This is a genomic window from Caulobacter hibisci, assembly GCF_016135805.1.
Taxonomy (GTDB): Bacteria; Pseudomonadota; Alphaproteobacteria; order Caulobacterales; family Caulobacteraceae; genus Caulobacter; species Caulobacter hibisci.
The window spans coordinates 169,258-222,615 of sequence record NZ_JADWOX010000007.1 but is presented as its reverse complement, the minus strand read 5'-3'; the positions used below and the strand labels follow the sequence as shown (position 1 = coordinate 222,615).

Sequence of the window (53,358 nt, the reverse complement as noted above, 5' to 3'; positions counted from 1 at the left end):
CTTCTCGAAATGCTTCTTCAGGCGGGCGATGACCTCGGAGGTCTCGCCGCCCTGGAAGGCCTTGGCGACGAAGGCGCCGCCGGGGCGCAGGGTCTCGATGGCGAACTCGGCGCCGATCTCGATCAGGCCGACGATGCGCAGGTGGTCGGTCTCGCGATGGCCGACGGTGTTGGGGGCCATGTCCGACATCACGAGGTCGGGCGCGCCGCCCAGCAGTTCGAGCAGCTTGGGCGGACAGGCCGGATTGGTGAAGTCCATCTCGACGATGTGGGCCGGCTCGACCGGGTCGACGTGCAGCAGGTCGACACCGACGAGCTGGGTCACGCCGCGCTCGACCGCCATCTGCAGCCAGCCGCCTGGGGCGCAGCCCAGGTCGATGACCCGCGCGCCCTTCTTGAAGAAGCGGAACTTGTCGTCGATCTCGCTGATCTTGAAGGCCGCGCGGCTGCGATAGCCCAGCGCCCGGGCCTTGGCCGAGAACGGGTCGTTGATCTGGCGCTCGAGCCAGGCCTGCTGGCTGGGCGTGCGGCCGTCGGCGGTCTTCAGGCGCGCGGGCTTGGCGCGGCCATCCGCGTTGCCGCCCGTGGGCGGCTTGACCATCCGGCGCTTGGGAATCTCTTCGTTCATGCGTTCACCGTTTGAGCCGAACCGGCGCCGCCGCGCCGCCGACGGCGGGGGCGCTTCTGCCGATCCGACATCAGAGACATCAGGAGCCCCTCTCTAAGCCCTCGATCGGCGACACGCACGCGCGAACATGGCCAAAGTTCTTGAACGGCTTGAAGAATGGCCGCGCCCGCCAGCACCAGATCGGCGCGGTCGGCGCCGATGCAGGGCTCGAGCGCCCGCTCCTTGGCGGTCAGGGTCAGCAGCCGGCCGGCCGCCGCCTCGCAATCGGTGCGGTCCATCCACAGGCCGTCGACCACGTTGCGGTCATAGCGCGGCAGGCCCAGGTGCAGACCCGCCAGGCTGGTGATGGCGCCGGAGGTGCCGACCATGTGGGCGCGGCCGGCGTCGAAGGTCTTGCGCATCGGCGCGGCGTGCGGAAACGCGGCGATCTTGGATTTGACCTCCTCGACCATGGCCCGGAACCAGCCGTCATCGGCCCGCTCGCCCTCGGGAAAGCGCTCGGCCAGAGTGACGACGCCGATCGGAATCGACAGCCAGGCGCGGATCGGCAGCTTCCAGGCCTCGAACTGGCGCGGCTTGGCGTCGAGACCGCCCGCCTTGAGGTCGACCCAGGACAGTTCGGTCGAACCGCCGCCCACATCGACGACCAGGGCCGCGTCGGCCTGGCGGTCGAACAGGCTCATGCAGCCGGCGACCGACAGCTGGGCCTCCTCGCGCGGGGTGATGATCTGCAGCCGAAGGCCGGTCTCCTCGGCCACACGGCGGACGAACTCGACGCCGTTGCTGGCGCCGCGGCAGGCCTGGGTGGCCACGGCCTTGACCCGGATGGCCTTGCGGCGACGGATCTTCTCGGCGCAAACCTTGAGGGCGGCCATCGACCGCTCCATCGCCGCGTCGGACAGCTCGCCGGTCTGCGACAGGCCCTCGCCCAGCCGGACGATCCGCGAGTAGGCCTCGACGACACGGAAGCCGCGCGGCGAAGGCGTCGCCACCAGCAGGCGGCAGTTGTTTGTTCCCAGGTCGAGCGCCGCATAGCACGGCTGCTCGCCCGGCGGCCGGCGCGACCCTTGGCCGCTCTGGCCCTGGGATCCGCCGGGCGCTCTCGGCGCCTCCGACATGGTCATTCCACCTTGTCTCGCAGGCGATTCGTCACGAACCGCCTCATTTCACCGACGACCATAGCAACCGGGTTCGCCTGTCGGAAGCATTGCGTTGCGCACGTCTGAACGGTGGTTACGTTCAGGATTCAGTCAGGAGACTCGGCGTATCGTTAACGTCATGAATTCGAGACTCGCCAAATTCGCGATCGGCCAGATCGTCAAGCACCGCATCTTCCCGTTCCGGGGCGTGGTGTTCGACGTCGACCCCGTGTTCGCCAATACGGAAGAGTGGTGGGAGTCCATTCCGGAGGACATCCGGCCGTCCAAGGACCAGCCGTTCTACCACCTGCTGGCCGAGAACGACGACAACACCTATGTCGCTTACGTCTCCGAGCAGAACCTGCTGGCCGACGAGACCGGCGAGCCCGTGCACCATCCGCAGGCCGCGCTGATCTTCGAATCCTTCGATCACGGCGCCTACAAGCTTCGCCCTCGGATCTCGCACTGAGGGCAAGGCCTGACCGCCGATCCGGCGGTTGCGCGCAAAAATCGCACGGAACTTGCCGCCAGGCGGGCGTAACGTCGTTTCATGAGCGCAGACGGTTTCAGCGGCGGCCCGCCCCCAGGGGCGCGGCCCGATTGGACGATCGACCAGGGCTGGGACGCCTATAGCCAGGCCGAGCACGACGTTTGGATCACCCTGTACGAACGCCAGACCCAGGTGCTGCAAGGCCGCGCCTGCGACGAGTTCCTGCGCGGGCTCGATGCGCTGGACCTGCATCGCACCGGCATCCCCGACTTCAGTCGGATCAACGAGGAGCTCCAGCGCCTGACCGGCTGGAGCGTGGTGGCCGTGCCGGGCCTGGTGCCTGACGACGTGTTCTTCGACCACCTGGCCAATCGCCGCTTCCCGGCCGGCCAGTTCATCCGCAAGCCGCACGAACTGGACTATCTGCAGGAGCCGGACGTCTTTCACGACGTCTTCGGCCACGTGCCGATGCTGACCGACCCGGTCTTCGCCGACTACATGCAGGCCTATGGCCAGGGCGGACAGCGGGCGCTGGGCCTGGGGCGGCTGGCCAATCTGGCGCGGCTCTACTGGTACACCGTCGAGTTCGGCCTGATGGCGACGCCCGCGGGCCTGCGGATCTACGGCGCGGGCATCGTCTCGTCGCGGACGGAGTCGATCTTCGCCCTCGAAGACCCCTCCCCCAACCGGATCGGTTTCGAGCTGGAGCGGGTGATGCGCACGCCCTATCGCATCGACGACTTCCAGCAGGTGTATTTCGTCATTCCGTCGATCCAGACCCTGCAGGAGGTGACCCTGCAGGACTTCGGCGCGCTCTATGAGCGGCTGGCGGGCGTAGAAGACATCGGCATCGCCGACATCGTGGCCGCCGACGACGTGCTGACACACGGTACGCAGGCCTATGCGACCGGTCGGCGGGCCTCCTAGCCTTTCGTCGCCCAGAGCAGCTTTTCAACTTGGCCCTCGCCGCCGGTGATAGGACTGTCGGCGCTGTCGCGGACGGTCCAGCCGGAGGCTTCGAGGAACGCAGCGACCCGTTCGACGCAGGCGGCGATGATCGCCGAGTCCTTGACCAGGCCGCCCTTGCCGACGTTCTCGCGGCCGGCCTCGAACTGCGGCTTGACCAGGGCGACGAGATCCGCGCCCGGATGCGCCAGGGCCAGCGCCGCCGGCAGGGCCTTTTCCAGCGAGATGAAGCTGACGTCGGTGACGACGAGGCCGACGCCGTCCGGCGCGTGCCCGGCGGTCAGGGCGCGGGCGTCGAGCGGCGACAGGTCGGCGACGCGGGGATCGGCCTTCAGGCTCGGATGCAGCTGGTCGCGGCCGACATCGACGGCCAGCACCCGAGCCGCGCCCTTCGACAGCAGGACCTCTGTGAAGCCGCCCGTGGAGGCGCCGACGTCGATGGCGATCCGACCTTCGACGGCGACCGGCCAGAGCTCCAGGGCGCGGACCAGTTTCAACGCGCCGCGGCCGACCCAGGGATGGGCGGCTTCGGCGACGATCTCGGCGGCCTCGTCGATCGCCTCGGAGGCCTTGGCGACGGCCTTGCCGCCAGCCAGGACGCGGCCGGCCTCGATGGCGGCGCGGGCCTTGGCGCGGCTGTCGAACAGGCCCTTTTCGACGAGCAGGATGTCGGCGCGTTTACGGCTCATGACGGCGTCTTACCCGACTCGGCGTCAGGCCGCTTCGGCGTCGTTGGCGGCAAGGCCCAGGCGCGCCGTGACCGCCTCCATCGTAGCGCCACGCGGGACGACGACCCATTCGCGGGGCTTGGAGGCGTTGACCGCGACGACGGCGTCCTTGGGGCAGAGGTCGAAGCAGCCGACCTCGATCACCGCCAGCGGCGCCTTGCGGTCCTTGGCCTTGCCGGCGCCGGAGGCCTTGCGCAGGGCCTTGGCGAAGCTCTGCTCGCCATCCTTGCCGAACCCGCCGTCCAGCTTGCGCGAGCACTTGCGGCAGACAAGGACCACCTCGTTCCAGTCGGCGCGCACGCGCTTGATCGGCCTATCCTTGCTCACCTTGAGCCTCGTTGCTTTCGGACGCCCAGCCCGAGGCTTGGACATGGGAAGTCTGGCCGCGAAGTGCTAGAGAGCCCGCCGTTCAACGCTTCGGAGGCCGTCATGGTCCGCAATCTGAAGGGCAAGCTCGCGCCGCCCGCCGCCGACCCGACCGCCGCCGAGGACCTGGCCTGGTTCGCCGCCAAGGCCGACCGCGCCTTCCGTCTGCGCGACCCGGCCCCGCTGGAGTTCGGGCCGCTGGGCGATCCGGGCGACGGCTTCAGCTGGCGCGTGCTGGTGGCCCGCCTGCCCGACGCTGGCCGCCTGCGCCTGCCGATCTCGCTGGCCTGGGACCTGCACAACGACCACGCCAAGGATCAGCACCTGTCGATGCTGTTCGACCAGGTCGCCCCGGCCGAGGCCAAGGCGCTGCTGAAGACCAAGTCGAACTAGCCGATGCGGGCGCTTCTGCTCGCCTTGGGCGTCGCGATGCTGGCGCCGAGCCATGCGTCGGCCGCCGACGTCTATCTGACGGACAGCGGCAAAGGCCGCATTCGGGTCATCGACGTAGAGGCCATCGTCGGCGACGGCGACCGCGCCCGCCTGGGCGAGGTGCGCGGCTTCAGCGCGGCGGGAACGACGACGGAGAAGGTCCGCTTCGATTGCCGCGCCGGCTTCTACGAAATCGTCTGGCGCCTCGCCGGTCCGGCGAGCGAACAGACGACCACGTCGGGCTTTCCGGCGCGACGGCCCAAGGCCGGTTCGCCCCAGGCCCTGGAAATGAAGATCGCCTGCCAGGGCCTTCGCCCCGCGGACCGCCGGCTGGGCGACACGTCCGTTCAGGACCTGATCGCCCGCGCGGCTTTGACCAACTGAGTCTCAGCCCTTCCGCATCCACGCCGCGACGGCCCAGGAATGGGCGTCGTGGCGCAGGGCGACGACGGCGTCGCGGGGGTCGAGCCAGACCAGCCTGTGGTCGTCCTCGACCTTCAGTTCGGGGCGTTCGCCGGCCAGGGCCACGGCGTAGATCCCGCCGTAGTTGCGAACCGGCTGGCCGTCGGACTTCAGGAACGGCTGGGAGACGTCGACCACGCGGGCGCCGACCTCGACCACGAGGCCGGTCTCTTCCCCGAACTCGCGGACCAGGGCCTGGCCTTCGGTCTCGTCACCGTCGACGGCGCCGCCCGGCAGGTCGAAATAGGGCGCCTTGCCGGGCTTCGTCACTTCCACGAGCGCGATCCGCCCCTGGCCGTCCTCGGCGATGCCGAAGGCGGCGTGACGGTCCTGGTAGGCCAGGGCCGCGTCGGGGGCGTCGAAGGCGATCAAGAGTGTCAGTCCTTGCCGAACAGGTCGTTCCACGGATCGGCCTTGCCCGACTCGACGTCGGCGACGCTGATCTCGGGGCGATAGCCGATCTTGCCGCTGGCGCTGGCCTTCCAGGCCATGGTCACCATGTCGCGCAGCTCGGCCGCGCCGGCGGCCAGGCGGGCGTCGACGAAGGCCTTGGCGCGCGGGTCGCTCTCGACCATGCCGCCGGCCTTTTCCAGCTGGTACAGCGGCTCGGTCTGCTTCCAGGTGGTGGTCAGGTAGCCGACCATGCGGGTCTCGATGCTGCAGGCGCAGTCGACCGGGGCCGGCATCAGGGCGCGAACCTCGTCGTCCTTGGCCACGGCCTTGACCAGCGGGCCTTCGAAGGCGCCGTGGGTGCCCTTGCTCTGGGTGTAGTTGTTGGGGTTCGGGTAATCGCCCCAGCCGTTGTAGTGCACGCTCATGTGCAGGGGCTGGCTGCCGTCGCCGATATAGTGGGCCCAGACGCCCAGGTCGCGCAGCAGCAGCTCCTCGCGGCGCTTCAGGTCGGCGGCGTACCAGGCCTTCTTCTGGGCGTCGGTGGTGTTCTTCTCGGCCGCGACCAGCACGCGCCAGTAGGTGAAGTCCTTCACCAGCTGCTGATAGCCGTCGATGATCGCGTACGGCAGGTAGCCGGCCTTCCAGCTGTCCTGGCCGGCGGCGCGCAGGGCGGCCTCGTAGTCGGCGCGGGTGGGCGGCAGGGTCTCGACGGTGAACTTCGGGCCGCCGAACATCTTGCCCTCGTCGTCGAGGTCGAGGAAGTGGGCCGCGTCGCGGTCGGTGTCGTGCACCTTGCCCGAGCCTTTCCAGCGGTCGGGCTCGCGGGCATATTCACCGATGGCGGCCACGCCGTAGGGGCTGCGCACGAAGGCCGGCACGTCCTCGGCCAGGCTGGAGGCGGCCAGGACGCCGACCATGCGGTGGCCCGAAGCCCCCCAGGCCAGGGCCGACTGGGCCGGCGCGGCCAGGGCGGCGGCGAGGACGAGAATTTTCACAGTTGAAGACGGCGACGTCATGCGCGCTCCGAGGCGTTTCAGGCGAGACCGAGGGCCGTCTCGATCCGGCCGACCCAGGCCTTGACGGCCGGATAGCGCGACAGATCGAAACCGCCCTCGTGGGCGACCCGGGTGTAGGCCACCAGCGCGATGTCCGCCAGGGTCAGGCGATCGCCGACCAGGAAGCCGGTGTCGGAAAGCCCGGTTTCCAGGCGGGCCAAGGCAGCGTGGCCGCGCTCGACGAGCTTACCGTCCAGGGAGGCGACCGGCTTGCCCATGTAGGCGACCTGGAATCTGGCCACCGCGACATAGGGTTCGTGGCTGTACTGCTCCCAGAACAGCCACTCGTACATCCTGGCCTTGAGGTAGGGATCGGCCGGGATCAGCACCGAGCCCTCGGCCAGGTGCAGCATGATGGCGTTGGACTGGGCCAGGAAGCGGCCGTCGTCGAGCACCACGGCGGGCACCTGTCCGGCCGGGTTCATGGCCAGGAAGGCGTCGGTCCGCGACTCGCCCTTGAGGATGTCGACCTCGATCCACTCGTAGGGAAGATGGAGGCGCTCGGCGGTCCATTTGACCTTCAGGCAGTTGCCCGACTTGCCGTCGCCGAAGATCCGCAGCGTCATTACGTCGCCCTCCCCCACTTTTCAAACGGCGCGCTAAACGATTGAATTTTCAACCGAGTTCCGAGCTTGACCAGAAGCTTTCGTCCGATTCCGACCCAATTTGGCGGTTTTAAGCGGGTTGTCACGGAGGCGTGATCGTCTTAGGAAGACCGCCGACCCGACAGATACGCCGATAAGAGGACAACCTCGATGCGACGCACGCTCGCCGGAATTATGGCCTTCATGGCCATGTTCGCCGCCCTTCCCGCCGCCGCGGGCCCCGACTCCGAGCGCAAGGACCCGCTGGGCGAACTGATCGCCGGCGCCCTGACCGGATCCCTCCCGGGCTCGGTGGAATACAAGATGAAAGCCACGCTCTACCACGCCGGCGCCAAGGGCATCCGCGCGCTGGACAGCCTGGGCTGCAAGGTCGTGGCCATGCGCACCCTGGCCGTGGACACCAAGGTGATCCCGCGCCGCACCGTGGTGTTCATCAAGGAAACCGTCGGCCTGCCGATGCCCAATGGCGAGAGCCACGACGGCTACTGGTACGCCTCCGACATCGGCGGGGCGATCAAGGGCAACAAGATCGACATGTTCAGCGGCCAGGGCGCGGGCTCCATGAAGCCGCTGTCGGGCCTGAACCTGACCCACCTGTCGGTGACCAAGGTCGGCGAGTTCAAGGGCTGCCCGCCGGAATAGGGTTTTCGGCATCTGCTGGATTTTCAGAGAGCCTCCCGGTTGGGAGGCTTTTTGTTTTTCTGGACCGTGGAAGACCCCCTCCGGCCCTCCGGGCCACCTCCCCCAGAGGGGGAGGATCTAGAAGCGCCGAGCCAAGAAGATGCTCCCCCTCTGGGGGAGCTGTCGCGGAGCGACTGAGGGGGTTTCGGGCACAGCTTCTCAGCCTCTCGTGGAAACCACGGAAGGTGATGGAGAGGGCGCGGGGCGTCCGGGCGACGCCCGGAGTTGTGTGTTTTAAGTACCGTTTCGACGAAGCTCTGACGCCCCGCGCGATCGTTGGACCTCAGGCCGGGACGCGCGGGCCTCTTCCGCCCTGTGCCCCTTCCCCATGCAATGCGCCCCGTTTCTTGGCGGCCAGGCGTGCATGCGGCGCGGACCCTCGGACGGGCGGGAGCCCAATCAGGCAAGCTCCCGATGGATGGGTTTACGTCCCCCATCCTCATTTAAGCCGCTCGGCCCTGCTCACGCAGCTCCGGCGGCCCCGCTCGATCGCATCGCCGTCGCACGCTTCGGGCCGGATCCTTGCGCCCTCTCCCTGCGACGGGACGAGGTCTAGTATGCAGCGGGTTTGGGCGCGTCTGATAAGTTCGGGTGAGAAAGTTGTAGGGCGTTGAATTCGCTGATGTTCGTTCAGCCCGCGACGGGGATCGACGCTCGCCAATCCCCGTCCGACACGGGTTTTCCTTCTCCCAGAGGGAGAAGGTGGCGCGAAGCGCCGGATGAGGGGTTAGGGACCGGAGACGGCGTGCCGGCACGCCGGTTGGCGGTGTAACCCCTCACCCTCCCACGCTGCGCGCGGGCCCCTCCCTCTCCCTCAGGGAGAGGGTCAGGAAAACTCAGATATCGCCGCCCACGTTGGGGGCTTGCCCAGGCGCCCTTGCGACGTGGATGCCGCATTCGGTCTTGTCCTGGCCCTGCCAGCGGCCGGCGCGGACGTCGGCGTTGGGGTCGTCGACGGGTTTGGTGCAGGGCCAGCAGCCGATCGACGGGAAGCCCTGGGCGACCAGGGGGTGGGTCGGGAGCTGGTGCTCGGCGACATAGGCGTCGAGCTCGGCCTTGCTCCAGTTGGCCAACGGATTGAACTTCAGCTTGCCGTCGGCGTCCTCGACCACGGCCAGGCGCAGGCGGTCGCCGCCGTGGAAGCGCTTGCGGCCGGTGCACCAGGCCGAGAAGCCCTCGATGGCGCGGTCCAGCGGCAGCACCTTGCGGATGTGGCAGCAGGCGTCGGTGTCGGTGCGCCAGAGATCGGACTTGGGATCGGTCACGGCCAGGTCGGCGAAGGCCGGACGCAGGTCGCGCACGTCGGTCAGGCCCAGTTGGGCGGCCAGGCTCTTGCGGTAGTCCAGGGTCTGGCCAAACAGCATGCCGGTGTCGAGGAACAGCACCGGGATGTCCTTGGAGACCTGCGAGGCCAGGTGCAGCAGCACCGCGGACTCCGCGCCGAACGAGCTGACCAGGGCCAGCTTGTCGCCGAAGGTCTCGTAGGCCTTGCGCAGGATCGTCAGCGGATGGGCGTCGCGCAGTTCGGCGTCCAGCCGCGCCGCCAGGGTCGGCGCGGCGTCGGTCTGGTCGTAGGCCATCAGAGCGCGCTCTCCTCGACCTGGGCGGCGCGTTCGTCGGCCGCGATCGGGCGGACGTCGGCGGCGCGCTGATAAACGTGGCGGAAGCGGTTGGCCGCCTTGGTCCAGGCTTCGGGCGAAGACCCGTCATTGGGCTCGAAGGCGTCGAAACCGACGCGGACCATGAAGCCGGCCTGTTCCTGCAGCACGTCGCCCACGGCGCGGATCTCGCCCTCGTAGTGGAAGCGCTCGCGCAGCAGGCGGGCTGAGGTATAGGCGCGGCCATCGCGGTACTTCGGGAAGGCCAGGGCCACCAGCGACAGGCGCGGCAGGTCGTAGGCCAGGGCCTCGACCTCCCCGGCCGGCTCGATGCGCACCCCGACGCGGCGGCTGTTGGACGACAGCAGGGTGTCGCCCTCGGCCTGGAAGCGGGTCAGCGACAGGATCACGTCACCGGCTTCGGGAATGGCGTCCTCGTCGGTGACGTGGACGAAGGCGTCCTCGGCCCACTGGGCCTGGTGTTCGTCCTTCGCGCCAACCAGCTTAATCAGCTTGGGCATAGACGGCCTCCTTGAAGGGCTCGAGGCCGACGCGGCGGTAGGTGTCGAGGAAGCGTTCCTCGCCCTGGCGCGCGGCCAGATAGGTGTCGACCAGGGTGTCGATGGCGGGGGCGACCCGGTCGGCCGGCAGGGCCGGGCCGAGGATCTTGCCGATCGTGGCGTCTTCCGCGCCCGAGCCGCCGAGCGAGAGCTGGTAGAATTCCTCGCCCTTCTTGTCGACGCCGAGGATGCCGATGTGGGCCACGTGGTGGTGGCCGCAGGCGTTGATGCAGCCGCTGATCTTGATCTTCAGCTCGCCGATCGTCTCGGCGCGGTCGGGATCGGCGAAGGTCTTGGCGATGTCCTGGGCGATCGGGATGGCGCGCGCATTGGCCAGGGCGCAGTAGTCGAGGCCCGGGCAGGCGATGATGTCGCTGACCAGGTCGATGTTTGCTGTGGCCAGGCCGTTGGCCTCGAGGATGGCGTGCACGGCCGGCAGATCGTCGAGCTTGATGTGCGGCAGGACGAGGTTCTGGGCGTGAGTGACGCGCAGGTCGTCCAGGCCATAGCGCTCGGCCAGATCGGCCACGACGTCCAGCTGGTCGGCGGTGGCGTCGCCCGGCGTCTGGCCAATGGCCTTCAGCGAGACCTCGACGATGGCGTAGCCCGGCTTCTTGTGCGGCTTGACGTTGTTGCGCGCGAAGCGGGCCAGCGACGGGCTGGCGGCCTTGGCGGCCTCGAAGGCTTCCGAGCGGGCCGGCAGGGTCTCGAACGGGGTCTGGGCGAAGGCGCCGCGGATGCGGGCCAGCTCCACGTCGCCGAGGTCGGCGCGGCCTTGATCGATCTTGGCCCACTCTTCCTCGACCTGGCGGCCGAACTCCTCGGCGCCGAGGGCGGCGACCAGGATCTTGATGCGGGCCTTGTAGATGTTGTCGCGGCGGCCGTGGCGGTTGTAGACGCGCAGCACGGCTTCCAGGTAGCTGAGCAGGCTGCCGGCCGGCAGGTGCTGCTTGATGGTCGGGCCGACATAGGGCGTGCGCCCCTGGCCGCCGCCGACGATCACCTCGAAGCCCAGCGAGCCGTCGCGGGCCCGGCGCAGGATCAGGCCGATGTCGTGCACCTTGACGGCCGCGCGGTCGGTCAGGGCGCCGGTGATGGCGATCTTGAACTTGCGCGGCAGGAACGAGAATTCCGGGTGCAGGGTCGACCACTGGCGGATGACCTCCGACCACACGCGCGGATCGTCGACCTCTTCGGCCGTGGCGCCGGCATAGGGGTCGGCCGTGGTGTTGCGGATGCAGTTGCCGCTGGTCTGGATGGCGTGCAGGTCGACCTCGGCCAGGGCGTCGAGAATGTCCGGCGCGTCCTTCAGCTTGATCCAGTTGAACTGGACGTTCTGGCGCGTCGTCATGTGCCCGTAGCCCTTGTCGTATGTGCGGGCGACCCAGGCCAGGCGGCGGGCCTGGCGGGCGTTGAGCGAGCCGTACGGAATGGCGACGCGCAGCATGTAGGCGTGGAGCTGCAGGTAGAGGCCGTTCATCAGGCGCAGCGGCTTGAACTGGTCCTCGGTGAGATCGCCGGCCAGGCGGCGGACCACCTGGTGGCGGAACTCGTTGGAGCGGTCCGTCAGGAATTCGCGGTCGATGACGTCGTACTGATACATGGGGTCGGCCTACTTGCGGCGGATCAGGTCGACGCGGCCCGTCGAGCGGGCGGCGCCGGAAGCGTGACGGATGGCCTCGACGACGGCGCCGCCCTCGGCCTGCTTGCCGTGGAGAAGCTCGTTGGTCGGGCCGAGCGCGCGGATGCGCTCGCGGTAGCTGACCGGGGCCAGGCCCAGGCCTTCAACGGCGACGAGGTCGATCGGATAGGGATCGACAATCACGGTCGGGGCGGCCTTGCCGGCGGCGACGGCGGCCTCGACCTCTTCGCCCTGCTCGGCGTCGAACAGCTGGGCGTCGCCGAAGCCGTCCACCCAGGCGCCCTGCTTCCAGAAGACGACCTCGCCGTCGATCAGGCGATTGGCGGTGACGGCTTTCATTGGCCCGAACTCACGTTTTGAACTTCGAAGACGGCGAGCGTTGCGGTCTCGCCGGGAGATTTGATGTCGGCCATGGCCATGGATTCGCCGACCATCAAAAGGGCCGGGCCCTTCAGGCCCTCGGCGGCGGTCGCCAGACCGGCCAGGGTGGTCAGGATGCGGCGCTCGTCGGCGCGGCTGGCGTTCTCGACGACCAGGGCGGGGGTCGAACCGGCGCGGCCGGCGGCGGTCAGGCGCTGCGCGATCAGGCCGGCGGTTGAGACGCCCATATAAACGACGACGGTCTGGTTCGGACGCGCGAGCGCTTGCCAGTCGAGATCCGGGTCGCCGTGCGCGGCGTGGCCGGTGACGAAGGTGACGGCCTGGGCGCTGCCGCGATGGGTCAGGGGCGCGCCGGCCCCGGCGCTGGCGGCCAGGGCGGCGGTAACGCCGGGCACCACGGCGCAGTCGATCCCGGCCTCGCGGCAGGCGGCCAGCTCCTCGCCGCCGCGGCCGAACAGGAAGGGGTCGCCGCCCTTCAACCGCACGACGTCCAGGCCTTCGCGGGCCAGGGCCACGAGAAGCTGGTTGATGTCGTCCTGCGGCAGGGTGTGGCGCGACTTGCGCTTGGCCACGTCGATGCGGCGGGCCTGGAGCGCGAGATCGAGGATCTCGGCCGAGACCAGGCCGTCGTGCACCAGCACGTCGGCGGCCTGCAGGGCCTTCAGCGCCTTAATCGTCAGCAGGTCCGGATCGCCGGGACCGGCGCCGACGAGCGTCACCTGTCCCAGAGCCGGCCGCACGCCCTCGCCGCCGCGCAGGGCGACCAGGCGGGTGTTAGCCTTGCTATCCGAGGGTGACGCCATGCGCGATCCCAGGTCCTATAAAAGCGTCCACGGACGCACGAAAGCGGCGCGAGTCGTTTGACCCTCGCCGTATAAACCCAATGAAATACGGGGCGAACCTTAAGGCCCGCCCCGTGCTCGCTCGCCGATGAAAAGGGCCAATCCATCAGCGAACGCTTGCAAACTCGCCGCGAGCAGGCCAATTCGCAAACAAGGACTTCTGCCGGGGCGTTCAGTAAAACTCATGGAACGACAGACCGAACGGCGGCGCCTGCCTCCCCTCAACGCCCTGCGGGCTTTCGAGGCGGCGGCGCGCCACCTGAACTTCAGCCGCGCCGCCGACGAGCTGTCGGTGACGCCCGGCGCCGTGAGCCAGCAGATCCAGAACCTCGAGGACTATGTCGGGGCGGCCCTGTTCAAGCGCACGCCCAAGGGGCTGCTGCTGACCGACGCGGCCCAGACCGCCCTGCCCGCGCTGCGCGAGGCCTTCGACCGCCTGGCCGAGGCCGCGTCCCTGCTGACCGCCGCCGTCGACGGCCGCCGCCTGACCCTGACCGCCGCCCCGTCCTTCGCCGCCAAGTGGCTGGTGCCGCGCCTGGGCAAGTTCGAGCAGGCCCAGCCGCAGGTCGACGTCTGGCTGTCGGCCGGCATGGAGGTCGTCGACTTCGCCGCCGGCGAGGTCGATCTGGCCATCCGCTACGGCTCGGGCCGCTATCCTGGCCTGGAAGTCATCCGCCTGCTCAACGAGACCGTGGTGCCGGTGGCGAGCCCGGAATTGCTGGCCGAGAACCCGCTGGAAAATCCGGAGGATCTGGCCCGCCACATCCTGCTGCACGACGGCTCGCCCGACGCCGACGATTCGTGCCCGGACTGGGCCATGTGGCTGGCGGCGCGCGGCATTCGCGGCGTCGACGGCGCCCGCGGCCCGCGCTTCAACCAGTCGAGCCTGGTGATCGAGGCCGCCGCCAACGGCCGCGGCATCGCCCTGGCCAAGCGCACCCTGGCCCAGGTCGACCTGGACGCCGGGCGACTGGTGATCCCGTTCGACATCGCCACCTCGGTGGACTTCGCCTATTACGTCGTCCACCCCAAGGCCAAGGGCCGCCTGCCGCAGGTCAAGGCCTTCGTCGGCTGGCTGAAGGACGAGGCCGCCTCGCACGAAGCCGCCCTGCTGACCATCGACAACGGCGCAGGGATCTAAGCTGGAAGGCGGCGCTCAAACCGGCTTAAAGGGGCGCATGATCAAGACGACTCTTACCGTCGACGAGCGCCTACCCGCGGCCGACTGCCAGACCATGACCGACGTGCGCCAGGGCGTCGACGCCCTGGACCGGGCCCTGGTGGCGCTGCTGGCCGAGCGCCAGGGCTACATGGACGCCGCCGCCCGCATCAAGACCGAGCGCAGCAAGGTGTTCGACCGCGCCCGCATCGAGGACGTGGTCGACAAGGTCAAGGCCGCCGCCCGCGACGCCGGCCTCTCCGAAGCCATCGCCGAGCCGGTCTGGCGCGTCCTGATCGACCGCTGCATCGCCTACGAACACGCCAGCTGGGATCGGACCAAGGGCGCGTGACCAAGGAAGAGATCGACCGCCTGCTGGACGACATGGCCGCCGAGGCCGCCGCCAAGGGCGACGAGGGCCTGCTGCCCGGCCTGCTCTATCTGAACGACAAGGCCTACGGGACCGAGATCCGCACCGAGACGGTGTCGGCCGTGCGTGGCCAGCGCTATCGCGGGGTCCGGGTGTTCGTGGCCCGGGCCTACGACACCAAGGTCCTGACCCGGGCCGAGACGGCCGGAATGGAGGTCGGGGCGTTCGAGGATTTGACGGAGTCGATTCCGAATCCCGTCTGACTCCCAATCCCCTCTGACTGGGCGCGACGCCGCGACCGGCTCGCGTTAGGGTGGCGCATGGCCACAAGGCCGCCCGCCGGACGCAGCCCATGCATGACGACCCGACCACCGACCGCCGCTGGCAGACGGCCCTCGCCGAGTTCGAGGCCGGCCCCGTCCGCTATCGCGCCGAGGTGCGCGTCACGCCGGCGGGCATCCTCGCCGTCGGGGCGCTGATGAGCGGCATACTGCTGTCGTCGGCGGCGATCGTCTGGGCGGCGAAGTCGGCGGCGCGCCTGCGGGCCGCGCGAACGGATCGGCCGGACAATCGCCCCATGGCCGAGACGCTGCCTGCGAAACCCGCTCCGCGCGCAGGATGGAAACGGTTCGGATACACCGGAGACGGAGCGACGCGCTCGCCCCCTTCGCCGTAACCGGACGCACATTCACCGGACTCAGAAGCAGGCTGAATTCACGGCGAGGCCGCAGTCGGCGGCCGCGGAACCGGCCGGCATGTCGATCTACGAGCGCGTCTACAAACTGATGGTCTCCCTGCCCTCGGCCGAGGGCGAAATCCACGACCCGATCAAGGCGGCCATCCGGGGCGTCAGCACGCGGAACCTGCAGGTCGTGCTGTCCTATCCGCCGAAGGTCGGTGGCACCTTCCTGCGCACGGCCCTGGTCCAGCTGCTGGGCAAGCACTACCAGGCCGGCCTGTCGCGCGGCTCCTACGCCAACGCCGACAACGCCCGCGATCCCTATTTCCCGCTGCTGCTGAACCAGCACCTGGTGCAGGGGCCACGCCCGCAGGCGACGGTGATGCACCTGCACATGTACCCCAGCCGCCATGCGACCGACATCCTGGAGGTGTTCGGCATCCCGGTGGTCGTAGCCTCGCGCAATATCCTCGACTGCCTGGTCAGCCTGATGGAGATGCACGAGAAAGCTCAGGCCGAAGGGCGGCCGATGGACGACGCCCTGCTGCATTCGGGCCGCAGCTACTACGAGATGAGCCCGCAGGAGCGCCGCCACAGCCTCGTGCACATCGCCCCGCTCTGGTACGCGCGCTTCTACGGCCAATGGCTGGACTACCAGCGGCGCTGCCTGGCCGAGGCCCGGCGCCCGCCCCTGTGGCTGCACTACGAGCAACTGCGCACCGACCCGCACGCGGTGCTCGCCAGCATCGCCGCCCACGTCGATCCGGACCACGCCTACACCACGGCCGAACTCGACGCGGCCCTGGAGGCCAGCCTGGTCGACAGGGACAGGGTGCGCCTCAACCAGGGAATCTCGGGACGCGGCGAGGCCTTCTTCTCGGCGGCGGAGAAGCAGGCGATCCGGGCGATCCTGGCCTGCGCGGGCGAGGCGGCGCTGGTGGAGCTTGGGGTGCTCTGAAGTTCCCTAAGACCCGAGTTGGACCTTCAACCAGCGTCGGCAATCGTTCTTCCTTGCGCTTCACGACAGCAAGCCAGCGCGCCTGTTGGGCTCGACGAAGCCCATCAGGACGGCAAGGGCCGTCATTCGCGCCTTGTCGGGCAGCTGAGCATCGGTGATCTCGTCGGCAATCCAGAACGACAGGCAGCCGCGAAAGCCGATGGCCAATTGCTCGGGCACACGTTCGGCGGCGACGTCGGCCAAGGTGGGATCGATGCCTTGGCCGTCGGCGAACGCCGCGGCCCACAAGGCGCGTGATTGGGCGCTGACTTCGCTCGGCTTGGCGCCGGGGAAGCCGAGCGAACGGATGATCGCCCGATTGATCTGGGGCTCCTCGAGCATGACGGCGACCGCGATCGATACGGCGGCCAGCACGCGGCCGATCGCATCGCCGTCAGGCGCGGCCTCAAGAAAGCGCTCACTCATCAGCTCAATCCGGCGAGCCGACAGAGCCTGCGCGATCGCCGCCTTGCTGCCGAATTGATTGAACGGCGTGGCGAAGCTCACGCCTGCCTCGGCCGCTAGCTCGCGCATTGAGAACGAGGCGGCGCCATCGGCGCGGAGCAGGCGCTCGGCGGCGTCGAGCACCGTCTCGCGCGCCAGTGTTCGTTTTTGCTCTCGAACCGACATCTCGACCATGGGCGCCAAGGTGATCCGCCTCGCGCCTTGCGTCAATAAATTATATCATGATATAAATTCTTACACGCACATCCAACGCTTCGAGAACTGCCATGACCGCATCGACCAAGACGTTTCTGATCACCGGGGTCAGCTCCGGGCTGGGCCGCGCCTTCGCCAACGCCGCCTTGCAGGCCGGCCACGTGGTGATCGGTACGGTCCGCAACGCGCAAGCCGCGTCGGAGCATGAGGCCCTGGCGCCGGGGCGGGCCCATGCGCTGATGCTCGACGTCACCGATTTCGACGCCGTCGCCGCTCAAGTCCCCGATGCGGAGAGCCGGTTCGGCGCGGTCGATGTCCTCGTCAACAACGCCGGCTACGGCCAGGAAGGCGTCGTTGAGGAGTCGTCGATCGACGATCTGCGCCGCCAGTTCGACGCCAATGTCTTCGGCGCGGTGGCGATGATCAAGGCGGTGCTACCCGGCATGCGTGAGCGCGGCTTTGGCCGCATCATCAACGTCACCTCGATGGGCGGCTTCATCACCATGCCCGGCATTGCCTACTATTGCGGAAGCAAGTTCGCCCTGGAGGGCATTTCCGAGGCCTTGGGCAAGGAGGTCAGGTCGCTTGGCATACACGTGACCGCCCTGGCGCCGGGCCAGTTCCGCACGGACTGGGCCGGACGTTCAATGGACCGCGCGCCACGCAGCATCGCCGCCTACGACACGATCATGGATCCGATCCGCTCGGCGCGTCAGGCCAAGAGCGGACGCCAGCCGGGCGATCCAGCCAAGGCGGCGAAGGCCTTGCTGACACTCGTGGAATCCGACGCTCCGCCGACGCGGCTGTTTCTCGGCGAAGACGCGCTGGCCGTCGTCGAGCAGAAGCTGGACCTGATGCGAACCGAGATCGCCACCTGGGACGCGGTCTCCCGATCGACAAACTTCGACTAGGAAGGTGCGGGCTTGAGCCGTGTGATCGCAAGCGCACGTCCCGCGCTGACGGCTAAAGGCGAAACCGCTGTAGGCCCCCTACCCCTTCAGCGACCGCAGCGCCTGTTCGTGGACGTAGGCGGCGATGTCCAGCAGCACGGCGTCGAGGGCCGTCTTGACGTCGCCGAGGCTGGCCTCGCCGTCCTCGGCCCGCTGACAGACGTCGCCGAGAGTCACGGCGCCGACGCCGCGCGCCGCGCCCTTGACCGTGTGGACGGCATCGCGCCAGCCGGGATGGTCGTGAGTCAGCATCGGGGTCCACAGCGCGGCCTGTTCGCGAAACAGCGCCAGCACCTCCTCGATCACCCCCTGATCGCCGGCCGCGAACCCTTCCAGATAGGCGAAATCCACGGCTCCGCTGATATCTCGCCTGGCCATCGAAAAAGTCCTTGCGCTCTCAAATTCATTGCGTATGTTCCGCGCCTCGCCGCCGGGACGCTTCAGCGCTTCGGTATCGCGAATGGGTGTATAGCTCAGTTGGTAGAGCAGCTGACTCTTAATCAGCGGGTCGTAGGTTCGAATCCTACTACACCCACCATTCTCCTCAAAACTTGATCCAGTAAAGAATTCCCCCTCCGGGGACGCCTTGCTGTGTTTGCCGGACCGACGTCGGGTGCGACGAATATATCCACACCTAATGTCCTGGAGTGGATTGCACTTCGTGCATCTTGGCGTATGTATCGCGCCTCGCCGTCGGGGCCGCGAAAGCGACTTCGAGACGCGAATGGGTGTATAGCTCAGTTGGTAGAGCAGCTGACTCTTAATCAGCGGGTCGTAGGTTCGAATCCTACTACACCCACCATTCTCTCTCTTGAAAATCAACAACTTAACCCCACAGGGGTCAGGGCCGGTTCATCGCCGTGTGAGTTTTTTCAAACTCACACGTGTGAGTTTACGCTTGCAAACGGGATCAATGTTCCGCTTTCGTTCAAGCATGCGCGGACCCTGGCCCATCACCCCTAATCGCATCACCCTGCGGGTCTGCGCCGACATGGATTGGCGGGTGTCGGCGCACTGCCCAGGCTGTCGCTACAGCTACGAGCTGCGCCCGGAAACGGCGGCCGGCACGCCGGCCGGCGGGCGGCCGATCTACAAGCTGCTGGAGGCGGGCGCCTTCACCTGCCGCACGCGGTGCGGCGGCCTGGCCGCCAGCAGCGTGGACGTCAGTTGCATGGACGTGGGGATCCTGCGTTACGTGGCCCGCTTCAGGGCCACAGACCTGGTCACCGGGGTGCGATCGGTGCAGGTTGAGGGGCCGGGGCGGGATTGACCGCCACCACCGTGGCCGGCGCGGCGTCGGGCCGCTTGAGGTCGGCATAGACCTGCGAAGCGCCCCAGGCGGCGATGGCCAGCAGCAGCGCCCAGGCGGTCTTCTGCATCGTCGCCTGGCCCGTCTTGATGTCACGAAGCTCGCGGCCGATGGCGCCCAGGCGCTCTTCGCACCGCTCCTCATGCCCCGCGACCCAGGCTTCGACCGTGGCCATGCGTTCACCCAGCGTTTTGTCCGACACGCCCCGCCCTCTACCTCAACGCCGCCAGACAGGACCTGGCTCCGAAATTACGCCTTGCCCTTGAGCCGCTCGACGGTGCGCAGGCCGCCCAGGCCCAGCATGCCCGTCAGCAGAACCATAAGCTCGCCCAGGTCCAGCGCTTCCATCGGCACGCCGGTCCACTTGGTCACCCACGGATTGAGGATCGGGCGCAGCAGATAGGTGTAGGCCAGGCCCGCTCCGCCGACCCAGCCGATGAACGGCCGCCAGCCCGACACGAACAGCGAGGGATTGCGGGCCTCGGCCTCATTGACCGCCAATTGCCCCCTGGCCAGGTCGGTCTCGGCCGACAGCGACGCCAGCTCGCCCTGCTGGGCAAGCTTCATCAACTCCAGCTGGGCGGCCGCCTTGGCCTGCTGGTCGGGCAGGACCCGGTCCAGGACCTTCATGCCCACGTCGAGAACGGATGCGATCCCCATGATCATTCCCTCATCAGGTTGTCGGCGACCCGACGCGCCCAGCCCTTGCCGAAGCTGGACCAGATCGGCAGGTCGGTCATGAAGCGCAGCCGGATCGCGTTGAACCGGCGACGCGCCGCGTCGGGCGAGAAGGCAAGGGCGGCGGCCAGGGTCTTGGGTCCAAGCACCGCGTCCGTCCGGGCGCCGACGGCTTCCTGCAGGATCTCGACAGCCCTGCGCACGCCGCTGTTCACGGCGGTGTCGAACAGGTCGAACGCCAGCCCCGCGACCTTGTCGCAGCCGGCGGCCCGCCAGAAATCGTCGTAGTAGATGGCCTTGGCCCGGGCCAGGCTAAGAGCCTTGATGTCCTCGTTCGGATACGAGCGCTTGCTGATCCCGAACTTGGTTTCGCCCCCCGGATCGCGAGGGTCGTTCACATAGCCGCCCTCGTGGCCGATCAGGATTTCGAAGGCCGCGTCGAAAGTCATCGTCATGGTCAGGTCCCCGTAAGCGCGCGCCGCTCGGCCCAGTCGGTCCCGGCGACATGCGCCGTTCCCGTGGTCAGGCGCGACCAGCCGGTGATGGTGTAGCGAGAGCCCGCCGACCCGAGGACGGCGGGGGAATGGTTGGCCACGAAGTGCCCGGCCACGTACTTGCCGGCCGCCGGCTGGGCGTTGCTCTCCAGCAGGGGCACGTTTTTGATTTGCCCATAGCTGGCGCTGGTCGGGTCGCAATCCTTGATCAGGTAGAGCGGCCGCCCCGCATAGGGCAGCTCGCCGATCCCCCGATTGCCGGCGTCGAAGCCGCGGGCGACCGGGTCGCATTCATGAACATTGGCGTCGACCAGGATCTCGTCGGCGTAGTTGGCCGCCAGCGGCCGGCAGACATTGCGATAGGTGTTGTGGCGCACCACCAAGCCCACGGCGTTGCCCACGTCGATGGCGTTGGGCCCGGCCGCGCCGTTGGTCCAGCGGCCGCCGGTGTTGCGGTTGGCCAAGACGTGCAGCGGGTCGCCATCAAAGACGTTACCCGCCACCTCGATATCGGCCGGCAGCTTGGTGTCGGGGCTCGACAGCAGGAAGCCCCGGCCGGAAAAGTCGGTGATGGCGTTGTCGGCCACGCGGCAGTCGCGATAGGTCTCAATGCCGACGGGCTTGGGCAGGCTGATCCCGTTGCCCACATAGCTGCCGCCATTGCCCTCGATCGTCAGCTTGACGAAGCCGCCGCCGGCGCCCACGCCCGAACCGCTGATGCCCGCGCCGATGCGCAGATCGGCGTCGGTCACGGCCGGGTCGCTGTACTCGCCTTGGAATTGCAGCTTGCCATAGCCGTAGTCGCTGATCTTGGCCGCCGCCGGCAGGGTGCGGCCAAAGCGGTTGCCGTTGATGTCGATGTCGGGCGTGGGCGCCACGGGGTGGGCGGGATCGTCGGTGTTCATCTGGCTATAGGGCCAGGGCTTGACGAAGACGCCGGTGGCTGGATCGGGGTTGGTCGGGATGATCCCGCCGCTCATCGCCGCGCCGCGCACCGGCGGCGCGCCGAACACGATGTGCGCGGCCGAAGCGGCCGTGCCGCCGTCCAGCAGGTTGTGGGTGTCCCAGCTCTGGTTGTCGTAGACGCCCACCTCGCCCATCGGGTTGCTGCCCTCGGGGCCGGCCACGCCCGGCACGACGTTGATATGCGCCAGGTAGTGCAGCCGGCCGATGTTGTTGGCGATCAGCACCTTGCGGGCGCCCAGCGCCTTGATCGAGCCGCCCAGGGCGGTGATGTTGTCGGTGATCACCAGCCCTTCGCGCACCGGATAGCTACCCACGCTGCCGGTTGAGGTGTGCATGGCGATCACGTCGTCGCCGATCTGGACCAGGGTGTTGCCGCGAACGATCGCATTGGGCGTGTCGCGCGCCCGCAGGCCGTCGCGGGCGATGTTGATCAGCACATTGTTCTCGGCGCGATAACGGCCGCAGAAATGCACGTCGGCCAGCATGCACTTCAGGTTTCGCGCCGAAACGTTCTCGAGGATCACCTCGGGAAACCAGTCCAGGAAGATCACCGGCGCGCCGATCGCGCCCGGATTGGCCTCCGACAGCGTGCCCTCGAACGCCAGGTTCAGAAAACCCACCCCCGACTTGTCCTCGGGGTTGGCGTCCCAGTTGAAGAAGGCGCTGGTGGCCAGCGGGTCGTTTTCCGGGTGCTCGCCTTCCTGGCGAAAGATCACCGTGCTGGCGCCCTCGCCGACGAAATACAGCCCGCCCACGCCGACGTCGAAACCGCCGCTGCTGGCGGGCATGCGAAAGCGGCCGCTGCCCAGCGGGATCTCGCGGCGGCCCAGCGACCGGTAGAGCGCCACCAGTTCGGCGACACCCGCCGTGGCGTCGACCACGCCTTCTGGATCCGCCACGTCCTCAAGGCTTCCGATCTTCAGCTGCAGCTTGCCGCGCCGATGGTCGGCCGCGGTGACCAGGTCCCTGCCGAAGTCGGTCACCGGAACGCCGTCGGCGATCCCGCCCGCGGCGCCCGCCAGGCGTCCATCGACGTCGAACATCGCCAGTTTACCCGCACGCTCGGCCAAGGGCGGCAGCGACCACCCCGCCTCGCCCGCCGGCGCCACCAGCGACCTGCCCTGCCGCGATCGCATTTCCTGCGCGAGCCGCGCCTGGCGATCCCAGGCGGCCTCCGAAACCGCCGGGCGAAATCCCTCGACCTGGCCGAAGGGCCGGGTCTGACTGGCCGCCGTCACCCGCCTCAGGATCAACCGGTGATCCGCCGCGGCCTGCCATCCACCAGACGGCACAACGGCCGCCTTCAGCGTCACCTCGCCCGTGAAACCCCCAGCTTCGCGCGCCATCGACACCAGGACGAAGTCGCCATCCACCGCCAAGGGCGGACCCTCAACGCCAGCAACCTCGATGATCACGAGGACGTCGCCAGCCTCCTCATAGCTCCAGCCCGTCGAAAACGCCCCGACCGCCGCCCCGGTCGGGACAAAAATCGTGTCGGGGTTCTCAAGCGTGACGGTCATCGGCGCGGCCCAGGGGCGGAAAGAGGCCTTCAGGGTCGCTTCGGCGCGCGGGCGGGGGGGTTAGGTCAGGGTTCGACAGGTTGGGCAGCGTTGCCCAGGTTCGGCGCCCGCTCGGGCACGGCCTGGCCCTCGGGCCACCATTCGCCCTGGCCGTATTCGTCGGCCAGGCGCTTGCTCTGGCGGCGGAACTGCTCGTCGGCCTCCGGGTCGATCAGGCGCTGGATCTGGTCGATCACCGCCCGGTCCATGATCGCCCGGCTCCACCACAGCGACGCCAGCGGGTTGTAGCGCCCGGCGAAGCGCACGGCCTCGCGCCCGGCATGGGTTTCCTTGCCCTTGATCGCCTCGTCGGCATTGCCCCAGGTCAGGTCGAAGGTATCGCTGACCAGGCCGGCGGCCGGGCCGAACGCCGTCAGGGCCGACGACTTGCCGTTGCGCGCCTGCGCCGAAAAGAAGAAATCCCCCAGGATCCCCTGCCCTCCGCCCTGAGCCAGGGCCGCGCCCCAGAACTGATAGGCGACCTTGCCCTGTTGCTCGGGATCCTCGCTCCAGGCCGGGCGCGGATCGCGGCCCTTGATCATGTCCTTGGTCCACACGGTCAGCGCCCCGGCCAGGGTCGCGCCCAGCACCAGCGGCGCGGCCTGGGCCGCCACGCGCAGCTTCCACGGCACGCGCGGATCATTGCCCGCCTGCGCCGCCCGAAAGATGAACTCCCTTCCCCAGCTATAGGTCTGGGTCACGCTGAAGCTGCGATAGGTCATCAGGCTGCGCTGGAATTCGCCGCGCAGCGTGCCCGGCCGCGTCGTGCCCATCATCTTGGCCCGGCTCCACAGGCTGGGCTCGGGCACGACGGCGCGGGTCTCGCGCTCGATCGTCTCGGCCAGCTTCCAGCCGATGTCCTCGCGCCCGGCCTTGGCCAGGGCCTGGGGCGAGACGAACTCGATCCCCTCGCCATACCGTTCGGGCGCCACGGTGCGCACCACGTCCCAGTCGTTTTCGGTCCAGCCGCGCGCGCTCAGCAGGGCGGAAAAGGCGCGTTCCTCGCTGTCCTTGCTGGCCGCCAGCTGGGCCAGGGTCTGGCCGCGCCGATCGGCCACATAGCCCATGAACTCGTCCTGGAACGCCCGGCGGCTGGCCTTCATGTTGCCGTCCAGCAGACCGGCGGTGTTCACCCAGTGCGGCAGCAGCGCCCCCAGGGCGTTGGCGCCTTCCCAGGCCTTGCCGCCCACCGTCTGGCTGCGCAGATAGCGCTGGATGGCCTCGGCGTTCCTGGCCCGGGCGTTCTCGGCGATGAAGCCCGTGCGCCGCGCCGCCGCCCGCGCCTGCGGACTGGTCACCTGGGCGAAATAGGCCCGGAAGTCCGGCATGGCCGACAACCCCGCCAGGGCCTTGGCCTTGGCCGCGAACACCGGGTTGCTCAGCAGGTCGTTGATCACCGCCCCGCCCAGCTGGATCCCGGCCAGGGCGCTGCGGGTCATCTTGCCCACCCGCGCCAGGGCGACGTCCGGGCCATAGGCCCCGCCCAACTCGCCGGTCAGATGGCCATACATCTGCCGGGCGCTTTCCACATTGGCCCGCGCCTTGACGCCCGCGCCCTCGATGTCGCCCATGCGCAGGGCCGCGCGGGCCAGCCAGTCGAATTGATGATCCGGGTTTGGCCCCAGCACCTGCAGGCGCGCGATGTCCAGGGCCATGCCATCCAGGTGCCGCATCATCGCCGCATAGGGGTCGGCGACGCCGAACTCCGCCTGATAGGCCATCCAGTTGTCGGCGTCCTTGAACACCAGGAACCGGTGCTCGGCCCGCTGGTCGGCCACCTTGCCCTTGCCCAGGGCCTCGCCCATCTCGCGGTCGATCGCCCCCAGGGTGACGATGCTGTCGTACACGTCGGAAAGCACGGCCTTCAGCTGCGCCGGGGCGAACGGCTTGTCGGTCAGCCGGTCGATCATCCGGCCCGCGTCCAGCCGCGGCGTGATGGCCGCCAGCCAGGCGTCCTTGCCGGCCGTCCTCAGGGCCAGGGCGTTGTGGCTCTGCGGCAGGCCCCATTTTTCCAGCTTGCCGATCTCGCCGCCGGCCGCGTTGAACAGCTGGCGCGAATATTCGGCCGTGTCGCCCCAGGCCTTCGACAACGCCTTGGCCGCCTGATCGCCGGTGTCCTCGCCGAACGCTTCGCGCACCAGGTTGTCCAGCAGCGCCCGCCCCTTGGTCGGCAGGCCGGTGACCGTGTCGAACGCCTCGCTCAGGTCGGCCATCATCGCCTGGAACGATCCGGCCAGGGCCTGATAGCGCCCCTTGACCGACGGCCCCGCCGCGCCCGCCAGGCCGCCGCTGCCGTCCACCAGTTCCTTCAGCCAGTCGGCGAGGATCCCGCCCTTGGCGTAGGGCCCTTCCTTGGGCGGCTCGCCGCTCAGGGTCCAGCCGCCCTTGGGCGGCCTGCCGCCGCCCTTGCCGCTGTCGAACGACACGTTGGTATAGCCGCGCGCTTCCAGAAACGCCTTGGCCTCGTTCAGCGCCGCCACCCGCGTGCGCACGCTCAGCGCCCGGTGCACCTTGGCCCGCAGCGCCTGGCGCTCCAGCGCCGTCATCGCCGCCCCGGCCGCCAGGCGGTCGGCCTCGACCGGCCCCAGGTCGGCCGCCGCCTCATAGGCGCTGTCATAGGCGCCGCGCACCTGGGCGGCGGTGTCGGCGTCCAGATCGCCCTTGGCGTGGGCGTCGGCGATACAGGCTTGGAACGGGGTGGTCATGCATCGAACGATGCAGGGCGGGAAGAAACGGGGGGCTTAGGGCGGCGCGCAGGCCTTCAGGGCGGCGTGGGCGCGGTCCAGGGCGTCGGTCGGGGCCAGGTCGTCGAACAGCCCGGGCGGAGCCCCCTCGCCTTCCAGATCGGCCTCTTCCGGCTTGGCCGCCAGCTGGCGCTGGGCCTCGGGACCATAGGGATCGGAAAAGCCTTCGGCCTGCGCCCGGGCCGCCGGCGCCGTGGCCGGCGGATCCAGGGCGGCCGCGCGGGCCGCCTCGGCCTTTTGCGCATGGCGCGCGGCCGTGCGCACCGCCTTGGCCACGCCTTCGGCCACCTCGGCCGGCGCGGCGCCGGCCGCAAGCCTGGCCTCCGCGCCCGCCAGGGCCTTGGCCACGCCGCGATCCCCACGCCGCAGCACCGACAGCGCCACGCGCTCGACGGCCGCGCTGGCCTCGATCGGCGTGGCGGCCAGGCCGCCGCCCGCCGCCTCGATCGCATCGCCCTGGCGCGCCAGCGCTTCCAGCCGGCCAGGCTTGGCGGTCAGGGCGCGCAGCACTTCGGTTTCCAGCGGCGAACGGGCCGGCGCGGCCTGGGCGGCAGGCGCAAGCGCTTCGGCCGCGATCCGGTACACCGGCGAACCGTCAGGCGTCTTCAGCAGACCGGCCTGCCCGTCCGTCGTCGTCGCCAGCGGGTTGCGCTCGACGGCATAGCCCCGGCGCTCCAACGACGCCCACACGCGCTGCGCATCGGCGCTGACCTCCTGGTCGCTCACCAGGTCGACGCCCCGGGTCCTGGCCTCGGTGATCGCCTGCTGATAGAGCCGAACGCCCAGGCCGCGCCCGCGCGCGGCGGCAGGTAATTCGGCGCGTTCGATGCGAACGCGCCCCGGCTCGATCCAGCCATAGATGCCGTCGAACGGTCCGACGCCGACGGCCCGCCGCGTTTCCGCTGTTGGGACCAGGAAGAACGAGTTCTCTGGCCCCGGTTCCATTTGGAAAGCCCCCGCCTCCGCCCGCACGGCCGCCACGGCCGCGCGCGGATCCTCGCCGCGCGCCACCGCCGCCGTCGCCGCGTCGAACACCGGCCCGTCCTGGCGCCCCACGGCCGCCTCGATCCGGTCGGCGTCTTCCAGCAGGTCCACCGCCCGGGCCGCCGCCGTCTCGCGCGGCGGGGGAACGTCGGCCGCCAGCCGCCGCAGCCCCGCGCCCAGGGCGCTGCCGCCCAGCTCGAACGCCGCCCCGCCGACGCCGGCCGCCGCGACGTTGCCGGCGATCTCGCCCACGGTCGGCTTGGGGCCGCCGAACCGCGCGTCGCTGATGCGGCCCGGCGTCATCGCCGCTTCCTGGGCCGCATTGACGCCGCCCTGGATCAGCACGCGCTGGGCGATCCCGCGCGTGGCGCCGATCCCGCCCGTCATCATCGACAGCAGGTTGGGCGCATCCAGCAGGCTTCCCGCCACGCTGCCGGCGAAGGCGCTGAACGGCGCGCCCTGGGCCGCCTGGCCGGCGCGCTGGGCCAGGGCGTTGAACCGCCTGTCACGCTCGGCGTCGATCTGGGCGCGGGTCTTCACCCCGGCCATGGCCCTGGGGTCCTGCTCGCGCAGCTTGTCGATCAGGGCCTCATAGGCCGCATCGTCCAGCGCCGCCGCCGGGCGCAGCCCCAGCTGCCGCTCCAGGGCCTCGGCGCCGGGATTGAACCCCAGGTCATCGTCAGCCATGCCGCCGGCCACCTCGGGCTCGCCCTGCTGCATGAAGGCCGACCAGGGCAGCGCCCGCCCAAGCCGGCGCTCGATGTCGCGGTGACGCGCCATCAGGTCCTGGCGCGCCCCCTCTTGCCGCGCGTCGGTGTTGTAGATCTGGACCTGGGCGTCCAGGTTCGACCGGAAGGCCTCGAAGCGGTTGACCGGCGCGGCCCACCCCCGCACGGGCTGAGCCGCCGCCTGGCGCGGGGCCACCGGCAGCACGTCGAACATGTCGGCCATTACTGGGCGCCCCTCACGGCCTTGCCGCCCAGGCGCTTGCCCAGGAAACGGCGGTTGTCGTCGAACTTGAACATGAATGGCTGGCCGTTGGCCCGCAGCGCCGGATCGCCCGATCCGTTGCGCAGTTGGAACCAGCCGCCGCCCACCGGCACGGGCACGCCCTTGGCGATGTCGCGGGCGCTCATCGGCTCGCGGTTGCCATAGCGCGGCCCCTTATCGCCGGCCGCCCACACCGACCCCAGGGTTTCCATGGCGTCGTCCAGATAGTCGGGGTTCAGCCAGTCGGGCAGCACGGTGGCCTGGCGGCGCACCACCTTGCCGCCGCCATAGGTGGTGTCGTTGACCCGGAAGCCGCCAAGCGCCCGCAGGGCGTACCATTCCGGCCGGGCCGTTGTGCCCGCCACCTTGTGGGTCGTATAGGCCGCCTCAGCCGCCTGGATCAGGGCCTGAAAGATCTCAGGACGATCCGCATACAGCGCCCGGTACGGATCCAGTTCGCTGGCCAGGCTGGCCTTTTCCGCCCGGGTCAAGGCCGCGCCCTGATCCTTCAGTCCCAGTCCACGCCGCGCATCCTCCGCGAACGACGACGCCCCGCCGGCCGCCAGCTGAGCGATGGCCACCGAAACCGGCAACTCATCGTTGACGCCGATTTCGCGCAAAAGATCCTGGGCGCCCAGCGCGCCGACGGCCTTGCGGGCCTCCTGCGCCACGCGGAAGCGCGCCGCCGGCTCGCGCTCGAAAGCGTCCTTGTAAAAGGTCACCTCGGCATTCGTCAGCATACGCTGCTGCACGCCGTCGGCCTTGGTCAGCTGCATGCCCACGCCCCGCCGCTGCTGGAGGGTGCGGCCCCACGCGCCGTCGCCCGCCCCGGCGATCAGGCCGGCGTTCGGATCCATGGCCTCGACCGGAGCCTTGCCTTTCTTCTGGGCGTATTTCAGGGGATCGCTGGCGTACCCGTTCTTGAGGTTCTCGAAGCTGGGACCGCCCGGCAGGTTCACACCGCTCCAGCCGCCGCCGTCGTCGTCATCCTCGTCGCCATTGCCACCGGCCGCGATACGCGCGCGGCGCGCGCCCGCCCGTTGCGCCACCTCGAGCTGGTCGATGAAGGCTTGCTTGCGGGTCGGGTCCAGATCCTTGTCCAGCTTGCCGCCATCCAGCAGCGCCTTGGCCGTGCCCAGCTGGCCCTCGTTGATCAGGCCCTGCACGAAGCCGGCACTCATCGCCGCGTGCGCCGAGGCTTCGAACTTCTGCCGCTGGGCCGGATCGGCGATCGTCGCCGCCAGCTGCGGAACCAGGCCCTTGGCCTGGCCGTAGGCCGCCGGATTGCTCAGCAGGGTGTTGACCAGCGTGTCCAGGCCCTGGGCGGTCTGGTCGCCGACCAGCCGGCCGACGGCGTCTTCCTCGACCCGCTGTCCCAGCACGAATTCGTCGGCCCGCTTGGCGGCCAGCTTGGCTTGCAGGCGCGGGCGCAGCGCCTCGGGCGCGGCCTCAATCGCCGCTTTCGACGCGGCGTCGTAGTCTTCCAGCCGCCCCGCCGCCGTCACCGCCGCCAGGCCGCCGGCCTCGCGCACCTTTTGCCGGCCGGCGAAGTCGGTGGCGAAGCCCACCTCATGCACCGACAGCGCCGCGTCGTCGCGCGCCTTGGCCTGCAGGGCCAGCGGTTCGGCCCGCTTGGCCGCTTCCACCTGGCTCAAGCTGTTGCCCACCTGGGCGCGGTAGCCGTCGAACCGGCGCTGCAGCGCGTCGCGGCGCAGCAGGTCGCCCTCGCCGCCGACCAGGGGCGAGAAGGACGCGTCGGTCTGGGCCAGTTCCTGGGCGGTCAGGCCGGGCGCGGCGCCGTCATAGCTGGCCTGCGACGCGGCCACCCGGGCGTCGTTTTCCGTTCGCCAGGTCTGGAATTGCTGGTCGGCCCAGCGCTCGGCCTCGTCGGTCTTGCGCTTCAGGCGTTGCTCGCCCACCTGCGCCACGCCCCGCGCCACCGCGTCGAACGCGGGCGAGACGCCGCCGAAATCCACCTGCGCCGTCGAAGGCCGTTCGGCCCGGGGCGCGCTGCGCGGAAGAACGCCCATCAGTAGACCCCCCGGCCGCCGTCGGGGCGGCTGTTCCAGGCGCGCGTGCGAGCCGCTTCCAGACGCGCGCTGCGCCGCTCGGCCATGCCGCTCAGGGCCGACCCGGCCGCGCCGCTGGCCTGCAGCCAGCTGGTCACCAACTCCAGCTGGCCCTGCTTTTTCGTCACCTTGGCGTCGAAGTCGTGGTTTCGGCCCTCAGCCACGCCGCGATAGAGGGCGCTGCGGGCGTTGAACATGGCGCTGCCAGTCAGGTCGTCGAGCGCGCCGATGGCGCTGCCGGTCAGGCCGCCGCCGCCCGCCGCGGCGTCGACAGCGGCGCTGGCCGCCGCCCGGTCGCCCTGCTCCAGGGCGATCTGGGCCTCGACGCCGGCCTCGCGCCGCGCCTGCTGGCCGGCGGCCTTCAGCGCCCGGGCGCGGCCCCGGCTGGCCTGGAACTTGCCGATCCCGCCCAGCATGTTGCCGATGGCCGAAATCCCGGCCTGGATCATCATCGGGTCCAAATCAGCCCTCCCAGACCATGTAGGGCGCGCCGACCTCGACGAACCCGATGCGCTTCAGAAGCCGCACGGCGGCGGCGTGGTGTTTCGGATCGGGCGTCGCCACGGCGCTGATGCTGGCGGCCAGCCAGTCCAGGCCGCCCAGCCGCTCGCGCGTCAGCGCGCCGGCCGCAAGCCACTGGCGCGGGCGCAGGGCCGCCATGTAGGCCCAGGCCGCCCAGCGCCGCCCGCCCAGGTGCTCCAGCCCCGCCACGCCCACCACCTGGCCGCCGGCCGTCACCGTCCATTTCGGCCCTTCCGGCAGCACCCCGCCCTCGCGGCCGATCTGCGCGGCGAAATCGGCGCGGGCCTCCACCAGCAACTCGTCGCCCGGGGCATAGGGCTTCAGCGCCAGATCACACATTGCTGAGCGCCACCGGACGCAGGGCGTGCAGCACCGCGTCGAAGCCGCTGTCGTCCTCGACCACCAGGCGTGGGTCGCGGTCGGCGCCGGCCGTGCAGGTGACGTTGGCGGTCAGGCGCTTGGGAACCAGGCCGCTGGTCTCGGAAAGGCCGCGCAGGCCGAAGGGATCGAGCGGGCTGTCGCCCTCGCCGTCGATCACCGCGCCCGCCCTGGCGGTCACCGCCTTCAGGGTCACCAGCATCTGGGTCACGCGCTGGCGCTTGCCCTGCGTCGTGCCGGGGCCGGAAAGGTCGGTGGGCAGGCTTTCGAACCGCCAGAGGTAGGGCAGGCCCGCGACGATTTCCGTCGAGGTCCGCTCGCCCGGCAGGCTGGCCTGGCCGGCGCCGGTGACGAGGATGTCGCGATATTGCGCCCAGCGGCCCTGGGCGTCCCTGGCCATCAGGGTCACCGCCTCGCCGGCCAGGTGATCGAGCCCCGCCACGGTGTTGACCGCCACGCCCTGATAGCGCGCCGCGCAGTCCAGCCGCATGGCCTCGCGCCGGGCCGACAGGATCAGGATCATCCGCTGGGGCGCGCCGTCTTTCTGGCGCGTCACGTGCATCCACAGCGCCGTGCGGCCATAGCTGCCCGGCAGGGCGGCGATGTAGTCGACGCTCCAGGGCGAGGCGTCGCCGTGGTCCTTGCTGGTCGCCGCCAGGGCCTGGCGCGCCCAGCCGAACGCCCGCTGTTCGCGGTGATACAGGAACCCGGCGAAGCCGCCGTCATCCAGGCGCACCCACAGCATGTTGTCGGGCTCGCCGGTCCAGGCCAGCTCGGCCAGGCCGCGCCCGGCCACGTGCTCGGCCAGGAAGCTCAAGTCACCGCCGGCCACGCTCAGATTGCCGTCCACCACGGCTTCGCGCAGGGTCTCGCCGCCGCGCGCCACGTAAAGCACCGCGTCGTGCGCCTTTTCCGGCCGCGGCCCCGGATGGGCGCCGTATCCGGTCAGCGGGCGCACCTTGGCGCCGTCCGGCGTCAGCGGTTCGTCCAGGGTGGCCCCGGCGATGACGTTTTCGCCCGCGTGCGTGCCCGCCAGCAACTGGCCGGCGCTGATCAGCCAGGCGACCTTGCTGCTCTCGTCGCCGCAGAACCGGCGCACGGCGTCGTCATCCACCACCCGGCCGGTGCCCAGGCCGGGGGTGAAGTCGGCCTTGGCGGTGTCGAAGCCGGCCGTGCGGGTGGCGTCGAACTTGTCGGGCTCGCCCGCCCCGCCGGCCACCACCAGGCGCTCTTCGCGCACGGCCGGCCAGGCCGTCGGCCAGCCGCGATAGTCGCTATAGGCCGCCTCGGCCCAGGTGCTGGTGGCGGCAAAAGCGTGCGCCACCCCGGGGTTATAGGTCTTGGTCGCCTGATAGGGCAGCGTGCGGATCACCGTGGCGGTGGCGTGGGTGCTGTCGGCCACGGCGGTGATCTCGACCACGCCCGCGCCGTCGTGCAGGAAGGTCCAGCGATTGCCGCCGTCGCTGACCGTGCCCTTTTCGTGGATCGGCGCGGTGTTGCCCGTCTTGGTGCTGCCCGCGCCGTCCAGCGTGTAATAGGCCCGGCCGTTGCTCAGATACAGTTCCCATTCCTGGGGATCCACGTCGGCCGCCCAGGTCTGCAGGCCGATGCTGCCTTGCGGGCTGCGCAGACGAAACCGCGTGCCCACCATGCCCGCCACGAACAGCGGCTGGCTGGCCTCCAGGGTCACCGCGCCGGTGACGGCGCTGGCCGAAATGGTAAAGCTCTCGTCGGTGTTCTCGGCGCGCCAGGGGCCGTTGTCGAACGCATAGACGGCAAAGCCCCAGCTGCCGTCGGCCGCCCGCAGCAGGCGCTGGGGCCGCCGGCCGTCTTCATGGAAGAACACGATCACGTCGCCGGTCTGCACCCAGCGCAGGCCCGCCAGGTCGGCCGCCGCGAACGGACTGGAAAAGCTTACCGGCGTGCCGGCGCTCAGCACGGGCGCGCCCAGGGCGTCGCGCACCCGCGCCACGCCGTCGGCCAACTCGATCATGTAGGCGTCGTCAACCGACCGGCGGAACGGCACGGGCCGGGTCGCCGCGTCCTGATCGGCGCACAGCCCGGCGAACCAGAAGCCGTAGCGCTTGCCCAGCGGCCCCTGGGCGCGCGGCAGGCCGTTCAGGCCCAGCGCCATGCCGTTGGCATGCTGCTGCAGGTCGCTGTTCGACCAGCTTTCGTCGGAAAGCTCGCCCGCGTTGAACCTGTTCTTGAACCCGACGTCCTTGCTCATGACGCCAGCTTCCCGCGCGGGCGCAGGCGGGGGGGTTAGCCGGCCCTAGCCGGCCGAGCGCCTCAGCACGCCGTAAGGGTCGGAAAACACCGGCTCGGCCGCCACGGCCTGGATCCCGTCCTTGCCCTGGGCCGCGCCGATGGCCGAGGCCGCCCGCTTGTCCAAGCCGCTGGCCCGCGCCTCGTCGCCGTTCACGCTCATGCAGGCCATCGCCGCCAGCATCAGCCCCATGGCCTCTTCCAGGTAGACAGGAACTACCGACCAGCCGATCCGCCGCGTCGCCACCACCCGGATCGCGCCGCCGCCCATCGTGCGCACGACGATCAGTTCCGCGCCCGTGCCGGCGTCCACCTCCGTGCCCCGCTCCCAGGCGCCGCAACCGACCACGTCGCGCACCATCAGCATCTCGGGCGCCAGCAGATAGCAGCTGGGCCAACGCCAGTTGCCCGCCATGGCCGACGGCTGCAGCGTCAGATAGGCCCGCGCATCCAGCCAGTCATGGGCGATCAGCACCGCGTCGCGCGCGGCGTCCAGAAACCCCAGCACCTTGCGCACGGCCGTGCGGGCCACGGTCAGGTCCAGGGTTTCGGTCGGCTCCTCGCCCAGGTGGCGCAGGGCCTTGTTGACGATGCTTTCGCGGCTGGCCATCGGCCCTCTCCAGATACGTCAGCGGGGCGGCTCCGGAAGGAAAGCCACCCCGCTGGATCCGCCCCGGCGGCGCGTGGTTGAGAGCGACGCGGCAAGCCGGGGCGAAAGGGATCAGCGCTGCTGGCCGTGCAGCTGCCAGGTCAGGGTGCCGGCCGCCGCGGCGGTGTTGACCTTGAACAGCAGTTCGCACTTGGCGCCGACCAGGCGGGCGGCGGCCAGGCTGGCATAGCCCAGTTGCTGCCACAGGGGCTTGAAGTAGTTGGCGATGTCCACCGACTTCAGCAGCAGGGCGCTGCCCGCCGCCGTCGCCACGTCCTGGGCGTTGCACAGCGCGTTGGGATAGGTCACGTCGCCGACGCTGATCGTGCAGCCGGTGCCCAGGTCGTCGAACCAGAAGGTGCCGGTGGGGGCCAGCACGGTTTCCCAGCCCAGGACGGCCAGCTGCACCGTGTCGTTGGCGGCGGCCGCCAGCTCGATCGTGTCGCGCACCAGCACGTGGTCGGTGCCGTTTTCGTGCTGGTGGCTGGTGGGGATCGGACGCACCGATTGCTTGGGCGTGCCGACCAGCGAGCCATAGAACTTGGCCATGGTTTTGGTCTCTCAGTCTCCCGGCGCACCGGGCGGGCTTCAGGCCCGAATAGTGGTTGGCCGGGGCGCTCTGGCCCCGGCCGCGAGGATCAGACGGTTTCCTTGCACTGCACGTCGACGACACCGCGATCGTAGCGGCGCGAGCCGCCGTGCTGGGCCTTGTAGAAGGCCTGCGGCGTGTCCGACTTGTCGGCGCGCGGACGAATGTTCGCCTCGGTGATCGAGCGGCCCTTGTAGACGACGGCCGGCTTGATCCAGAACGGAACGCGGCGGATGTTCGTCGTGCCGTCCTTCAGCAGCAGGCGCTTGCGCGGCAGGCGGCGGATGGTGAAGCCCAGCAGCTTGTCGATCTTGCCTTCCGACAGCGCCTGCACCTCGTTGTAATACTTGCTGGTCGCCGGCACGCGGCGCAGCAGGTCGGCGACCTGGGCCGGGCCGAAGGCAGCGAAGCGCTCGCCCTCGATATCGCTGTCGTCCAGCAACAGGTTGGCCTCGATCATCTTGCCGATCGACATGCCGTAGTCGCTGGCGTCGTTCGGAACGCTTTCGTCCTGGTGGGAAAACGTGATGTCGTTGGCGGCGATGATCTGGGCCGCCGGAAAGGCGATCGCGGTAGGCACGGCGTTTTCGTCGGCCTTTTCATAGGCCGGGCCGTACATCGCTGCGATGATCCCGGCATCGGCTTTGCGCCAGCGGCCGGCCATCAGGGCCTGCATGGTCGGGTTGGTCGGATCGACCAGCTCGGCGACCTTGTCGACGTTGTCCACCCAGGCGCTGTCCTGGAAGGTGGTGAAGAAGCCGACGCGGCGGGTCTTGTCCAGGAACTTGTCCGGCGTGTCGGGGACGCGCGTGTTGACGTCTTCGGGATCGCTGATCCCCACGTCGTCGGCGTTGAAGCCCGTGCCGGGCTCCGAATAGTTCAGTTCGCTGTCCACCGACGCCAGCAGGCGGCTGTCGGTCTGCTGCGGGGCCAGGTTCAGGTTGGCCTTGAAGCCGGGCACGTATTGCGAAAGTTCGGTGTTCTCGGCCATGGCCGGACGTCCTTCGTGCTGCGGCCGCGCGCTGCGCGCACGGCGTCGATCAATGGGGTTTTGATCGGCAGCACTCCCCGGCGAACCGGATGCGTCCTGGCTTTAACGCGCCCTGGCGCGTCGCCCTCGAAAGCCGGACCCATGGGGCTACCCGGCGAAGGGCGAAGGTGGGGATGCTCTAAGATGCCCCGAAGGGCAGTTCAGCTTCGGCGCATCCCCGGCTGTTACGCATTGACTTCACTGATTTGCGGCGACGGTCAAGCCTTGCCGGTTTCGATCGCCAGCAACCTGTTACGCTCAGCCAGCACGTCCTTGTTCAGGCTGTGAGTACGGTCGCGCAGGGCCAACCCTTTGACCGGGTCCGCCTCCAACGCTCGACGAGCCGCGCCGGCCTGATCGGGCGTCATGCCCCGGTCGGCGCCGCCCTTGCCCCCGCCAGGCAAACCAGGCTCGGCGCGGCTGTCGGCCAGATGGGCCAGAAGGCGCAGCAGGGTCGGGCTGTTGCCCATCCCCTCGGCGTTCAGCTTCTCGACCACGTCGCCCAGCCTGGCGCCCTCGGGCAGGGTCTTGTCCAGCTCCTCGCCCAGCTGGGTCAGCAGCGCCGGGATCTCGCTGTCATAGACCTTGGCCTTGTCGCCCCAGGCCTTGTCCAGCGCCGCGCGCGTGGCCTCGGCGGCGGCCTTGTCGGCCGCTTCGGCGTCGGTCCGCGCCTGGGCCGTGGCCTCGTTCAGCACGCCGATGGCGGCGGCCACAACGGCCGGGCTGGCGCCGGCCTTGTGGGCCTCGCCCAGGAACTTGTCGACGAACGCCTTGTCGGCGTCGCTGGCGTTCTCGCCCAGCTGCACCTGATAGCCTTCGACCGTGTCGGGACGGCCCAGGGCGGCGTGGATCTTGCCCCAGCCTTCGGCGTCGTCGACCTTGTCGGGCACGACCAGCAGGCGGTTGGCGGGCACGCCCAGGCGCTTTTCGGCGTTCAGGTACATGCGCGCCACGTCCTCGGCCGACTTGGCATTGACGATGGTGGCCGACGCCTTCAGGTCATCACCCCAGGCGTCATAGAACGGCTTGTCAGAAATCGGGGTTTGCCCCGGGTCTCCCGGCGGGTTCGCGGGCGGGTTCGATTGGTCGGTCATCGTCTAGTCCTTCCGGTGGAACAAGGTCTGCGGTCATCACGCCCACGGTCGCCCCGACGACGTCGGGGCCGGCCAGGGCCAGGATCTCCAGGGCCAGGGCGGCGCGGCCGTCATGGTGGCGCCGGTCGCCGTCGCTCATGCCCGGCGGCCGGATCTGGGCCACGCCCGCCAGGTGCAGCAGGTCCAGCAGCACCGTGCGGCCGTCCTGGCCGCCGAACACGCGGCGATAGCGCCTGGCCATTTCCTCGGCGTCGCGATAGCGCACCGCCTGGGCGGCGGCGCTCGGATCGAAATCCAGCAGGGTCACGGGCGGTGCTCACCGCAGGCGTCCAGCGCCGTCACCGAGGGCTGGAGATTGCCCGCCCCGGCGATGGGCGTGGGCGGAAAGCGCTTGCAGACGCCCCGCGCCTGCTGGTCGGTCCAGACGGCGAAGCGGCAGGTGACGCAGCCGGCCAGCGCCGGCTCTGGCGCCGTGCGGGGCGCGGTCGGCTTGGGCGGTGACTTCCGGCTCACGCGGCCATCCTTTCCTGGTTTTGCATCTGGTCGGCGGCGACCAGGGTCTGCACGCCCTGCCCGCCGTCGCGCAGGGCGGCGGCGGCGGTGGCGGCGGTCTCGGCCTGGTGCTTTTCCTCGGCCCGGCGATCGTCCTCGGCGCGGATCTCGGCCACGGCCGTGCGCGAGCGCATCATGCCCACCGGCGCGCCCAGGGCGTCGGCGCTGGCCCGCAGGCCCTCGCCCATGGCCACGGTGGCCACCTCGCGGCTGTCGATCTGGGCCACCCGTTCGGCCAGGCCCAGGATGCGCTCGAAAATGCCCACCTGGCCCATCTGCTGGGCGATGGCCAGCGGACCGGCATAGTCCCAGTCGACCTCGACCTCGCTCAGCTGCTCGGTCGGCGGCGCCAGCTGGCCCTCCGCCACCATCACGTCCAGGGTGCGACTGGCGCAGACGCCCATCAGGTCGCGATCGACACCCGGGATCAGGGCGGCCATGGCCCGCAGGCGGGTGTCGCGGCGGTCGTTGATTTCGGTGGCGGTGCGCTGGCCGTTATCGGGCAGGCGCATCCAGTCGGTCATGAACGCCTGCTCGATGCGGCGTTCCAGCATCTGCATGTAGTCCGAGCCGATCCCGACGTCGCCGCCGACCGGCATGTACTGGATGGCGTCCTTCAGGGTCTGGAAGCCCAGGCCGGTTTCGTCATAGACGTTCAGCGCCCCCGGGCGCCGGTCGATCGGCTTGCCGAACAGCCGGGCCGGCGAGAACATCGGCGGGCGCACACGCAGGCCGACACCGGCTTCCACGTCGCGCTGCAGGGCGTTCAGCACCATGGCGTCAGGCAGGGCGCGCCAGGCGTCCCCCGTGCCGTAGGCGCTGCCCTCCTCCACGCCCAGGCGCGGCACGCTGTAGGGAAAGCTGTCGTAGCCGCTTTCCTCGAGCACGGCGCCTTCGTAGTCGACGGCGATCACCACGCTGGCGAACGGCTTGTCGGAACCGGCCTGCAGGGCCCGGCCCGTGCGGCGCGGCTCCACCGCGTGCAGCAGGGTCACGTCGGTCTGCTCGCGCTTGGGATCGTTCGCCAGCTCGGCGATCTTATCGACACCCTTGGCGGCGGGGTACTGCTGCACCACCTGCCAGGCAGGCAAGCACCACTCGTAATAGACCGTGTCGATCTGGTCGTTTTCGTCCGACGACATCCAGCACCGGCGGAACGGGCGGGCCTGATACACCGGGCCAAATCCGCGCTTGCGGCCGGTCCACAGCACGCCCGTGCCAAAGCCGCGCAGCTCGATCGCCAGCCGGCTGACGCTTTGCAGGAACCCCGACTGGGGCAGCATCATCCGGTCGAACACCGACCAGCTGACGCCGTCCAGGTAGTCCAGGCTCGCGTCGTCCAGTTCGGTCTGGCGCCCGGCCGCGACCAGGCCGCGGGCCACGTTGGGCTTCACGAACGGGCGGGTATGGTCGATCAGGTAGCCGACCAGGAACGCGGCGCTGTCGGCCAGGGCGCGCTGGGGCACGCTGGTGGTCACCAGGCGCGGGCGCAGCTGGCCCTTTTGGGGGGCCACCTCGAAAGTCTTGCGCGGCATGTAGTAGTCGGCGATCAGCTGAAACTCGCTGTCGCGCAGGGCGCGGATCGCCTTCAGGTGATCGCGCTGCCGGATGATCGCTTTCCAGTCGGCCGCCATGCCCCGCGCTCCCCTCAGCCGCCCGGGTTCAGGCCGGTCAGCGTGCGGGGACTGGCCCCGCCCGCCGATGCGCCTTCGGCCATCTGGCCCAGCACCGTGGCGTTGCGCCCGCCGCCCAGCAGGCGGCGCCGGCGCGCGTCGTTGGATCGGTTGGCGACGTCGTCCGGGTTGGGCGGCGTCTGGCTCTCGGGAGCCTTCGGGGCGCGGAGGAAGCTCATGGGGTTGAGCTTCGGGCGAAAAAAGACCCGGGGGGGTTAGGAGCTTGGCGGGAACAAGCTGCGCCGCTCAGCATTGTCTAGCGCGTTGCGCAGCCGTATCCCCCCGGATCGCCTGCGCATGTCCGGCCGAGCATCAGAACCCCATCTCTTGCTCGGCCGGAGCCTCGTTCCTTCGTGCAGCACCGCTGGAACCGGCTGCACGAAGGAACGGGGGGTCATTTAGTGTTGAGCCGCGCCTCTGCGCGCAACGAGGACCGCGACTAGGTCGGTAGCGGCATCAAACGTTCGCGACAGCCACGTTCGGAGCCGAGGCTCGAGGATGACCGCCACAATATAGGCCAAGCCTGCCGACAAGGCTGCCACGCCTACCAACGGCAGGAGGCCCGTAAATCCGAGGCGAGCCAAGCCACCCAAAAGGGCCGCACCGAGCACGTTGTGACCCAGATAAAGCGGGTAAGTCATCAGGCCCAGTTTTCGCAGCGCAACGCTCCAGGGAGCCAGCGACTTATTGACCGCGGGTAGAAGGATCGAGGCGACCATGAAAGCGACCAGCGATCCCCAGACGATTATCGGCGGCAGAATGTGACCAGGCGATCCAGTTTTCAGCGCGCGTTCGTGTACCTCAAAAGGGATTTCAATCATCGCAGCCGCGATCGACAGCCCGATCATGACCAACCGCCAGTTCGTCACTCCTCGTGCGCTGACCAACCATAGGAAGGCCCCTAACGCAAAGAAGCAGCCGTGTTCGATGAGGGCCAACTCGAAGAGCCGGTTATGGGGCTCGTTGAGCCATAGGCTGGCGATCCAGTAGACCAAGCTGATCAAACCAACCGCCGACATGACGTGCTCAAAGAAGCGCATCAATCCGGCAATCAGCAGCACAAAGACCATGGCATAGAAGGAAATCTCGATGCCGAGCGTCCAGTACACGCTATCTACCCAAGGCGAAAACGGAAAGAAGGCAAGCGATTTCAACAAGATCGCCACCGTCGCCTTGGTCGAAAGCGCGTGGGTAGTGACTAGGGCGACGGCGCTAAGCGGGGCCAAAATCCAGACAGCCGGCGCTAAGCGAAGCAGTCGGCTTTTTAGGAATTGGCTCGCAGACGCCTGAGCGGCGCTGAACGCGATAACGAAACCGGAGATGACAAAGAAGATCTGCACACCGATCCAGCCAAACTCCATGTGCGGACTGATCAGGGTCGCCGGGATGGGCGTGATGGCGACCTTGGCGCTCATGCCCGTCGGGAAGTAGGTGACCCAGAAGGTCAGGTGATAAACCGTGACGATCGCTGCGGCTGCGAACCGCAGAAGGTCGATACCAAGGTACTGCTTTCTTTCACTCGCCATCAAAGCCCCCGATGATGTTGCGGCCATGCTTGCCTAGCCGGTAGCCAGCAGGGACGCAACTTCGCGTGCAGCAATTTGGAGGCGCTCCCGTCAGTCTGCCGGGCGAGCGGCCTTGTAAGGATTACCCGAAGCGCACAGGCGCCCGTCGCCGTAGATCTCCCACGACAGCCAAGCAGTGAGCCGCTGGACCGTATCGAGGGTTGGTTGCGAGCCCACGACCACGCCGCTGGCGATGTAGACCATCGACGAGTAGTTGTTGCTCGCGCCGTTGGAGCCGAGGGCGAATAGCGCCGTGCTGGTGGTTGGAGCGGCGATCGTCGCCGTGGGGCTCGGGCTGAATGGCAAGTCGTTGAAATAGCCGAACTCGGTCGTGCCATCGAGACCGCCGATCACCATGCACAGCACGCCGTTCGTGTCGTTGAACACCGGGCGACTGGTGTCGACAAGGCCCGCGGTTCCGTCCGAAACACCGGAGGCCTTATCGTTCGACTTGTAGAGGTAGTTGCGGTTCGTGGCGCCACTGCCGATGGTCTTCAGGTAGCGCGTGCTGGTGTCGTTCGATTTCTCGATGCGGGCCATCCAGAACCAGCGAGAGTTGGAGTTTACCCCGCCCAGCATGGCGAGGACGTTCGCAGCGTTGGTGGTGATCAGTTCATCGTCGGTGCCGTCAAAGGTCATGCCCGGCTTGGCGAGCGCGGACGTTTGAGACTTGACGGGGCGCTTGGCGGCCGTGGCCTGCGCGAGCAAAGCCACGCCGTAGCGGGTGAACAGAGCGTTGGCGGCAAGAAGCGAGCTTGAGCCGACTGCGCCATCTTGCTGGTCGGCGGCGTAGGCCATCCACGACGTGCCGGTAATGCGATCTGGCGTCCAGTAGTCGGGGCGGCACTTCGCGAACGCCGCCTCCATGAGCGCATACCATTGCGTCATGTTGATCGTGCTGCGCGACGTACTGTCGGACATCGGAGCCGGGGCGGCCCAGTGGGTCGGGCTGTACTTGGTGTCGATCCCAGACGACGGATACGTACCGCCACCAGTCCACTGGCTGTAGGGCCAAGCCGCGCCCGTGTTGTAGAGCTGCATCGGCCCAAGGCCGTTACTGGCGTCGGCCGGGTCGAAACTGTTCAGGCGCATGGCCTCACGCAGCCAGAGCCACGCCGCGCTGTCCTGCCCACGCGGGAAGCGTTGAGTGTAGCCCGAGTTCGCGCGCACCTTTTCCAGGTAGGCGCCGAGCGCGCCAAACGGCCGGACCTTGGTGTCCCAAAACGCGTCGGTGTCGCCTGCCTGGCTGGTGAACGCCGTACCTTTACCGGTCCAAGACACCATCCAGAGGTCGTCGAACAGGCCCGCGCCATAGGAGGGCGTGCGCCATTGGTTGCTAGCCAGATAAGTCCACGAGTTGAGGGTGACGTTGGCGTTGTGCGTCAGGCTGCCGATCAGGCGGATGCGCTTTAGGAAGTCGGGTTGCTGACCAAGTTGGATCGCCTCGTAGCAAGCTTGCGCGAGGGTCGTGTAGCCTCCGATATTGGCGACCCAAAGCTTTTGATACGGATCGCTCGACGAGGGGCTTCCGTAGGCTACAGCCGCCGCGATCAACGCCTGAGCGGCAGCATGCTCGGCCGCGTAGCCAGTATCGCCCGACGTCCAGTAACCAGCGGCTGGGGCGTCAGTCTGCGAGCCCTGGTATACGAGCGGCGCAAGTTGCGCCTTGGTTTTAAAGGTGGCGGTCGGGTTGCGGGCTTGCAGATAAGGCCGATCAGCCTCGTAAGCCAGGAACAGCCCATCATAGGACGATGCAAGTCCATCGGGAGCGTTGGCCACGTAGCCGACGATGTTGAACTTGTCCTGGTCGATCAGGAACAGGGCGTTAGCCAGGTTATCGTCTCGCTCCTCGCCCGCAACGCTGTCTTGATCGGATGTGATAAAGAGGTTCATGACCGCGCTCGCCGCACTGACGGCGATAGACGTGGCCACGCTCGCCGAGCCGCTGGCGTCCGTGACGGCGATCGTGAACGCATAGGTGGCGGCCGTGGTCGGCGTGCCCGTCACCGCCCCGGTCGCGGGATTCAGCGTCAGGCCCGCTGGCAGGGCGCCGGCCGTGATCACGAAGATGTACGGCGCGTTCCCACCGGTCACCATGGGCGCGGAATTGTAGGCCACGCCCGTCGTGGCCGCGGGCGGCATCCAGCTCATGGCCAGGATGGCGGACGCGGCGCCGCCCACGCTCAGGGCGCGAAAACCGGCGATGCCGGCGCTGATCGACCTAGGCATAGAGCGCCACCGTCAGGACCGGCGAACCGCTGGCCGCGATCAGTTTCAGCGCGGCCAGGTCGCCGTCATAGATCAGCGGCTGGTCGCTGGTGGCCAGCAGCATGCCGACCGACACCGTCGGGTCGACCCCGTCGTCGCGCCAACGACCGTTGGCCGTTTCCACGCGGATCATGGCGTAGACGGCGCCATCCGGCAGCGCCGACCCCCGCAGCGCCGCGAGCGATTGGGCGGCGCTAGTCAGCGTGGCCTGAAAAATCGCTTTCGGCTTGGCCGCAAGGCCCTGCACCGGCACGGGGTAGTTCCGATCGCCCTGGATTTTCATGCGCTGGCCCTAGTCGAGGATGACACCCGGGCCATTGTGCGAGGCGCGCGCAGAGGGGGGGATAAAGCCGCCGGCCGTCGCGCCCAGGCCGCTGACCCCCAGTTCGGCGTACTGGTCGGCGTCGGCCTCGTGGCTGTGCTCGTTCTTCTCGGGCAGCGGGCGATAGGCGTTGCCGGTCTTGGCGAAGTGGTATCCGCCGCTGTAGGCGGCGATCAGGCCCCGGCAGCGCGGGCTGATCAGCAGGGCGGGCTCGCCCGGCCCCGCCGAGCGGCGCAGCCGGTCGCTGACCGCGCTAATCCGCTGCTCTGGCTTGTTGCTGGGCGCCAGGCGCACCGCGATCCCGGTATGGGCCTGAAGCAGCTGGGCGTAGCTGATCGCCCTGTTCATCGTGCTGCCGGCCTTGGCCGAGGGATCGACGATGATTTCGGCCTCGCGGCAGCGCGGGAACCGGGTGTCCATGGTGCGCCGGATCTCGGCGGCGAACTCGGTCAGGTCCATCTGGCGCTTGACCGGCGTGATCTCCTCGATCACCCGCCGCTGGTTGCTGTAGCTGACCTGGCTGAAGGTGGCGGCCGGGTTCAGCGTCTGGCCCGCATCCGCCCCGATCACCACGCGCAGCGACGGATCGGGCTCGATGTCGACGGTGGCCACGTGGACCTCGTCGCGGAAGTGGGCATAGACCGGCTTGCCCAGCCGCGGCCAGCCCGGCCGGCACATCAGCAGGCGGGCGATGTCGTAATCCGACATTTTCGACGCCAGCGCGCGATAATAATCCGGGTCGATCTTGCGCAGATTGTGCAGGTTTTCGGCTTCGGCGTTGGGCGTGCCGTCGGCCAGCAGGCCGGGCGGCTGCATGAACAGGCCCTCGCGATCCTCGCGGCGCAGATAGAACTTGTCGTGGAACCAGCTGCCGACGATCGGCGCGTTGAAGTCGCCATAGACGCCCGCCCAGGCCGGCGCCCACCCCTTGGCCCGGGCCTCTTCCGGGTCCCAGCGGTCGTCGGGTTCGGGATAGCGGCCGACCCGGTTGGCGGCCAGGCTCAGCAGGTCCTCGGCCGGCATGGTGTCGGTTTCCGGAAACCACCAGCCCGTGGTCTCGCGGCCGCGCATGAACTCTTCGGCCGACTTGTCCTGCAGCGCCCGGAACTTCATTTCCAGCTGCACCGGCGCGCCGTTGAAGTTCAGGCTGAAGACGTGTTCCGCCGGGTCGCCCTTGGCGCCGCTCCACTGGCCCCAGGTCTTGGGCCAGACCTTCAGATAGCTGGGGATCGCCGTGTCCCACAGGATCCGATAGGTCGGCGCCACGCAGGTGATCCGGCACTTGCGCACGCCGTCCCTTGGGCTAGGGTGCTGCATGAGAGTGACGCGGAGAAACCGCCGGGCAGAGCCCTGCGATTTTCCCCCAGCAGTAGGACCACCCAGCAGCGCGATCTTCGCGCGGCTGTGCTCATACGCCTTGGCCACCGGCCCGGCGTAGTTGCGCAGGTCTAAGGTCTGAACGCTCTCCGACACCCCTGACCCGCCTTCCCAGACCCTGACCCGTTTCGACGCGGACAGGTTCGGCGACCCCGGCAGGCGGGGGGCTTGGCGTGAAGACGTGATACCGGACGGAAGAACACCCCTAGGGACGAGGGGGCCGGCCGCGTTTGGGGGGGTGGGGGGTGGTCAAGGCCGGGGGGAGGTCCCCTCCCCCTGGCGGCCGGCGCGAGCGCCCAGGCGGCGCGGCCTGCTGATTTTCAATCAGCGTGCGCAATGGCCTCTAACCCTTACGGCGTAAGGGGTTGGCGCTAGTCGTGTGAGTTGGTTCGTGTGAGTTCGATCGGCAGCACTTCGATAAGTGCTTGATCTTCCTCGCTTTCCACGAACGCGCTCGGCAGCATCGCGCCGCCCGACGGCTCGGGATCCATGAGGATCAGCGGGACCTGGTCGCGGGGCTTCTCGGCCTCTTTCGGCGCCAGGCGCTGGTGCACGTAGGGCAGCAGCTCGCCATAGGCCTTGAACATCATCGCCCAGGCGTCGCGCACCCCCTGCATGGTCGGCTTGCCCGTCCCCGCATCGACCCAGCCCAGGGCCTTGGCCAGGTTCTCGGCCTTGACCACGGCCGCCAGCAGATCGACGTCCTTGAAGCCCAGCGCCCGCGCGCGGGCCTTGGCCTCGCGCCGGTCCTGGGCGGTCGGCATGCACAGCGCCGCGAGCTGCTGGCCCGGCGTGCGACCCTCATGCGTAGCGGTCAGGATCGCGCCCAGGTCGCCCGCCCGCTTGTTCTTCGCCCCCTTCGGCCGGCCGCGCCTCGGCGCGTTTTCCACCGCCGCTCCCGCTGTCGGCAAAACGCCCGCTGTCGGGGTTAGGTCGAATAAATCGGCCATTGTTTATGGGTTCTGTTGGGTTCTGCCGTTGGGTTCTGCGATTAATTCCGTTTTTTTAAGCACTTACTAGATACAGAACCTATAGAACCGTTAGAACCCTATACCTCTACATGTGTGCGCCTGCATGAGTGCATAGGAGCACGCCGCCAGGGTTCTGACGGTTCTAAGGGTTCTATCGCTGCAAGCTGTTGATCGGGTTCGCGTTTCGGTAGAACCGTCGCCAGAACCGTCTAGAACCGGGCTCAAATCGCCCCGATCCGAATTTCACGCTACCCCGGCGAGGGTCGGGGGAGGCTTAGGCATAGTTTGATCGCGGCCAACGGGTCGGGGTCGGGGCGATCGTAGGAAGAGGCGGAACCGGCGCGCACCGCGCCCCTGCGGGGCGCTGCGCCGGTGCGTAGGCAAGAGAAGCGGAGACGGCGCGCACCGGGGCCTGGCGGCCCCTGCGCCGTCAGTCACGGCCACCAGCGCTCCCGCGCTGGCGGCCGCGCCCTTTAGCGTCGAGGCGCGCGACGGCGGCCGTCCTGCAGCCCCTCGATCTGGCGGCCAATCAGAGCCTCCTCGACCGCCTCGACGGTCGCTTTAACCGTAAAGGCATGGCCGCCAGCGAGGCGCAGGTGGCAACATTCGTCGTCGCCCGCCGGGGCCTCATAGGCTGAGAACGAAACGATGCTCTCGATATCGACCCACACCACCTCGTCGTGCGGCCCGTCGAACTTGCTGAAATACGGCATGACGCCTCCATTGCCAAAGCGGCACCCTAGCGCGCCGATGGGGCGCGGGAAGGCCCCTTTGAACGCCCTATGCCAGGGCGTCGGCGAGGTTGATGAAGATCCCGCTGGCCTTGCGGTCCAGGCCCTTGTCGCACTTGCCGTTCTCCCAGAGGCCCTTGTCCATCTGGCGCAGCACGCCGATCCAGGGTCCGGGCGAGGCCAGGTGGCCCTGCCAGGGCGTGCCGGCGAACAACTCGAACAGCTGGGCGCTCTTGGCCGGCACGAACAGCCGCGCGGTGTCCCACGCCTGGGGTGAGAACCCGCCATCGCCAGCCTTGGGCCAGCTCAGCGCCAGGCCGCTCATGGCCAGGCGCCGGTTCACCTCGTCGGGCTGCATCATCGGATCGGCCTTGAAGGCCTCCAGCGCCGCCCCGACGCTCTTGCTGGCCTGCTGCTCGAGATAGCGCGGCGTGGCGCCCAGCAGGTGCATGAAACAGCGACGCCAGGTCTTTTCCTTGGTCGCCGTCTCCACCAGCTGGTCGGCGCGCAGCCATTCCATCCATTCCTTCAACTCGGCGGGTTCGGGCAGGGTGTCGCGCAGGGCCACGTGGCAGGCCGCCGCCAGCGGGCTGAAGGTGTCGGCCGAGCGGTCATCATGCCCCGCCGCCAGCAGCGCCTGGCGAAACACCCGCAGCAGGCCGCCCCAGCGCGGCCACCACTCGAACCAGCGGCGCAGCAGCTGCCGGCCCCACAGATCGACGTCGCCGGCGCTGATCGGGCTGTCGGCGGCCACGTCGGCCGCCCACTGCTCGATGGTGCGCGTGTCGATTTCCTTGGCCTCGACGCCCGGCTTGCGGATCAGCGGGCGCAGCAGGCACACCACCATGCGGCTGTCGTCCTGGGCGTTGGTGGCCGGCTTGGCGATCGAGCTGCCCATGAACGACGACATGAGGGCAAATTCCTTGCCCTGGCCGTCCTGGCCGCCGCGCTGCATCTTGTCGCCGCTATAGGCGATGCGCGCCAGCTCCAGGATCTTGTCGACGACGCGGTTGTCTTCCTTGCTCTCCATTTCGTCGACCAGGATCGCCACGCTGTCCTGGCGGATCTTCTGATAGATCCCGGCCTGGGTGGTGTTGCTGGTGCTCATCAGGGCGCCATTCATGGCCAGGCGCAGCAATTCCTGCAGCGTGCTCTTGCCGCTGCCCTCCTCGCCGTTGACGAACTGCACCGGCCGGCGGCGCAACGCCCCGCCCACCTTGGCCGTCATCAGCCAGCCCAGGGTCAGGCGCGCGTCCAGCTCGCCGCGATCCCAGTTGAAGGTGCGCAGCAGGCCCAGCAGGTTGTCGCCGGGCGAGCCCTCGCCCTCGGCCTCGTACTTGGCCGCCGGTCGCCCCAGCTTGGGCCGGGCCGCATAGATATGGCCGTTATACTCGCCGCAGGCGCGCCAGCGCCCCTGAATCAGCACCCGGTCGCCCGCGTGATAGATCAGACTGCCGTCATCGTCGCGCCAGGCGCCGCGCCCGCGGATATGGTCTTCGATCGCGAACCCGCCCTTCCAGGCGCAGGCGTTGATCAGGTCGATCAGCAGGTTCTCGGCCGCAAAGCCCGTCACCTCGGCCGGTGAGGTTTCCGTGCCCTTGCTCCAGCGCGGATAGGCCCATTCCAGCCACGACACCCGCCCGCCGAACGCCATCATCAGGGCGGTCTTGCCGACGTTTTCCTTCAGCATCCGCACGTGCCCCAGGGGCGAGAGCACATAGATGAACTGCTCATCCTGGCCCAGCGGGATGATCGGGCAGTTGTAGGGCAGCGCGCCGTCGTCGCCGATGAAACCGGCCTCGCGCCAACCGCCAGGCTCAATGTCGTGCTCCTCGCCCCACTTGTCCTTGACCTTCATGGGACAGCCGCGCGGCGGATCGGCCAGGCCCTGCTGGCGCAGTTCGCTGAACTCGACCGGGTCTAGCTCCAGCTCGCGGGCGATGGCGTCGTAAGGGTTGACCGGCCTATTCACGCGCGCACCCAATCGTTGAAGTCGTTGCCCACCTTGGCGCCCACCACCTTCAGGGGGCGTCCGGCGGCCTGGGCGCGCCAGTGGTCCACCACCTTGTCGAAGGCCGCGACGGCCTCGGGCTTCCAGTCGTTGTCGCGCAGCAGGATCGCGGCGCTGGCGAAGGGCGGCCAGTCCAGCAGGCCCATCAGGCTCAGCGACCCGGCCGCCCAGGCGCGATAGCCGGGCTGGGCCACGCCGCAGGTCAGGGTGGTTTCGATCCCCTCCCCGATCACCAGCGGAATGGCCGCGCCGCGCTTTTGCGCTTCGGTCGGCGATAGGCCGCCGGCCCCGCGCGTCAGGCGGATCGCCGATCCGCTGACGCTGCCGCGCATTTTCTTGGCCGGGGTCACCGGCGCCTTGCCCGAACCGTCCGGCGCCAGCCAGGTGATATGCAGGCCCGCCAGTTTGCTGCCGCGCGTCATGGCGCTGACCATGGCCGGCCAGGTGGTGATCTCGCCGGTTTCCTTGTCGAAGTGGTCCCAGGCGGGCGAGAAATGCAGGGCCTCGGGCAGTTTCGGCAGGCGCGACAGGTCGATGCCCCGCGCCTCGCGCAGATAGGTTTCGGCCACCGTGCCGCCGATCCCCGGCAGGGCCAGCCACTTGCCCAGCAGCTGCTGGCGCTTGGCGCTGGCCTCTTCCTCGCTCTTGGCCTCGCGCGCGCGGCGGTTGGCCTCCTCGCGCTCGCGGTCCTGGTCGGCCTGGGCCTTGGTGCGCACCTCGCCCTTGCCCCAGCCCAGCCATTCCAGCGCCCACCAGTAGGTGCTCATCTTGTCGGCGTGGCGCTCGCAGCGGGCGATCAGGTCGAAGATGTCGCCGCCGTCCTTGGTGGCGAAGTCGTGCCAGGCCCCGATGTCGAAGTTCTTCACCCGGGCCACGGCGATGTTGAACGAGCCCGCCCGGCGATCGTCGCGCCAGGGGTTCCTGGGCCACACGCGGCCGTCGTCCTCTTTCATCTGGCCAAAGCCCAGGCGGGTCAGCAGGCGGTTGATATTGGCCTGCAGCTGCGCCTTGACCTCGGCCCAGGCGTAGGGAAGTTCGCGGCGCTGGGGGGTCATCGGGTCAGCGTCCGCGCGCGCGACAACCGCGCGATCGAGAGCAGCTGGTCACGGAAGCGCTCAGGGGTCCGGTTTCGAATACGGACTTTGTCCTTGCCGCCCACCATGGCCATCATCCCGATGCGCCGGGCTTTTTCGTAGCCGTATTTCTCCAGCGCGACAGGATGCAGGCGCTGCTCACCCTTGCCCCACAGCAGATCGGGCAGGTCTTCGCGGCTCACCCCGAAAACGTAGAGCCACGTCAGCTTGTTTGCGAAGTGGCCGTAGAACCCCTGATCCACGCAGCAGGTCCAGCCGCCCAGATCGTCAGCTTTTACCCATCCGCCTTGACGAGGCGGCGCGTTGAGTTGGAACAGACCCCAGGCCCGGCTGTCACAGGGGTGCTCGATGACGCCGCCATAGGCGCGGACGGTCGACAGGGCGTGCTCGAAACAGCCGCCGTCGTCGCCCATCTTGAACTGGTGCGGCTTGCGCGTGCTGCCATGCCAGAAGCGCCCAAAACGCTTGCAGCTCGGATGGGCCACGACTGGCCAGGGCCCGCGATAGGCCCTCCCGTCAAGATGCACCGTCGTTGAACCGTCAGCGTGATCTTCTCCGTGGCCAACGACGGTTACGTCAGGCAGGCCGAAGTAGCAGCCGCCGGTCTCGACATAGAGGGCCGCCACCTGCAGAGCGTCGCCTCTCCCTGAGGTGCGGCCGGGAGCGGGGCGCAACCCGCCCCCGGCCTGCCGAACTTCCGATCCATGAGCCGCGGGATACCCACCCGTTCTCCCCGCACGGCTTGTGAAGTCCCTCTGGATCGGCATTCCAGCCGCGTCGGTCGGCGGCTGTTGCAATTGCGGGGCGGGCGTCTTGTGCGCGGGGGCCATCAGCTGGCCTCCCGCAGGTCGGTGACGAGCGACACGGCCGCGCCGGCCGCGTCGTCGTGGGTGATCAGCAGCGCCGCCTCGCCGGCGGCGCACAGGGCCGCCCAGGCGGCCCTGGCCGTGTCGGCCGCGTGCCAGGTCGCGAGCAGGCGGTCCAGCGCCGGGTCCAGGGCCGCGCGGGCCAGCGGCGGCAGGGGTTCGGGCGCGCCCATCCCGCCCACGCCCTGGTCGGCGGCGAGCGCCAGCGTCACGGCGCGGCGCTGGGCCACGTAATCCTTGCGCGCCAGGATCAGCTGGATTTCGGCGGTCAGGGCGTCCAGCTCGACCGCCAGGGGCGAGCCGTCGTCGCGTTCGTCTTCCACCGCCTGGATATGCTCGCGGATGGTCTTGCGCGTGGCCTTGCTCAGATTGGCCAGTTCATGCACCGACAGCCCGGCCGCCACGTGGCCCAGGTAGAAGCTCAGCTTGCGCGCCCGGATCAGGCCCGCGCCGGCGCGGGTCTCCCCGCCCCCGGCGAACTGCACCTGCACGGCGTTGACGTCCTCGTGGTCGGCCACCACCCGGGCGGCGACGATCCAGCGCGGCCGGGCGGCGTCGTAGTTTTCGGTCTTCAGCTTGCGATCGGCCCCCGACATGGCGTCACCCGTCCAGATCGGCGCGGAAGCGCGCCGGCGCCGGGGCCGCGTCGGCCGGCGGCGCCAACTCGACGACGTTGGCGCCCGCCTGCCCCGCCGGCGGCGGGTCGATGGCCAGGGCCGCCAGCGCCGCCTTCTCGCCCAGGGCCTTGGCGTTGCTGGCCCGGCCCGCCGCATCCAGGCAGGCGAAGGTCTCGGCGAAGCGGAACAGGTTGAAGCACCGGCCCACCCCGTCGGGCGAGACGGCGGGGATCACCGCCCGGTTGGCCTTGCGGGCCAGCTTGCCCAGTTCGACCGCGCGGCGCGCCGGCTTGTCGGCGCAGGCCTGGGCCTCGGCGACCAGGGCGCGCCAGGTGGCCAGGTCGGTGGGGGTCCAGGGGGTCATTTGCCACCGCCGAGGACTCGGCCCAGCTTGCGGGCATGGGCGAAAAGACGGTTCAGGAGCGCCTGCGCGCGCTGGAAAAGACGGTGGACAAGCTTGGCGAGGGAGGCGTTGAAGCCCACCTGCGCCTGGGCGCCGCCGAAGCTGTTCTGTTCGGCCTGGCCCTGGGCTTCGTGAACAACATTAAGGCCAAGACGGTCACGCCGGCCGAGAACGCCCAACTCTTCATGGACGCGGTCATGCAGTACAGCGGCCATTCGGACGACGGCGGGATCGGCTCCGAGCAGTTGGAGCTGCTGCGCGAGTTCGCCGAGCGCCTGCAGGCTTACGCCCGCCCCGGCGCCACAGGCACACGCGGGCCAGTCAACTAGCGGCAACACCGGCGATCGGGGATCCAGCCGCGCCAGCCGCGGCGCTACGCCCTGTGCCTTACGCGCATCTGCCCGCGCTTCCAGCACCTCGGCCAAGGTGAAGCGACCCCTCACGTAGTCCCGGGCGCGAAACTTCATCGGTATCATTGCCGGGCCTCCGCAATGAAGTCCTCGGCGCTCAACGCCAGACCGTCAGCCTGCGCCGCCCGGAGGAACGCCGCCTGATACCGCGCCGGCACTAGACCACCTTGACCTCCGGTCGAGACGCGCCGGTTCCACTTCCTCAACGCCTCGGTCGTAAGACCGGCAATGGCGCTCGCACGAGCGGCGCCAAACACGCGAAACACCCGCTCTACGGGCGTTTCGTCAGGCTGGGCCTTGTGGTTTAGGACAATTTGTCGCATAGGGACTTTCCGTCACGGACCATCCGTCCCATTTTGGCTGAACTGATTTGGCCTATTCGGTCAATACCGCTCTCTCGCGACACACCGCATACCGTTCGGTCATGGAAGAAGCCCTGACCTGGACGATCGTCGCTGAACGCCTGGAGACCATGCCTCGCGGCGCGGCCTACCAGTTGTCTAAGACGCTCGGGATGAATTCGAGCTACCTCTACCGGAAGCTCAAAAGCGGCGGCGACCTTAGCGAACGCCACGCCCAGCAGGTTCGGGCCTTCTTCAACGAAACCCCGCCGGAACCTCAGCAGTTCGGGCCGCCGCCGACATCTTCACGCAACAAGGTCCCGGTGTTCGGCTACGCCGCCGCTAGCGACGGCGAACGCATCGCCCTGAATGAGGGTGAGGTCATCGACTGGATTGAATTGCCCCATGGCCTGGCGCTAGGCCCAGGCGAGTTCTTCGGGGTTCGCCCAATGGGCAGCAGCATGGAGCCACGGATCTTCCCGGGCGAAACGCTGATTGTGCGAAAAAACTATCCGCCGGCCCGCGATCGTGACGTCGTTATCGAGTTCACCGATGGTTCAGGCGTGATCAAGACCTACGAAGGCCAGCGCCAAGGTCATGTGTTCGCCAAACAGTGGAATGAGCCCAAGACCTTGACCTACGAAGCGACCAAAGTTCGCGCACTGCACGCCGTCGCCTTCAAGCTTTAATTAGCGGGCACGCCATACACCAACGCTCGGGCCTCCTCAGCCTCGCGCTTGCGCGCCGCCTTCAACGCGGCCTTAGCCTGTTCGCAAGCCTGAATATCGATAGGCATGTCGGCCCCTGACTGCTCACAGTCGACCCTGACTTGCACCTCTAGCGGGTCGCCCATAACAGCGAACGGCGCACCACCTCGCACCTCCGTGACGTAGTCGCCCGCCACATCAGGGTGGGCGTTCAGGAAGCGCGCGTTGCGTCGCTCCAGCCCCGCCCTGTAGGCCTCTCTCAGTTCTGCCGCGTGCGAGGCCTCGATAGCCGACCACGCCCAGAACCCACCACCAACCACAGCGGCAGCAACCCCGCCCAAAATCAAAATCGCGCGCCTCATTGCGCCAGTTTGACAACCGACCGTCCTGGTCGCCATCGGCAAACCGTCCCTATATTTGTTCCACGTGGAACATTTGGGTTGACGATTAGGACCATTAGTCCTCTACCATCCGTCCCTGTCACCGTTTCACACGAAACACAAACGGAAGGGGCGAACGTGTCCGAACCCACACCGCATGCCGACGTGCTCAACAGCACCGCGCAAGGCCAGCTGAAATCCATCATCGAGCGCGTCGAGCGCCTGGCGGTCGAAAAGGCCGAGATCAGCGACCAGATCGACGAGGTCTACGCCGAAGCCAAGGGCAACGGTTTCGACGTCAAGGTGCTGAAGACCGTCGTGCGCCTGCGCAAGACCGACCGCGCCAAGCGCCAGGAGGCCGACGCCATCCTGGACCTCTACCTCTCCGCCATCGGGGAGGTCTGAGCCATGACCCAGCTGATCCAGCAACACCCCGTCCTGGCCTTCGTCGCCTTCGCCGTCGTCGCGGGCGCGATCTATCAGGCCAGCAGCGCCCTCGCCGACTTCCTGGAAGCCTGCGCCGAGGAGCGCCGCGCCTTCGCCGCCATGCACGCCGCCAACGTCGAGGCGATCGAGGCCGAGGTCGAGCGCGACACCGACCGCCACCGTCGCAACTACCCGGAGGCCTGAGCCATGACAAAGGTTCACTTCACAACGTCGATGACCGAGCAGCAGGCCCAGGACATGCAGGCCGCTTTGGACGGCGCGCTTGACCGCATGATCGCCATCACCGGCTCGCTTGCCGACATTTCACCGGGCGACCAAACCCTCTCGGCCATGGGCGCGCTGATCGAGCGCCTGGTGCTGACCACGCTGCAGCGCATGACGGCCCTGGGCGAATTCAGCAAGACCTCGACCTACGGCAACGTCACCACCGTGGCCGTCCACTGCGCCGTTTCCCACCTTGGCGCCATGGGCGCCGCCGGCAAAGCGTTCCTCGCGCCAATCGCCGCGCGTGCCTTGGC

Annotated in this window: 61 protein-coding genes and 2 tRNA genes (2 of these 63 cut by a window edge); 19 read left to right on the top strand and 44 right to left on the bottom strand. The window is 68.8% G+C overall.

Going from position 1 to position 53,358, the window contains the following annotated elements; all coding sequences use genetic code 11:
* Together I4Q42_RS12535 and I4Q42_RS12530 are read right to left on the bottom strand one after the other, a co-directional pair.
* A protein-coding gene (locus I4Q42_RS12535) for an RlmE family RNA methyltransferase (RefSeq protein WP_198576409.1) crosses the window boundary here: on the bottom strand, nt 1-627 show its 5' portion. The gene continues 81 nt to the left of window position 1, outside the view; 627 of the gene's 708 nt are visible here — the first part of the coding sequence; the start codon lies at nt 625-627; its stop codon lies off the left edge, out of view.
* Nucleotides 624-1,745: a Ppx/GppA phosphatase family protein gene (locus I4Q42_RS12530; RefSeq protein WP_198576408.1), complete on the bottom strand. Its 1,122-nt coding sequence runs from the start codon at nt 1,743-1,745 to the stop codon at nt 624-626. Before I4Q42_RS12530 ends, I4Q42_RS12535 begins: the two co-directional genes overlap by 4 nt.
* Before the next feature lie 160 nt (nt 1,746-1,905).
* On the opposite strand from I4Q42_RS12530, the gene hspQ reads away from it, so the two are divergent.
* Entirely contained in the window at nt 1,906-2,235 is a 330-nt protein-coding gene (gene hspQ / locus I4Q42_RS12525; RefSeq protein WP_198576407.1) for a heat shock protein HspQ, read from the top strand.
* Between the two features lie 81 nt (nt 2,236-2,316).
* The gene (gene phhA, locus I4Q42_RS12520; RefSeq protein ID WP_198576406.1) at nt 2,317-3,183 is read left to right on the top strand and encodes a phenylalanine 4-monooxygenase; all 867 of its coding nucleotides are present in this window, start codon (nt 2,317-2,319) and stop codon (nt 3,181-3,183) included.
* Here the strand turns inward: phhA and I4Q42_RS12515 are convergent.
* Both I4Q42_RS12515 and I4Q42_RS12510 read right to left on the bottom strand, forming a co-directional pair.
* Complete coding sequence (locus I4Q42_RS12515) at nt 3,180-3,911, bottom strand: TlyA family RNA methyltransferase (protein ID WP_198576405.1); 732 nt, start codon at nt 3,909-3,911, stop codon at nt 3,180-3,182. The genes phhA and I4Q42_RS12515 overlap by 4 nt on opposite strands.
* 24 nt (nt 3,912-3,935) lie before the next feature.
* Nucleotides 3,936-4,277: a (2Fe-2S) ferredoxin domain-containing protein gene (locus tag I4Q42_RS12510; protein ID WP_232793072.1), complete on the bottom strand. Its 342-nt coding sequence runs from the start codon at nt 4,275-4,277 to the stop codon at nt 3,936-3,938.
* A 102-nt stretch (nt 4,278-4,379) separates the two neighbouring features.
* On the opposite strand from I4Q42_RS12510, the gene I4Q42_RS12505 reads away from it, so the two are divergent.
* Together I4Q42_RS12505 and I4Q42_RS12500 are read left to right on the top strand one after the other, a co-directional pair.
* A complete protein-coding gene (locus tag I4Q42_RS12505) occupies nt 4,380-4,709 on the top strand; it encodes a hypothetical protein (RefSeq protein ID WP_198576403.1) in 330 nt (109 codons plus the stop codon).
* A gap of 3 nt (nt 4,710-4,712) precedes the next feature.
* Entirely contained in the window at nt 4,713-5,132 is a 420-nt protein-coding gene (locus tag I4Q42_RS12500) for a hypothetical protein (RefSeq protein WP_198576402.1), read from the top strand.
* 3 nt (nt 5,133-5,135) lie between these two features.
* On the opposite strand, the gene I4Q42_RS12495 is transcribed toward I4Q42_RS12500, so the two are convergent.
* The 3 genes from I4Q42_RS12495 to I4Q42_RS12485 are packed head-to-tail and all read right to left on the bottom strand — an operon-like array spanning nt 5,136 to nt 7,224.
* Nucleotides 5,136-5,582, bottom strand: a complete 447-nt coding sequence (locus I4Q42_RS12495; protein ID WP_198576401.1) for an NUDIX domain-containing protein — start codon at nt 5,580-5,582, stop codon at nt 5,136-5,138.
* Between the two features lie 5 nt (nt 5,583-5,587).
* Nucleotides 5,588-6,619 carry a phospholipase C/P1 nuclease family protein gene (locus I4Q42_RS12490; protein WP_198576400.1) on the bottom strand — a complete coding sequence of 344 codons (1,032 nt, stop codon included), beginning with the start codon at nt 6,617-6,619 and terminating at the stop codon, nt 5,588-5,590.
* A gap of 17 nt (nt 6,620-6,636) precedes the next feature.
* On the bottom strand, nt 6,637-7,224 hold the full coding sequence (locus tag I4Q42_RS12485) for a glutathione S-transferase family protein (RefSeq protein ID WP_198576399.1): 588 nt from the start codon (nt 7,222-7,224) through the stop codon (nt 6,637-6,639).
* Between the two features lie 189 nt (nt 7,225-7,413).
* On the opposite strand from I4Q42_RS12485, the gene I4Q42_RS12480 reads away from it, so the two are divergent.
* Nucleotides 7,414-7,905, top strand: coding sequence for a 3D domain-containing protein (locus tag I4Q42_RS12480; protein WP_198576398.1), 492 nt, complete (start codon nt 7,414-7,416; stop codon nt 7,903-7,905).
* Between the two features lie 875 nt (nt 7,906-8,780).
* On the opposite strand, the gene I4Q42_RS12475 is transcribed toward I4Q42_RS12480, so the two are convergent.
* The 5 genes from I4Q42_RS12475 to cobA are packed head-to-tail and all read right to left on the bottom strand — an operon-like array spanning nt 8,781 to nt 12,928.
* On the bottom strand, nt 8,781-9,524 hold the full coding sequence (locus I4Q42_RS12475) for a phosphoadenylyl-sulfate reductase (protein ID WP_198576397.1): 744 nt from the start codon (nt 9,522-9,524) through the stop codon (nt 8,781-8,783).
* Nucleotides 9,524-10,063 carry a DUF934 domain-containing protein gene (locus I4Q42_RS12470; RefSeq protein WP_198576396.1) on the bottom strand — a complete coding sequence of 180 codons (540 nt, stop codon included), beginning with the start codon at nt 10,061-10,063 and terminating at the stop codon, nt 9,524-9,526. Before I4Q42_RS12470 ends, I4Q42_RS12475 begins: the two co-directional genes overlap by 1 nt.
* Nucleotides 10,047-11,705 (bottom strand): nitrite/sulfite reductase, encoded by a 1,659-nt coding sequence (locus I4Q42_RS12465; protein ID WP_198576395.1) that lies wholly within the window; start codon nt 11,703-11,705, stop codon nt 10,047-10,049. Before I4Q42_RS12465 ends, I4Q42_RS12470 begins: the two co-directional genes overlap by 17 nt.
* A 9-nt stretch (nt 11,706-11,714) precedes the next feature.
* Complete coding sequence (locus tag I4Q42_RS12460) at nt 11,715-12,083, bottom strand: DUF2849 domain-containing protein (protein WP_198576394.1); 369 nt, start codon at nt 12,081-12,083, stop codon at nt 11,715-11,717.
* Entirely contained in the window at nt 12,080-12,928 is an 849-nt protein-coding gene (cobA, locus tag I4Q42_RS12455; RefSeq protein ID WP_198576393.1) for a uroporphyrinogen-III C-methyltransferase, read from the bottom strand. Before cobA ends, I4Q42_RS12460 begins: the two co-directional genes overlap by 4 nt.
* A gap of 223 nt (nt 12,929-13,151) precedes the next feature.
* On the opposite strand from cobA, the gene gcvA reads away from it, so the two are divergent.
* The 5 genes from gcvA to I4Q42_RS12430 all read left to right on the top strand — a co-directional run bounded on the left by gcvA (nt 13,152) and on the right by I4Q42_RS12430 (nt 16,133).
* Nucleotides 13,152-14,108, top strand: a complete 957-nt coding sequence (gene gcvA, locus I4Q42_RS12450; RefSeq protein WP_198576392.1) for a transcriptional regulator GcvA — start codon at nt 13,152-13,154, stop codon at nt 14,106-14,108.
* 37 nt (nt 14,109-14,145) lie between these two features.
* Nucleotides 14,146-14,478, top strand: coding sequence for a chorismate mutase (locus tag I4Q42_RS12445; protein ID WP_198576391.1), 333 nt, complete (start codon nt 14,146-14,148; stop codon nt 14,476-14,478).
* The gene (locus tag I4Q42_RS12440) at nt 14,475-14,759 is read left to right on the top strand and encodes a hypothetical protein (protein WP_198576390.1); all 285 of its coding nucleotides are present in this window, start codon (nt 14,475-14,477) and stop codon (nt 14,757-14,759) included. Before I4Q42_RS12445 ends, I4Q42_RS12440 begins: the two co-directional genes overlap by 4 nt.
* A gap of 89 nt (nt 14,760-14,848) precedes the next feature.
* On the top strand, nt 14,849-15,172 hold the full coding sequence (locus I4Q42_RS12435) for a hypothetical protein (protein WP_198576389.1): 324 nt from the start codon (nt 14,849-14,851) through the stop codon (nt 15,170-15,172).
* A 79-nt stretch (nt 15,173-15,251) separates the two neighbouring features.
* On the top strand, nt 15,252-16,133 hold the full coding sequence (locus tag I4Q42_RS12430) for an MBL fold metallo-hydrolase (RefSeq protein ID WP_198576388.1): 882 nt from the start codon (nt 15,252-15,254) through the stop codon (nt 16,131-16,133).
* Between the two features lie 60 nt (nt 16,134-16,193).
* Here the strand turns inward: I4Q42_RS12430 and I4Q42_RS12425 are convergent, their stop codons facing one another.
* Nucleotides 16,194-16,811 carry a TetR/AcrR family transcriptional regulator gene (locus I4Q42_RS12425; RefSeq protein WP_232793091.1) on the bottom strand — a complete coding sequence of 206 codons (618 nt, stop codon included), beginning with the start codon at nt 16,809-16,811 and terminating at the stop codon, nt 16,194-16,196.
* Nucleotides 16,812-16,903: 92 nt separating this feature from the next.
* Here I4Q42_RS12425 and I4Q42_RS12420 point away from each other — a divergent pair, with 92 nt between their 5' ends.
* Complete coding sequence (locus I4Q42_RS12420; protein WP_198576386.1) at nt 16,904-17,743, top strand: oxidoreductase; 840 nt, start codon at nt 16,904-16,906, stop codon at nt 17,741-17,743.
* Nucleotides 17,744-17,821: 78 nt separating this feature from the next.
* Here I4Q42_RS12420 and I4Q42_RS12415 read toward each other — a convergent pair whose 3' ends face one another.
* Entirely contained in the window at nt 17,822-18,160 is a 339-nt protein-coding gene (locus I4Q42_RS12415; RefSeq protein WP_198576385.1) for an Hpt domain-containing protein, read from the bottom strand.
* Between the two features lie 84 nt (nt 18,161-18,244).
* Here I4Q42_RS12415 and I4Q42_RS12410 point away from each other — a divergent pair.
* The 3 genes from I4Q42_RS12410 (at nt 18,245) to I4Q42_RS12400 (ending at nt 19,052) form a co-directional block, all read left to right on the top strand.
* A tRNA-Lys gene (locus I4Q42_RS12410) sits at nt 18,245-18,320 on the top strand.
* Nucleotides 18,321-18,508: 188 nt separating this feature from the next.
* Nucleotides 18,509-18,584: transfer RNA gene (locus I4Q42_RS12405), tRNA-Lys, on the top strand.
* A gap of 132 nt (nt 18,585-18,716) precedes the next feature.
* Nucleotides 18,717-19,052, top strand: coding sequence for a hypothetical protein (locus I4Q42_RS12400; protein ID WP_198576384.1), 336 nt, complete (start codon nt 18,717-18,719; stop codon nt 19,050-19,052).
* On the opposite strand, the gene I4Q42_RS12395 is transcribed toward I4Q42_RS12400, so the two are convergent.
* The 29 genes from I4Q42_RS12395 to I4Q42_RS12255 all read right to left on the bottom strand — a co-directional run bounded on the left by I4Q42_RS12395 (nt 19,006) and on the right by I4Q42_RS12255 (nt 50,516).
* Nucleotides 19,006-19,293 (bottom strand): hypothetical protein, encoded by a 288-nt coding sequence (locus I4Q42_RS12395; RefSeq protein WP_198576383.1) that lies wholly within the window; start codon nt 19,291-19,293, stop codon nt 19,006-19,008. The two genes, I4Q42_RS12400 and I4Q42_RS12395, sit on opposite strands and share 47 nt — an antisense overlap.
* A 47-nt stretch (nt 19,294-19,340) precedes the next feature.
* Entirely contained in the window at nt 19,341-19,751 is a 411-nt protein-coding gene (locus I4Q42_RS12390) for a holin family protein (RefSeq protein WP_198576382.1), read from the bottom strand.
* A 2-nt stretch (nt 19,752-19,753) separates the two neighbouring features.
* Nucleotides 19,754-20,224, bottom strand: coding sequence for a glycoside hydrolase family 108 protein (locus tag I4Q42_RS12385; RefSeq protein WP_198576381.1), 471 nt, complete (start codon nt 20,222-20,224; stop codon nt 19,754-19,756).
* A 2-nt stretch (nt 20,225-20,226) separates the two neighbouring features.
* Entirely contained in the window at nt 20,227-22,749 is a 2,523-nt protein-coding gene (locus tag I4Q42_RS12380; protein ID WP_198576380.1) for a right-handed parallel beta-helix repeat-containing protein, read from the bottom strand.
* 65 nt (nt 22,750-22,814) lie between these two features.
* Entirely contained in the window at nt 22,815-25,493 is a 2,679-nt protein-coding gene (locus I4Q42_RS12375; RefSeq protein WP_198576379.1) for a hypothetical protein, read from the bottom strand.
* A gap of 36 nt (nt 25,494-25,529) precedes the next feature.
* On the bottom strand, nt 25,530-27,467 hold the full coding sequence (locus tag I4Q42_RS12370; RefSeq protein ID WP_198576378.1) for a GNAT family N-acetyltransferase: 1,938 nt from the start codon (nt 27,465-27,467) through the stop codon (nt 25,530-25,532).
* On the bottom strand, nt 27,467-29,536 hold the full coding sequence (locus I4Q42_RS12365) for a hypothetical protein (protein WP_198576377.1): 2,070 nt from the start codon (nt 29,534-29,536) through the stop codon (nt 27,467-27,469). The genes I4Q42_RS12370 and I4Q42_RS12365 overlap by 1 nt, the downstream gene beginning before the upstream one ends.
* Nucleotides 29,536-30,036: a hypothetical protein gene (locus I4Q42_RS12360; RefSeq protein WP_198576376.1), complete on the bottom strand. Its 501-nt coding sequence runs from the start codon at nt 30,034-30,036 to the stop codon at nt 29,536-29,538. The genes I4Q42_RS12365 and I4Q42_RS12360 overlap by 1 nt, the downstream gene beginning before the upstream one ends.
* Before the next feature lies 1 nt (nt 30,037).
* The gene (locus I4Q42_RS12355; protein ID WP_198576375.1) at nt 30,038-30,436 is read right to left on the bottom strand and encodes a hypothetical protein; all 399 of its coding nucleotides are present in this window, start codon (nt 30,434-30,436) and stop codon (nt 30,038-30,040) included.
* Nucleotides 30,429-32,705, bottom strand: coding sequence for a hypothetical protein (locus I4Q42_RS12350; protein WP_198576374.1), 2,277 nt, complete (start codon nt 32,703-32,705; stop codon nt 30,429-30,431). The genes I4Q42_RS12355 and I4Q42_RS12350 overlap by 8 nt, the downstream gene beginning before the upstream one ends.
* A 45-nt stretch (nt 32,706-32,750) precedes the next feature.
* Entirely contained in the window at nt 32,751-33,353 is a 603-nt protein-coding gene (locus tag I4Q42_RS12345; RefSeq protein ID WP_198576373.1) for a hypothetical protein, read from the bottom strand.
* Between the two features lie 111 nt (nt 33,354-33,464).
* Nucleotides 33,465-33,941, bottom strand: coding sequence for a hypothetical protein (locus I4Q42_RS12340; protein ID WP_198576372.1), 477 nt, complete (start codon nt 33,939-33,941; stop codon nt 33,465-33,467).
* A gap of 89 nt (nt 33,942-34,030) precedes the next feature.
* Nucleotides 34,031-34,972, bottom strand: a complete 942-nt coding sequence (locus I4Q42_RS12335; RefSeq protein WP_198576371.1) for a phage capsid protein — start codon at nt 34,970-34,972, stop codon at nt 34,031-34,033.
* 257 nt (nt 34,973-35,229) lie between these two features.
* Nucleotides 35,230-36,105 (bottom strand): hypothetical protein, encoded by an 876-nt coding sequence (locus tag I4Q42_RS12330; RefSeq protein WP_198576370.1) that lies wholly within the window; start codon nt 36,103-36,105, stop codon nt 35,230-35,232.
* Entirely contained in the window at nt 36,041-36,412 is a 372-nt protein-coding gene (locus tag I4Q42_RS12325; protein WP_198576369.1) for a Bbp19 family protein, read from the bottom strand. Before I4Q42_RS12325 ends, I4Q42_RS12330 begins: the two co-directional genes overlap by 65 nt.
* Nucleotides 36,409-36,618, bottom strand: coding sequence for a hypothetical protein (locus I4Q42_RS12320; RefSeq protein WP_198576368.1), 210 nt, complete (start codon nt 36,616-36,618; stop codon nt 36,409-36,411). Before I4Q42_RS12320 ends, I4Q42_RS12325 begins: the two co-directional genes overlap by 4 nt.
* A complete protein-coding gene (locus tag I4Q42_RS12315; protein ID WP_198576367.1) occupies nt 36,615-38,291 on the bottom strand; it encodes a portal protein in 1,677 nt (558 codons plus the stop codon). Before I4Q42_RS12315 ends, I4Q42_RS12320 begins: the two co-directional genes overlap by 4 nt.
* A gap of 14 nt (nt 38,292-38,305) precedes the next feature.
* Nucleotides 38,306-38,509: a hypothetical protein gene (locus I4Q42_RS12310; RefSeq protein ID WP_198576366.1), complete on the bottom strand. Its 204-nt coding sequence runs from the start codon at nt 38,507-38,509 to the stop codon at nt 38,306-38,308.
* A 219-nt stretch (nt 38,510-38,728) separates the two neighbouring features.
* Entirely contained in the window at nt 38,729-39,883 is a 1,155-nt protein-coding gene (locus I4Q42_RS12305) for an acyltransferase family protein (RefSeq protein ID WP_198576365.1), read from the bottom strand.
* 63 nt (nt 39,884-39,946) lie between these two features.
* Complete coding sequence (locus tag I4Q42_RS12300) at nt 39,947-42,124, bottom strand: Ig domain-containing protein (protein WP_198576364.1); 2,178 nt, start codon at nt 42,122-42,124, stop codon at nt 39,947-39,949.
* Complete coding sequence (locus I4Q42_RS12295) at nt 42,117-42,446, bottom strand: hypothetical protein (protein WP_198576363.1); 330 nt, start codon at nt 42,444-42,446, stop codon at nt 42,117-42,119. Before I4Q42_RS12295 ends, I4Q42_RS12300 begins: the two co-directional genes overlap by 8 nt.
* Before the next feature lie 9 nt (nt 42,447-42,455).
* Nucleotides 42,456-43,775 carry a hypothetical protein gene (locus I4Q42_RS12290; RefSeq protein WP_198576362.1) on the bottom strand — a complete coding sequence of 440 codons (1,320 nt, stop codon included), beginning with the start codon at nt 43,773-43,775 and terminating at the stop codon, nt 42,456-42,458.
* Nucleotides 43,776-44,233: 458 nt separating this feature from the next.
* Complete coding sequence (locus I4Q42_RS12285; protein ID WP_198576361.1) at nt 44,234-44,752, bottom strand: hypothetical protein; 519 nt, start codon at nt 44,750-44,752, stop codon at nt 44,234-44,236.
* Nucleotides 44,753-45,306: 554 nt separating this feature from the next.
* Nucleotides 45,307-45,546: a hypothetical protein gene (locus I4Q42_RS12280; protein WP_198576360.1), complete on the bottom strand. Its 240-nt coding sequence runs from the start codon at nt 45,544-45,546 to the stop codon at nt 45,307-45,309.
* Between the two features lie 67 nt (nt 45,547-45,613).
* Nucleotides 45,614-47,536, bottom strand: a complete 1,923-nt coding sequence (locus I4Q42_RS12275) for a hypothetical protein (RefSeq protein ID WP_198576359.1) — start codon at nt 47,534-47,536, stop codon at nt 45,614-45,616.
* Nucleotides 47,533-48,630, bottom strand: coding sequence for a DUF7146 domain-containing protein (locus tag I4Q42_RS12270; RefSeq protein WP_198576358.1), 1,098 nt, complete (start codon nt 48,628-48,630; stop codon nt 47,533-47,535). The genes I4Q42_RS12275 and I4Q42_RS12270 overlap by 4 nt, the downstream gene beginning before the upstream one ends.
* Nucleotides 48,627-49,295, bottom strand: coding sequence for a hypothetical protein (locus tag I4Q42_RS12265; protein WP_198576357.1), 669 nt, complete (start codon nt 49,293-49,295; stop codon nt 48,627-48,629). Before I4Q42_RS12265 ends, I4Q42_RS12270 begins: the two co-directional genes overlap by 4 nt.
* 203 nt (nt 49,296-49,498) lie before the next feature.
* Nucleotides 49,499-50,131 carry a hypothetical protein gene (locus I4Q42_RS12260; RefSeq protein ID WP_198576356.1) on the bottom strand — a complete coding sequence of 211 codons (633 nt, stop codon included), beginning with the start codon at nt 50,129-50,131 and terminating at the stop codon, nt 49,499-49,501.
* 4 nt (nt 50,132-50,135) lie between these two features.
* A complete protein-coding gene (locus I4Q42_RS12255) occupies nt 50,136-50,516 on the bottom strand; it encodes a hypothetical protein (RefSeq protein ID WP_198576355.1) in 381 nt (126 codons plus the stop codon).
* A gap of 35 nt (nt 50,517-50,551) precedes the next feature.
* On the opposite strand from I4Q42_RS12255, the gene I4Q42_RS12250 reads away from it, so the two are divergent.
* Both I4Q42_RS12250 and I4Q42_RS12245 read left to right on the top strand, forming a co-directional pair.
* The gene (locus I4Q42_RS12250; protein ID WP_198576354.1) at nt 50,552-50,884 is read left to right on the top strand and encodes a hypothetical protein; all 333 of its coding nucleotides are present in this window, start codon (nt 50,552-50,554) and stop codon (nt 50,882-50,884) included.
* A 451-nt stretch (nt 50,885-51,335) separates the two neighbouring features.
* Nucleotides 51,336-51,995, top strand: coding sequence for a S24 family peptidase (locus I4Q42_RS12245; protein WP_198576353.1), 660 nt, complete (start codon nt 51,336-51,338; stop codon nt 51,993-51,995).
* On the opposite strand, the gene I4Q42_RS12240 is transcribed toward I4Q42_RS12245, so the two are convergent.
* A complete protein-coding gene (locus I4Q42_RS12240; RefSeq protein ID WP_198576352.1) occupies nt 51,992-52,411 on the bottom strand; it encodes a hypothetical protein in 420 nt (139 codons plus the stop codon). The two genes, I4Q42_RS12245 and I4Q42_RS12240, sit on opposite strands and share 4 nt — an antisense overlap.
* Before the next feature lie 120 nt (nt 52,412-52,531).
* Between I4Q42_RS12240 and gapR the strand changes: the two genes are divergently transcribed.
* The 3 genes in view from gapR to I4Q42_RS12225 are tightly spaced (at most 3 nt apart) and all read left to right on the top strand, a layout consistent with a single transcriptional unit that may run on beyond the window.
* A complete protein-coding gene (gene gapR / locus I4Q42_RS12235) occupies nt 52,532-52,798 on the top strand; it encodes a nucleoid-associated protein GapR (RefSeq protein ID WP_198576351.1) in 267 nt (88 codons plus the stop codon).
* Nucleotides 52,799-52,801: 3 nt separating this feature from the next.
* Entirely contained in the window at nt 52,802-53,023 is a 222-nt protein-coding gene (locus I4Q42_RS12230; RefSeq protein WP_198576350.1) for a hypothetical protein, read from the top strand.
* A 3-nt stretch (nt 53,024-53,026) separates the two neighbouring features.
* Nucleotides 53,027-53,358 carry the 5' portion of a hypothetical protein gene (locus tag I4Q42_RS12225; protein ID WP_198576349.1) on the top strand. Its footprint extends 61 nt past the window's final position, so only the first 332 of its 393 coding nucleotides appear in the window; its start codon is at nt 53,027-53,029; its stop codon lies off the right edge, out of view.

Bases quoted from the DNA above. Each gene is read 5' to 3' on its own strand.
- I4Q42_RS12300 (WP_198576364.1), bottom strand. From the start codon at position 42,124: ATGCCTAGGTCGATCAGCGCCGGCATCGCCGGTTTTCGCGCCCTGAGC.
- I4Q42_RS12280 (WP_198576360.1), bottom strand. From the start codon at position 45,546: ATGCCGTATTTCAGCAAGTTCGACGGGCCGCACGACGAGGTGGTGTGG.
- I4Q42_RS12435 (WP_198576389.1), top strand. From the start codon at position 14,849: ATGCATGACGACCCGACCACCGACCGCCGCTGGCAGACGGCCCTCGCC.
- I4Q42_RS12460 (WP_198576394.1), bottom strand. From the start codon at position 12,083: ATGAAAGCCGTCACCGCCAATCGCCTGATCGACGGCGAGGTCGTCTTC.
- I4Q42_RS12340 (WP_198576372.1), bottom strand. From the start codon at position 33,941: ATGGCCAAGTTCTATGGCTCGCTGGTCGGCACGCCCAAGCAATCGGTG.
- I4Q42_RS12515 (WP_198576405.1), bottom strand. From the start codon at position 3,911: ATGAGCCGTAAACGCGCCGACATCCTGCTCGTCGAAAAGGGCCTGTTC.
- I4Q42_RS12330 (WP_198576370.1), bottom strand. From the start codon at position 36,105: ATGACCGACCAATCGAACCCGCCCGCGAACCCGCCGGGAGACCCGGGG.
- I4Q42_RS12400 (WP_198576384.1), top strand. From the start codon at position 18,717: ATGCGCGGACCCTGGCCCATCACCCCTAATCGCATCACCCTGCGGGTC.
- I4Q42_RS12380 (WP_198576380.1), bottom strand. From the start codon at position 22,749: ATGACCGTCACGCTTGAGAACCCCGACACGATTTTTGTCCCGACCGGG.
- phhA (WP_198576406.1), top strand. From the start codon at position 2,317: ATGAGCGCAGACGGTTTCAGCGGCGGCCCGCCCCCAGGGGCGCGGCCC.
- I4Q42_RS12490 (WP_198576400.1), bottom strand. From the start codon at position 6,619: ATGACGTCGCCGTCTTCAACTGTGAAAATTCTCGTCCTCGCCGCCGCC.
- I4Q42_RS12505 (WP_198576403.1), top strand. From the start codon at position 4,380: ATGGTCCGCAATCTGAAGGGCAAGCTCGCGCCGCCCGCCGCCGACCCG.
- I4Q42_RS12470 (WP_198576396.1), bottom strand. From the start codon at position 10,063: ATGCCCAAGCTGATTAAGCTGGTTGGCGCGAAGGACGAACACCAGGCC.
- I4Q42_RS12355 (WP_198576375.1), bottom strand. From the start codon at position 30,436: ATGTGTGATCTGGCGCTGAAGCCCTATGCCCCGGGCGACGAGTTGCTG.
- I4Q42_RS12465 (WP_198576395.1), bottom strand. From the start codon at position 11,705: ATGTATCAGTACGACGTCATCGACCGCGAATTCCTGACGGACCGCTCC.
- I4Q42_RS12365 (WP_198576377.1), bottom strand. From the start codon at position 29,536: ATGGGCGTTCTTCCGCGCAGCGCGCCCCGGGCCGAACGGCCTTCGACG.
- I4Q42_RS12335 (WP_198576371.1), bottom strand. From the start codon at position 34,972: ATGGCCGAGAACACCGAACTTTCGCAATACGTGCCCGGCTTCAAGGCC.
- I4Q42_RS12485 (WP_198576399.1), bottom strand. From the start codon at position 7,224: ATGACGCTGCGGATCTTCGGCGACGGCAAGTCGGGCAACTGCCTGAAG.
- gcvA (WP_198576392.1), top strand. From the start codon at position 13,152: ATGGAACGACAGACCGAACGGCGGCGCCTGCCTCCCCTCAACGCCCTG.
- I4Q42_RS12445 (WP_198576391.1), top strand. From the start codon at position 14,146: ATGATCAAGACGACTCTTACCGTCGACGAGCGCCTACCCGCGGCCGAC.
- cobA (WP_198576393.1), bottom strand. From the start codon at position 12,928: ATGGCGTCACCCTCGGATAGCAAGGCTAACACCCGCCTGGTCGCCCTG.
- I4Q42_RS12480 (WP_198576398.1), top strand. From the start codon at position 7,414: ATGCGACGCACGCTCGCCGGAATTATGGCCTTCATGGCCATGTTCGCC.
- I4Q42_RS12415 (WP_198576385.1), bottom strand. From the start codon at position 18,160: ATGGCCAGGCGAGATATCAGCGGAGCCGTGGATTTCGCCTATCTGGAA.
- I4Q42_RS12370 (WP_198576378.1), bottom strand. From the start codon at position 27,467: ATGGCCGACATGTTCGACGTGCTGCCGGTGGCCCCGCGCCAGGCGGCG.
- I4Q42_RS12475 (WP_198576397.1), bottom strand. From the start codon at position 9,524: ATGGCCTACGACCAGACCGACGCCGCGCCGACCCTGGCGGCGCGGCTG.
- I4Q42_RS12305 (WP_198576365.1), bottom strand. From the start codon at position 39,883: ATGGCCGCAACATCATCGGGGGCTTTGATGGCGAGTGAAAGAAAGCAG.
- I4Q42_RS12385 (WP_198576381.1), bottom strand. From the start codon at position 20,224: ATGACGATGACTTTCGACGCGGCCTTCGAAATCCTGATCGGCCACGAG.
- I4Q42_RS12430 (WP_198576388.1), top strand. From the start codon at position 15,252: ATGTCGATCTACGAGCGCGTCTACAAACTGATGGTCTCCCTGCCCTCG.
- I4Q42_RS12270 (WP_198576358.1), bottom strand. From the start codon at position 48,630: ATGACCCCCCAGCGCCGCGAACTTCCCTACGCCTGGGCCGAGGTCAAG.
- I4Q42_RS12530 (WP_198576408.1), bottom strand. From the start codon at position 1,745: ATGTCGGAGGCGCCGAGAGCGCCCGGCGGATCCCAGGGCCAGAGCGGC.
- hspQ (WP_198576407.1), top strand. From the start codon at position 1,906: ATGAATTCGAGACTCGCCAAATTCGCGATCGGCCAGATCGTCAAGCAC.
- I4Q42_RS12350 (WP_198576374.1), bottom strand. From the start codon at position 32,705: ATGAGCAAGGACGTCGGGTTCAAGAACAGGTTCAACGCGGGCGAGCTT.
- I4Q42_RS12425 (WP_232793091.1), bottom strand. From the start codon at position 16,811: ATGGTCGAGATGTCGGTTCGAGAGCAAAAACGAACACTGGCGCGCGAG.
- I4Q42_RS12375 (WP_198576379.1), bottom strand. From the start codon at position 25,493: ATGACCACCCCGTTCCAAGCCTGTATCGCCGACGCCCACGCCAAGGGC.
- I4Q42_RS12250 (WP_198576354.1), top strand. From the start codon at position 50,552: ATGGGCGAAAAGACGGTTCAGGAGCGCCTGCGCGCGCTGGAAAAGACG.
- I4Q42_RS12315 (WP_198576367.1), bottom strand. From the start codon at position 38,291: ATGGCGGCCGACTGGAAAGCGATCATCCGGCAGCGCGATCACCTGAAG.
- I4Q42_RS12345 (WP_198576373.1), bottom strand. From the start codon at position 33,353: ATGGCCAGCCGCGAAAGCATCGTCAACAAGGCCCTGCGCCACCTGGGC.
- I4Q42_RS12390 (WP_198576382.1), bottom strand. From the start codon at position 19,751: ATGGGGATCGCATCCGTTCTCGACGTGGGCATGAAGGTCCTGGACCGG.
- I4Q42_RS12500 (WP_198576402.1), top strand. From the start codon at position 4,713: ATGCGGGCGCTTCTGCTCGCCTTGGGCGTCGCGATGCTGGCGCCGAGC.
- I4Q42_RS12295 (WP_198576363.1), bottom strand. From the start codon at position 42,446: ATGAAAATCCAGGGCGATCGGAACTACCCCGTGCCGGTGCAGGGCCTT.
- I4Q42_RS12420 (WP_198576386.1), top strand. From the start codon at position 16,904: ATGACCGCATCGACCAAGACGTTTCTGATCACCGGGGTCAGCTCCGGG.
- I4Q42_RS12240 (WP_198576352.1), bottom strand. From the start codon at position 52,411: ATGGCGACCAGGACGGTCGGTTGTCAAACTGGCGCAATGAGGCGCGCG.
- I4Q42_RS12260 (WP_198576356.1), bottom strand. From the start codon at position 50,131: ATGTCGGGGGCCGATCGCAAGCTGAAGACCGAAAACTACGACGCCGCC.
- I4Q42_RS12310 (WP_198576366.1), bottom strand. From the start codon at position 38,509: ATGAGCTTCCTCCGCGCCCCGAAGGCTCCCGAGAGCCAGACGCCGCCC.
- I4Q42_RS12230 (WP_198576350.1), top strand. From the start codon at position 52,802: ATGACCCAGCTGATCCAGCAACACCCCGTCCTGGCCTTCGTCGCCTTC.
- I4Q42_RS12255 (WP_198576355.1), bottom strand. From the start codon at position 50,516: ATGACCCCCTGGACCCCCACCGACCTGGCCACCTGGCGCGCCCTGGTC.